This window comes from Blastococcus sp. SYSU D00813, assembly GCF_054050735.1.
The window spans coordinates 55988-112263 of record NZ_JBJGZX010000010.1; the positions used below are offsets into that span (position 1 = coordinate 55988).

Here is a 56276-nt window from a genome sequence, read left to right on the forward strand (position 1 = left end):
CAGGATGCCCGAGACCGTCGAGGAGACCAGCAGCCCGGCGACCATCGGGATGGTCAGCAGGCCCGCCGCGGTCGGCGAGTAGCCGCGGGAGATCTGCAGGTACTGGCCGAGGAACACCGATGACCCGAACATCGCGACACCGATGGCCATGCTGGCCAGGATCGCCAGGGTGGTGGTGCGGTCGCGGAAGAGCCGCAGCGGGACGATCGGCTCGCGCGCCTTCAGCTCGGTGACCACGAAGGCCACCACCGCGAGCACGCCGCCGGTGAGGAACAGCGCCGTCTCGGTCGAGGCCCAGGCGAAGGTGTCGCCGGCCAGGGTGACCCAGATGAGCAGGGCCGAGACGCCGGCGGTGAGGAAGGCCGCGCCGAGGTAGTCGATGTGCACGTCCCGCTTGGTCACCGGCAGGTGCAGCGTCCGCTGCAGCAGGACCAGGGCGACCGCGGCGAAGGGCACGCCGACGTAGAAGCACCAGCGCCAGCCCAGCCAGCTGGTGTCCACCAGCAGGCCGCCCAGCAGCGGGCCGCCGACGGTGGCCACCGCCATGACGCTGCCCAGCAGGCCGGAGTACCGGCCGCGCTCCCGGGGGCTGATCATCGCCGCCATGGCGATCTGCACCAGCGCCTGCAGGCCGCCGAGGCCCAGGCCCTGGAGGACGCGCCAGGCGATGAGCGTCTCGACCGACTGGGCGAGCCCGGCGAGCATCGACCCGGCGATGAAGACGACGATCGACAGCTGGATCAGCAGCTTCTTGCTGAACAGGTCGGCGAGCTTGCCCCAGATCGGGGTCGAGGCGGTCGAGGCGAGCAGGGTCGCGGTGACCACCCAGGTGTACTGGCTCTGCGAGCCGCGCAGGTCGGTGATGATCGTGGGCAGGGCGTTGGAGACGACGGTCGAGGACAGGAACGCCACGAACATCGCGAGCAACATCCCCGAGAGGGCCTCGAGGATCTGGCGGTGACTCATCCGGCCCTGCTGCTGCACGGGGGCGGGTGCGTCGACGGTGCTGGTCACGGTTCTCCTGGTCGGTCCTGGGGAGGGCGCGCGGTCGGGCGCGGGAGTCACGAGGCGACCCGGTCGGTCGCGGGACGACCCGGGTGGCGGGCGGCCGCCTCCAGGTCGCCGAGGAGTCGCTCGACGAGCTCGGACAGGCGGACGGCGTCGTCCTCGTCCCAGCCGCCGAGCGCGGTGGCCGCCCAGTCGTTGCGCAGCGCGCGCGTGGTGGCCAGCGCGGCGGCGCCCGCGTCGCTCAGCCGCAGGAGGCTGGCGCGGCCGTCACGCGGGTCGGGACGGCGCTCGAGGTAGCCGGCCCGCTGCAGGGCGGCCACCTGCCGGCTGGCGACCGAGACGTCGATGCCGGCGGCGGCCGCCAGGCCGCTGCAGCGCTGCTCGCCGCCCTGCTCGAGGGGGACCAGCAGGGCCCAGCCGTAGGAGGGCAGGTCGCCGTACAGGGCGTCGGCGGCTCGGGAGCCGAGGTGGCGGCCGGTGCGGAACAGCTGCGAGAGGCCGGCGGCGAGCCGGTCGCGGGTCTCGCGGGTGGTGGGCATGGGGTCCTCACGCGTCAGGAACTTGCTGACACCAACCATATGTCCGGTTGGTTGCTGTCTGCAACAACAGACGCGCGGGATGTGCGCCACACCCCCGGACGGGCGAGGCCCGGTCCTCGCGGGTGCGGGGACCGGGCCTCGGCCGGAGCGGGCGGTGGCGCTAGAGCGTGGTCGCGGTGCGGGCCTGCGCCTCGCCGAGCCGGTTGAACCGGCCGAGCAGCTCCCCGAGCCGCGCGACGTCCTCCACCGGCCAGTGGGAGAGGTCCTCCTCCCAGCGGGCCCGCCGCGCCTCCCGGATGCGCGCCAGCTGGGCGGCTCCCTGCGGCGAGGGGGTCAGCACCTGGGCCCGGCCGTCGGTGGGGTCGGCCTCCCGGCTGACCAGCCCGAGGTCGACCAGGGAGGAGACCTGCCGGCTGACGGTGCTCTTGTCCAGGCCCAGCCGCACGACGAGGTCGGTGGCCCGCAGCGGGCCGGCGTCGGCGAGGAGGGCGAGCAGGCCGTAGGCGGCACCGTCGAGGTCGGGGTGGATCTCCCGCGCCAGCCGGGTGGACATCGCCCGCGACCGGCGCAGCAGCAGGCCGATCTCCCGCTCGACCACGACGTAGGCCTCGTGCGTGTCCACGGGCCGCTCCGCTTCCACCGGGTCCCCGGTGCTCATCGGGACTCCCGCGGGCGCCACACCACGAGCGCCGAGGTGGAGGGCCGCATCGGCACCAGCGCGCCGCCGTAGCCCCCGCTCCCGAAGGAGCCGGTGCGCGCGGCGCTCTCCGCGGCGATCCGGCGGCTCTCGGCCACCTCGAGCTCGTCGATCAGCTCGCGGACGCGCTGCTGCAGCGCCTCCACCTGCGACTCGAGCTCGATGATCCGCTTGATCCCGGCGAGGTTGACGCCGTCCTCCTGGGACAGGCGCTGCACCTCCCGCAGCAGCGCGACGTCGCGCGGGCTGTACCGGCGCCCACCGCCGGCCGTCCGCCCCGGCCGCACCAGGCCGAGCCGATCGTACTGCCGCAGGGTCTGGGCATGCATCCCCGCCAGCTCCGCGGCCACCGAGATGACGAAGACCGGGGCGTCCTCGGCGACGGCGCGGCCGGCCTCCGCCCGTTCGCGGCCGCCGTCGGTGGGGGCGGTCACCGGGCACCCCCACCGGAGACGGCGGCGGTGATCCGCGGCCGCGGGTCACCGAGCTCGGCCTCGAGCGCCTTGATCGCCTGCTCGGCGGCCGGCGACACCCGCTTGGGGACGGCGACCTCGACGGTCACCAGCAGGTCACCGGGCCGGCCCTTGCCCGGGACGCCGCGGCCGCGCACGCGCAGCGTCTGCCCGCTGGCGGTGCCGGCCGGCACCCGCAGCGAGACGTTGCCGTCGAGCGTGGGCACGGTGAGCGTGGTGCCGAGGGTCGCCTCGCCGAAGGTGATCGGCACGGTCAGCGTCAGGTCGCTGCCCGAGCGCCCGAACAGCTCGTGCTCCGACACGTGCACGACGACGAACAGGTCGCCGGCCGGACCGCCCCGCCGTCCCGGCGCCCCCTTGCCGGCCAGCCGGATGCGCTGGCCGTCCTTGACGCCGGCCGGGATGCGGACGGTGATGGTGCGCGTCTGCGTCGTCACCCCGCTGCCGGTGCAGGTCGGGCACGGGTCGTCGACCACCGAGCCGCTGCCGCGGCAGTTGCGGCACGGCTCGGAGAACGCGAACGCGCCCTGGCTGCGGCTGGTCACCCCGGCGCCCTGGCACACCGGGCAGGTGTGCGGGGAGGTGCCGGGCTTGGCGCCGCTGCCGGCGCAGGTCGGGCAGGTGCCCGGGCTCTGCATCCGCAGCGGCACGGTCACGCCGAGGACGGCCTCCTCGAACGACAGGGTCGCCTCGGTCTCGACGTCCTGGCCGCGGGCCGGCCCGGACGCCGCCTGGCTGCGCGCCCGGGCACTGCCCGGCGCGGCACCGCCGCCGAACAGGCCGCCCAGCAGGTCACCCAGACCGCCGGCCCCACCCGTCCGGCCGCCCGCACCGCCGGCCGCGCCGAACAGGTCGCCGAGGTCGAACGGCTGGCCGGTGCCGGCGCTGTTGGGGAAGCCGCCGGGGAAACCGGCCCGCGCCCCCGCCCCGCCGGCACCGAACAGCCGCCGCGCCTCGTCGTACTCGGCCCGACGCTTGGGGTCCGACAGCACGTCGTAGGCCTCGGAGACCTCCTTGAACCGGGCCTCCGCGTCCGCGTTGCCCGGGTTCTTGTCCGGGTGCAGGTCGCGGGCGAGCTGGCGGTAGGCCTTCTTGATCGCCGCCGCGTCGGCGTCCTGGGCGACGCCCAGCGCGGCGTAGTAGTCCTTCTCGATGAAGTCCCGGGTGCTCATCGGACGCCCCCTCTCGCGCTCAGTCGGACGCCGGTGAGCCTGCCGCCGGCTCGTCGGCCGGCTCGGCGGCGGGCGCCGGGTGCTCGGGCTCGGTGACCGCCACCATCGCGGTGCGCAGCACGCGGTCGCCGCGGCGGAAGCCCTGCCGCAGCACCGTGGTCGCGGTCGGCACGCTCACCTCGGCGGAGGTGTCGTGCATGACCGCCTCGTGCAGCGCCGGGTCGAACGGGTCGCCGCTCTTCCCGAACGCCTCGACCCCGAGGCCGTCGAGCACCCCGAGGACCCGGTCGGCGACCACCTTGAAGGCGCCGGTCAGGTCCCCGTGGTCACGCGCCCGCTCGATGTCGTCGACGATCGGGAACAGCCCGGTGGCGAAGCGCTCGGCCGCCTGGTCGACGACCAGCGCGCGGTCGCGGTCGACCCGTCGCCGGTAGTTCGCGTACTCGGCGGTGACCCGCTGCAGGTCCTCCGTCCGCTCGGCGAGCTGACGGGCGAGGTCGCCGTCCGCGCTCCCGCTCGCCTGCTCCTCGACCGGCGGGGCGGCCGCCGTCTCGTTCTCGCTCATCTGCTCCCCTGCTGCACGACTGGTGGCTGCGGATGCGGTGGGCCCGCCCGGCGGGGAGCCGGCCGGCTGTGCGCCGGCCGGCTCCCGCACCGTGCCGCTGGTGGGGTCGATCCGCCGCTTGTCACGGATCACGACCCGCGGCTGCTCGTCCCCCGTTGTCATCGGCGGGTGTCGTCCTCGTCGACGATCTCGGCGTCCACGACGTCGTCGTCGGTCGACGACGCGCCCGGCGCACCGGCGTCCGGGCCGTCCGCGCCGGCGCCGGCGCCGGCCGCACCCGCCTCGGCCTGCTGGGCGTAGAGCGCCCCGCCGACCTCCTGCGAGATGCGGGCGACCTTCTCCTGCGCGGCCTTGATGGCCGCGATGTCCGAGCCGCCGAGGGCGGAGCGCAGCTCGGTCAGCGCCTCGCCGAGCTCCTCCTTCTTGTCGGCCGGGATCTTCTCGCCGTTCTCGGCCAGGAACTTCTCGGTCTGGTACTGCAGGGACTCGGCCAGGTTGCGGGTCTCGGCCTCCTCGCGGCGGCGCTTGTCCTCCTCGGCGTGGGCCTCGGCGTCGCGCATCATCCGCTCGATGTCCTCCTTGGGGAGGGCCGAGCCGCCGGTGATGGTCATCGACTGCTCCTTGCCCGTGCCCAGGTCCTTCGCGGACACGTGCACGATGCCGTTGGCGTCGATGTCGAAGGCCACCTCGATCTGCGGGACGCCGCGGGGCGCCGGGGGCAGACCGGTCAGCTCGAACATGCCGAGCTTCTTGTTGTACATGGCCATCTCGCGCTCGCCCTGGAACACCTGGATCTGCACGGACGGCTGGTTGTCGTCGGCCGTCGTGAAGATCTCCGAGCGCTTGGTCGGGATCGTGGTGTTGCGCTCGATGAGCTTGGTCATGATCCCGCCCTTGGTCTCGATGCCCAGGGACAGCGGGGTGACGTCGAGCAGCAGGACGTCCTTGACCTCGCCCTTGAGGACGCCGGCCTGCAGGGCGGCGCCGATGGCGACGACCTCGTCGGGGTTGACGCCCTTGTTGGGCTCCTTGCCGCCGGTCAGCTCCTTGACCAGGTCGGTGACGGCGGGCATGCGGGTCGAGCCACCCACGAGGACGACGTGGTCGATCTGGCCGACCGAGATGCCGGCGTCGCGGATCGCCTGGTTGAACGGCGCGCGGGCACGGTCCAGGAGGTCCTGCGTCAGCCGCTGGAACTCGGCGCGGGTGATCGTGACGTCCAGGTGCAGCGGGCCGTCGGCGCCGGCGGTGATGTAGGGCAGGTTGACGTTGCTCGACTGGGCGCCCGACAGCTCGATCTTGGCCTTCTCGGCGGCCTCGCGGAGCCGCTGCATGGCCAGCTTGTCCTTGGACAGGTCGATGCCGTTCTGGGCGTTGAACGTCTGCACCAGGTGCTTGACGACGCGCTCGTCCCAGTCGTCGCCACCGAGGTGGTTGTCACCGGCGGTGGCCTTCACCTCGATGACGCCCTCGCCGATCTCCAGGAGCGAGACGTCGAAGGTGCCGCCGCCGAGGTCGAAGACGAGGATCGTCTGCTCGGTCTCGCCCTTGTCCAGGCCGTAGGCCAGCGCGGCCGCGGTGGGCTCGTTGACGATGCGGAGCACGTTGAGGCCCGCGATCTCGCCGGCCTCCTTGGTGGCCTGGCGCTGGGCGTCCTCGAAGTAGGCCGGGACGGTGATGACGGCGTCGGTCACCGGCTCGCCGAGGTAGGTCTCGGCGTCCCGCTTGAGCTTCTGCAGGATGCGGGCGCTGATCTCCTGCGGCGTGTACTTCTTGCCGTCGATCTCGTCGGTGCGCCAGTCGGTGCCCATGTGCCGCTTGACGCTGCGGATGGTGCGGTCGACGTTGGTGACCGCCTGGTTCTTGGCCGACTGGCCGACGAGGACCTCGCCGTTCTTGGCGAAGGCGACGACCGAGGGCGTGGTGCGCGAGCCCTCGGAGTTCGCGATGACCGTCGGCTCACCGCCCTCCAGGACGGTGACGACGGAGTTGGTGGTGCCGAGGTCGATACCGACCGCTCGAGCCATGGAGCTGGCCTCTCTTCCGTGATGATGCTGGGTGTTCCGTGGTCTGCGTGGGGCCGTCGAGGGACCGCCGTCCATCATCTTGCGTCGGGTCCGCTCAACTTTCCTGCCCAGCCTAACGGCACGTCGCCGGGGAGTGTTCCCGGCCGCCCCCACACCGGCAGCCGAGAAGCCACCCACCCCCCGGCGCCACGGACGGGGTGCGGCTCGCGCCAGGCAACGGACGGGACCGTCCGCCGGCCGTCGACCCGGCGACGGACGAGGCGCCCGGCGGGGACGACGGCGCAGGCGCACACTGCGGGCGTGAGAGGGGTCACGCCCGGACTGCTGCTCCGCGCGGCGGCCGGGGTTACTGGCGAGTAACGTGAGCGCGCGCCGTTATCGTGCGCAGGCGTGCGGGCAGCGGTGCCCGTGGCGGTCCGCCGCCGGCCGGAACCGGCCGGTGCGCGGCGGCGAGGCGCTCCTCGGCGTCGCCGGGCGGACCGGAGATCGTCCGACGCCGCCGGGCGTCCGGGAGGGAAGCACTCTATGACAGGCCCGCTGCAGATCGTCATGGGGACGATCAGCGTCCTGTTCCTGATCGTCGCGTCCGTGCTCGCCTATCGGGCGGTGCGCGCGATGATCCGGATCATCAGGACCGGCCAGCCGGACAACAGCCGGTCCGGCCCGGTCGGCCCGCGGCTGAAGACCCTCGTGGTCGAGTCGCTCGGCCACACCCGCATGCTCAAGTGGTCGGCCATCGGCGTCGCCCACTGGTTCGTCTTCCTCGGGTTCTACGGCCTGTTCCTCACCCTGGTGGAGGCGTTCGGCGAGGTCTGGAACCCCGAGTTCCACCTGCCGCTCATCGGCGAGTGGAGCCTGTGGAACCTGTTCGCCGACATCATCGGCACGGGGACGATCCTGGGGATCCTCTACCTGATCTACCGGCGCCAGCGGGACCACCCGCGCCGCCAGGGCCGCAAGAGCCGCTTCGCCGGGTCGAACGAGGGCCGGGGCTACTTCGTCGAGGCCGTCGTCCTCACCGTCGGCGTCTGCATCCTGCTGATCCGCGCACTCAAGGTCTCCTCCGACCTGACCGACGCCCCCGGCTGGTCGCACCCGGTCTCCGGCGCGCTGGCGACCGTGCTGCCCGACAGCCCGACGCTGCTGTCGGTCGTCGCGTTCATCAAGATCGTCGTGTCGCTGACCTGGCTCGTGGTCATCAGCCGGATCCTCAACATGGGTGTCGCCTGGCACCGGTTCAGCGCGTTCTTCAACATCTACTTCAAGCGCGAGGGCACCAGCGGTGCCCCGGCCCTGGGCCCGCTGCAGCCGATGACCTCGAACGGCAAGCCGATCGACTTCGAGGACCCCGGCGAGGACGACGTCTTCGGTCGCGGCAAGATCGAGGACTTCACCTGGAAGGGCATGCTCGACTTCACCACCTGCACGGAGTGCGGTCGGTGCCAGAGCCAGTGCCCGGCGTGGAACACCGGCAAGCCCCTGTCGCCGAAGATGGTGATCATGGACCTGCGGGACCACCTCTACGCGAAGGCCCCGTACCTGCTGGGCGAGAAGACGGCGAGCGAGACCGCGCCGGACTACGACATCCTGAAGCCCAGCGACGAGCAGGTCTGGGCCTCGGGCTACGCCCGCATCGAGGGCACCAACGACGCCCAGGCGCACCGCCCGCTGGTCGGCACCCTCGAGGAGGGCGGGGTCATCGACCCCGACGTCCTGTGGAGCTGCACCAACTGCGGCGCCTGCGTCGAGCAGTGCCCGGTCGACATCGAGCACATCGACCACATCGACGACATGCGCCGCTACCAGGTGCTCATCGAGTCGAGCTTCCCCTCGGAGGCCGGCGTGATGATGCGCAACCTGGAGAACCGCGGGAACCCCTGGGGCGTCAGCCCGAGCACCCGCAACGAGTGGATCAAGGAGGTCGACTTCGAGGTCGAGGTCGCCGACGGTCCGCTCGACTACGACGTCGAGTACCTGTTCTGGGTCGGCTGCGCCGGCGCCATCGACGACCGCGCCAAGAAGGTCACCAAGGCCGTCGCCGAGCTGCTGCACACCGCCGGCGTCCGCTTCGCGGTGATGGGCGAGGGCGAGACCTGCTCGGGCGACCCGGCCCGCCGCATGGGCAACGAGTTCCTGTTCCAGATGCTGGCCCAGGAGAACGTGGAGTCGCTCAACGGCGTGTTCGAGGGCCGCGTGCCGGGGATGCGCAAGATCGTCACGACCTGCCCGCACTGCTTCAACTCGCTCGGTCGCGAGTACCCGCAGGTGGGCGGCGAGTACGAGGTCGTGCACCACACGCAGCTGCTCAGCCAGCTGATCGAGGAGGGCCGGCTCACCCCGGTCACCCCGGTGGACCGCAAGATCACCTACCACGACCCGTGCTTCCTGGGCCGGCACAACAAGGTCTACACGCCGCCCCGCGAGATCCTCGACTCCGTCCAGGGCCTGTCCACGCAGGAGATGCACCGTTGCAAGGACCGCGGCTTCTGCTGCGGCGCCGGCGGCGCGCGCATGTGGATGGAGGAGAAGATCGGCAAGCGGATCAACGTGGAGCGCACCGAGGAGGCCCTGGGCCTCGACCCGGACGTCATCTCCACCGCCTGCCCGTTCTGCATCACGATGCTGTCGGACGCCCTCACGTCCAAGAAGCAGAACGGCGAGGCCGGCGAGCACGTCGAGGTCCTCGACGTCAGCCAGATCCTGCTCCGCTCGATGGCGCCGGTCGGCGCCCCCGGGACGGAGTCCGGGGCCGACGTCGGCACCAAGGCCGACGACGTCGCCGGCACCGGCTCGGCGGCCACGGAGCACGGCCCGCAGGCCTAGCCGCACCCCCGCACGCCGCACCCCGCACCACGACGACGGCGCGTGTCCCCCGCCGGGGCACGCGCCGTCGCGCGTCTCCGGCCGACGACTGCTTAGCGGGGCAAAGGACCCGGTCGCGGTCGCCGTCGGGCGGCGGAGGACCATCGACCGGTGACCCGCACCGCCGCCCGCACTGCCCCGCAGACCCCCGACACCGCTCGCCGGGGACTGGTGCTGGTCGGCGTCGCGATCGTGCTGACCGGGCTCAACCTGCGGACGGCGGTGGGCAGCGTCGGCCCGGTGCTCGAGGAGGTCGAGGCGGCGCTGGGGCTGACCAGCGCGGCGGCCGGGCTGCTCACCACCATGCCGGTGCTCTGCTTCGCCCTCATCGGCTTCGCCGGCCCGCCGCTGTCGGCCCGGTTCCGCGACTCGCACGTGCTGGCCGGGGGGCTGCTGGTGATGGCCGCCGGCCTGGTCCTGCGGTCGTCGGTGAGCTCGCCGGCGCCCTTCTTCGCCGGCACGGTGCTGGCGATGACCGGCGGGGCGCTGGGCAACGTGCTGCTGCCCAGCCTCGTGAAGCGCTACTTCCCCACCCGCGCCGGGCTCATGGTCGGCGCCTACGGCGTCACCCTGGGGCTCGGCGGCGCCGTCGCGGCCGTCGTCCCGCAGCAGGTGGTCGCCGCCGTCGGCGACGACGGGTGGCGCTGGGGCCTGGGGCTGTGGGCGGTCCTGGCCGTGGTGTCGGCCCTGCCGTGGCTCGCCGTCCCCGCGCGGCCGGGCGCCTCGCGCGGCGCGCACGCCGCGGTGCCGATGCGCGCCCTGCTGCGCAGCCGGCTGGCGTGGGCGCTGGCGGTGTTCTTCGGGGTGCAGGCGATGCAGGCCTACGTCGTCATCGGCTGGTCCGCGCAGTACCTGCGCGACTCCGGGGTGTCGGCCGCCACGGCCGGGTGGCTGCTCGGCTTCAACACCGTCCTGACGATCCCCCTCAACGGCATCGTGCCCGTGCTCGCCTCGCGGCAGCGGCTCCAGCGGCCGGTGCTGGGCGCCTCGCTGCTCGCCTACGTGATCGCCTGGACCGGTCTGTGGGCGGCGCCGGCCGCGGCGCCCGTGCTCTGGATGAGCGTGCTCGCCGTCGGACTGGGCAGCTTCCCCCTGGCCCTGGCCCTCTTCGGCCTGCGCGCCGGCTCGCCGGAGTCGACGGCGGCGCTGTCGACCTTCGCCCAGGGCGTCGGCTACCTGCTCTCCGGCCTCGGCCCCCTGCTGGTCGGGCTGCTGCGCGGCGTGACCGGGGACTACACCGGCATGTTCGTCGTCGTGCTCACGGGCGTGGTCGTCCTCGGCGCCACCGGGTGGGTCTCGACCCGGCCCCGGCTGGTCGAGGACGAGATCGGGACGGCGCTGTCGTCGCCGTCCCCCGCCCCGGACGTCGTGGAGGCGGCCGGGGAGGCGCCCGTGGTGGTCAGGGAGCCGGGCGACGGGTCTCGGCGCGCGTGAAGTTCCGGAACGAGCGGGACGGCGTCGGGCCGCGCTGGTCCTGGTAGCGCGAGCCGTAGACCGCCGACCCGTAGGGGTGCTCGGCCGCGCTGGTCAGCCGGAACAGGCACAGCTGCCCGATCTTCATGCCCGGCCAGAGCGTGATCGGCAGGTTGGCCACGTTCGACAGCTCCAGCGTGATGTGCCCGGAGAAGCCCGGGTCCACGAAGCCGGCCGTCGAGTGGGTGAGCAGGCCCAGCCGGCCCAGCGAGCTCTTGCCCTCGAGCCGGGCGGCCAGGTCGTCGGGGATCGAGACGACCTCCAGGGTGGAGCCGAGCACGAACTCCCCCGGGTGCAGCACGAAGGGCTCGTCGCCCTCCGGCTCCACCAGGGTGGTCAGGTCGTCCTGCTGCGAGGCGGGGTCGATGTGCGTGTACCGGGCGTTGTTGAAGACCCGGAAGAACCGGTCCAGCCGGACGTCGATGCTCGACGGCTGGATCAGCCCCGGGTCGTGGGGCTCGATGCCCAGGCGCCCGTCGGCGATCGCCGCGGTGATGTCGCGGTCGGACAGCAGCATGGCCGGAGTCTAGGGAGCGCCCGCGAGCAGGGACCTGGGTCCTCGGCCGCGCCTCTCCGGGCGCGGACCGGCGCGCCGAGACGGCGATGGCGACGGCAAGGCCGATGGCGGGGGCCGAGCAGCTGCGCCCGGTGGGAGCTCCTTCCCGGCCCACTCCCGGGCGAGGAGCGCCGCTGACCCCCGGCGTCCCCCCGTCGGGTGGACCGCGCGCTCCACCCGACGGCTCCCAGGCACCGCCTGTACGGTCGGGGCATCACGGGGCGGCCCACCCCTGGGCCCACCACCCGGCGACGGGCGCCTTCCGGTGCGGCCGTCGCCGGTGGTCTGTCCGGAGGCGTGCGGAGGTGTGCGTGGGCGCGGAGGACGCGGCCGTCCCCACGGGGACCGACCTCTTCTCCGGTGGTGGCGAGAACGGCCGGCTCATGGCCGCCCTCGACTGGTCCCGCACGCCCATCGGCCCGGTGTCCGCGTGGCCGGCCAGCCTGCGCTTCGCCGTCCGCACCGTGCTCGCCTCGCGCTTCCCGATGATCCTGACCTGGGGCCCGCAGTACACCCAGATCTACAACGACGCCTACGCGCAGCTGATCGGCGCCAAGCACCCCGGCGCCATCGGCGAGGACCTCCGCGTGACGCTCGCCGAGGGCTGGTCGGCCCTGCAGGGCCCGGTCGAGCACGCCATCACGACCCGGGAGCCCAGCTGGATCCCCCAGCTGCTGCTGCCGCTGGAGCGCGCCGGGTACCGCGAGGAGGCCTACTTCACCGTCTCCCACGCCCCGGCGTTCGGCGACGACGGCGAGGTCGCCGGCATGCACGCGGTGTGCACCGAGGTCACCCGGCAGGTGCTCGCCGAGCGCCGGCAGGAGCTGCTCCGCCGGGTCGCCGCCTCCGGCGGCCGGCTGGACGACGACGCCGCCGTCGTGCGCGGCATGTGCGCGGCGATCGCCGAGGCCCCCGGGGACGTGCCGTTCGCCGCCGTGTGGCTGGCGCCGCCGGGCGGGGGGCCCCTCGAGCGGGTGGCCGCCTGCGGGTGCGACGACGAGCGGCTGCCCGCCTCGGTCGGGGACCCCGCGGAGCTGCAGGACCTCCCCGTCGCGGCCCTCGGCGCCCAGCCGGGCCCGCTGGGCGACCCGGTGACCGACACCGTCGTGCTGCCGCTGACGGGGGGCGGTCAGAGCGGCTCGGTCGGCGCGCTGGTCGTCGGCGTCAACCCGAACCGGGCCCTGGACGCCGAGTACCGGTCGTTCCACGAGCTGCTCGCCGGGCAGGTCGCCGGCGCCGTCGTCAACGCCCGGGCGTACGCCGCCGAGCGGTCCCGCGCCGAGGAGCTGGCCGAGCTGGACCGGGCCAAGACGGCGTTCTTCTCCGACGTCAGCCACGAGCTGCGCACCCCGGTCACGCTGCTGCTCGGGCCCCTCTCCGACGTCCTGGCCGACAGCGGGGACCGGCTGCCCGAGGACGTCCGCGAGCGCCTGTCGATGTCCCTGCGCAACGGCCGGCGGCTGCGCCGGCTGGTCGACGACCTGCTGGAGTTCGCCAGCATCGAGGCCGGGCGGAGCAGCGCCGTCCGCGTCCCCACCGACCTCCCCGCCCTCACCGCCGAGCTCGCGGGGGTGCTCCGGGCCGCCGCCGAGCGGGCCGGTCTCCGGCTGACCGTCGACTGCCCCCCGCTGGGGCGCACCGCCGCGGTCGACCCGCGGATGTGGGAGAAGATCGTCCTCAACCTGGTGAGCAACGCGGTCAAGTACACCTTCGTCGGCGGCATCGACGTCTCCCTGCGGGACGAGGACGGCCGGCTGGTGCTGCGGGTCGCCGACACCGGCGTCGGCATCCCCGCCGGGGAGCTCCCGCACGTCTTCGAGCGCTTCCACCGCGGCACCGACAGCCGGGCCCGCACCCGCGAGGGCACGGGCCTGGGGCTGGCGCTGGTGGCCGAGCTGGTCGGGCTGCACGGCGGCGAGGTGGCCGTGAGCAGCGAGCCCGGGGTGGGCAGCACGTTCACCGTCACGCTGCCCTACGGCGAGCCCGACGCGGCGGCGTCCGAGCCCCCGGCGCCCTCCGAGGCCGCCGCGACCCTCACGCCCTGGGACGACGACGCCGCCGCACCTCCGGTGACGGGCGCGCCCGGCGAGGACCGGACGACGGTGCTCGTGGTCGACGACAACGCCGACATGCGCGCCTACCTCACGCGGCTGCTCTCGCCGCACCACGCCGTCCGGACGGCGGTCGACGGCCGCGACGCCCTGGAGCAGATCCGCCGGGAGCGGCCCGACCTCGTGCTGACCGACGTGATGATGCCGGTGGTCGACGGCTTCGAGCTGCTCCGGGTGCTGCGGGGCGAGCCGGCCACCCAGACCCTGCCCGTCGTGATGCTCACCGCCCGGGCCGGCCAGGAGGCCGCGGTCGAGGGGCTCGAGGCCGGGGCCGACGACTACCTGCCCAAGCCCTTCGAGTCCGCGGAGCTGGTCGCGCGCGTCCGGGCGGTCCTGGACCGCGCCTCCGGCACGCCGCACGCGGAGCCGGCCGGCGAGCACCGCCCCGGCCCGCCGGTCGACACCGATCCCGCGCCGGCCTCCCCGCCGCGCCCGCGCGACCCCCTCGCCCGCCAGGTGGCCGCGCCGCCGGCCCCCGCGGCGCCGCCGGAGGCAGGCGTGCGCTCCGAGCGCTGGCGGTTCCCCTCCAGCACGGCGTCGATCCCCGCGCTGCGCCGCCGGCTGCGGCTGCTGTTCGCCGAGTGCGGCCTCGACGAGGACCTCGCCTACGACCTGCTGCTGGCCACCTGCGAGGCGGCGACCAACGCCGTCGAGCACGCGCAGGAGCCCACCGAGCCGGTCGTCGAGGTGACGGTCGAGGTCGGGCGGGCGGAGGTCGTCGTCCGCGTGCGCGACCACGGGCAGTGGCGCGAGCGGGTGCCGAGCATGGACCGGGGGCGCGGCTCGATGCTGATGAGCGCGTTCGCCGAGGTGACGGCGACCCCGAGCGCCGAGGGCACCACCGTGCTCATCCGCGCCCGCCGGGGCTGACCGCCGGGTGGATCGGCCGTGACAGCAGCGGGTCGCCGCCGTCGGTGAACAGCCGCGCGGTGGGGACGGTCGCCGCGGCCAGCCGCGCCATCGCCCGTCGCCCGGCCTCCGGGTGCCGGCCGTCGAGCGCCCCCACCCGGATCGCCACCACGAGGTCGAAGGGCTCCTCGCCGGGCAGGAGCTCGAACTCCTCGACCGCCGCCTGCCGCGCGCTGAGCCGCCCCGAGCGCAGCTCGGCCGCCGAGCCGGCGACGAGCTGGCGGATGGCCGTCGCCGACCGGTCGACGGCGAGGACGTGCCCGCCCGGGACCCGCGCGGCGATGGCACGGGCCGCGGCACCGGGGCCGCAGCCGACCTCCAGCACCCGCATCCCCGGCCGCAGGGGCAGCGCGGCGACCACCTCGGCGAGCCGCGCGGAGAGCACCCACCGATGATCTCGGCCCCCGGGGCCGGTCTCCACTCCTGACGGGTCCACACCGTCCGGACCGCCCGGACGCGACGGCCCGGGACGGGAGGTCCGGCGTGCGCCCCCTCACCCCGGACGTGACCGCCGACGGGCGGGCGGCGGCATGACCGGCCCCCTCGCGCCGCTGGCGCCGGTCCTCGGCCGGTGGCGCTCCTCCGGGATCGTGCTGGACGACGGTGGCGGCGTCACGCAGCGGATCTCGGGCACCGACGTCTACGGGGTGCTGCCCGGCGGCCGGTGGATCGCCCACGACGTCGACGTCGACATGGGCGGGCAGCGGGTGCTCGCGCACGAGCTCATCGGCGGGGCACACCCCGCCGGCGGCTGGTGGATGTACGCCTTCGACGAGGCCGCCGCCCCCGGGGTCATGCGACTGACCCGCGAGGAGCCGGGACTGCTCCTGCTGCACGGCGACGGGGTGCGCAGCTGGTTCCGCACGGGGGACGGCGGCGACGTCATGACCACGCGCTGGGAGCGGGAGGCCGACGGCGGCTGGCGGCCCTGGATGGACATGCGGTTCGAGCGTCTGGCCCCGGGGACCTGACCCCATCGGGTGCGACCCGGCTCCGCTCGCGACGGGCGGCTTGCTACTCTGGTCGCCGCGGCCCGAGGCCGCTCGCGGGTGTAGTTCAATGGTAGAACATCAGCTTCCCAAGCTGACAGTGCGAGTTCGATTCTCGTCACCCGCTCCGCACCGCACGCCGGGCCCGGTCGACCGACCAGGTCCGGCGTTCGTCGTCTCCGGCGCCGTCACGCGCGGACGGCGGTCACCGCCCACAGCGGGTCACCGAAGCCGGGCGGCGTCCGCAGGGCGACGACCGGCTCCTCGAAGCCGCCCGTCCGGCGCACCAGCTCGGCCACCAGCGCGCCGCGCTCGCCCTCCGGGGTGAGCAGCCACCCGCGCACCGCCTTGGTCGGGAAGCACCGGTTGGAGAAGGTCACCGCCAGCACGCCGCCGGGGCGCAGCACCCGCGCGACGTCGGCGAGCACCTCGACCGGGCGGGTGAGGTAGTCGATCGACACGCAGCAGACGACGGCGTCCATGTCGGCGTCGGGCAGGGGCACCCGCGGGTCGGCGTTCAGGTCGTGCACCACCCGCTGGGTGGCGGCCGGGTTGGCGGCCAGCTCCGCGGCGTTCATCCCGAGGACGACGAGCTCGGCCGGCGGGGTGCGGAAGTGCGAGACCCACGACGACATGAGGTCCAGCACCCGCAGCGGCCGGCCGGCGCCGCCGTCGATGCCGAGTTCGGCGTACAGGTCCCCGACCGCCGCGATCGCCCGGTCGTCGATGTGCGTGACCAGCCGCTGGGGCCGGTAGAAGAGGTCGTCGGAGCTCTCGTCCGCCCGGTCCCAGAAGCCGGCCGGGAAGTCGGGGCGGAGGTCCGGGTGGGGTTCGGGGCGCACGGCCCGAGTCTCCCGGCCGCGCGACCCCCGCGTCGGCCAGACTGCGCGGGTGACCTCCGGCCCCGACCGCGACGCGCTGGTCGCGACGCTGCGGGCGGCCGGGTGCGTCTTCGCCGAGGAGGAGGCCGCCGTCCTGCTCGAGACCACCGCGGACCCCGCCGCGCTGCCCGCCCTGGTGGCCCGTCGGGTGGCGGGCGAGCCGCTGGAGCAGGTGGTCGGCTGGGTGCGGTTCGACGGCCTGCGCGTCCCGGTGGAGCCGGGGGTCTTCGTGCCGCGGCAGCGCAGCGTGCTGCTCGTCGACCTGGCGCTGGCCGCGGTGCCCGACCCGCGCACCGTCGTCGACCTGTGCTGCGGCACCGGCGCCCTCGCGGCCGCCGTGGCCGCGCGGGCGCCCGGTCCGGTCGAGGTGCACGCCGCAGACCTCGAGCCGGCCGCCGTCCGGTGCGCCGCCCGGACCCTCGCTCCGTGGCACGGCCGGGCGCACCGCGGCGACCTCTTCGCCGCCCTCCCCGGCCGCCTCCGGGGCCGGGTGGACGTGCTCGTGGTCAACGCGCCCTACGTGCCGACCGGCTCGATCGGGCTCATGCCGCCGGAGGCGCGGCTGCACGAGCCCCGTAGCGCGCTCGACGGCGGTCCGGACGGCCTCGACCTGCACCGCCGCGTGGCCGCGGGAGCACCCGGCTGGCTCGCGCCCGGCGGGGTCCTCGTGCTCGAGACCAGCGCCCCGCAGGCCGAGCGGACGGCGGCAGCGGTGCGTGCGGCGGGCCTGCGGGCCGCGGTGCACGCCGACGCGGACCGGGACGCCACCGCGGTCGTGGGACTCATGACGCCGAGTGACCGATCGGCTCGTCCGCGTTCCGGAACACCGACGGCTTGAGGAACCCGCAGGTCAGCCAGGCCCTTGGTCCCTGTACCCAGGGTCGCGGTCCGGTCACGATGACGCCATGACGGATGTGGAGCCGCTGCGGCTCGGGGAGCTGCGGCCGCGGCGCCGTCCGCCGGCCCTGCTCGTGGACGTCGACGGCTCCCCCGCTGCCTACCGCTCCCTCGTCTGGGCCCTGCACGAGGCCGCCCGGCGGGAGGCGACCGTCGTCGCCGCCTGCGTGCTCGACGAGGGCCCGGAGGCGGCGGTCCTCGCCGCGGCCCGCGCCCGCGTGGAGGCCCAGGTGCTGCGGGCCATCGCCGAGACCGGCGTGCACGGCCGCGCCCGCACGGCCGTGCTGGAGCGCCCGGTGTTCGAGGCGCTGGCCGGCGCGGCCCGCGGCGGCGACCTCGTCCTGGTGACCGGCACCGGCAAGACGCTGCTGCGCCCCGCCGTCCCCCGGCCCCCCGTCCGCCGCCTGGCCCGCGGCGCCTGAGCGGCCCCTGCACGGTGTGTCGTCCTCCCCTCCCGGTCGGGCCGTGACCCCGCCCGACGGCGAGGTCCCGGCCGACACCACCCGCCTCGCCTCGGCCGTGCGCGCGGCCGCCGCCGTCCGCGGCGCGACCGCCGACGACCGGCTCGAGTCGACGCTGAACGACGTCGTCCAGGCCGCCGTCGAGCACGCGGGCGCCACCTACGGCGCCCTCGGCGTCCTGACACCCGACGGCACCCGCCTCGACCGCTTCGTCGTCGTCGGCATGAGCGACGAGGACGCCGCCCGCATCGGCCGGCTGCCCGAGGGCAGGGGCATCCTCGGGCTGCTGGTCGACCACCCGGTGCCGTTGCGGCTGGACGACCTCGGCGCACACCCCGCCTCGATCGGCCTGCCGCCCGGGCACCCGCCGATGCGCTCCTTCCTGGGCGTCCCGGTGTCGGCCGGCGCGTCGGTGTTCGGCCACCTCTACCTCACCGAGAAGCGGGACGGCGGCGGCTTCACCGCCGCGGACGAGGAGGTCGTGCAGGCCCTCGCCGAGGCGGCGGGGCTCGCGGTGGAGAACGCCCGCCTCGCCGAGGCCGCGGAACGGCGGCGGGCCTGGGCGCAGGCCGGCGCCGCCGTGGCCACCTCGCTGCTGTCGGGCACCGATCCCGAGCAGGTGCTGCACGACGTGGCCGAGCGCGTCGCCGAGCTGTCCTCCGCCGAGCTGTGCGGGGTGCTGGCCCCCCTGGACGAGGCCGACGACGAGTTCACGGTGATCGCCGGCGCGGGCGAGATCGGCGCCGACGCCGAGGGTGTCCGGCTGCCGCTGGCCGGCACCCGGCTGTACGCCGCCCACCGCGCCGGCGTGCCCGTGCTCATCGACGAGATCACCAGCACCGCCGAGACCCGCCCCTACGCCCCGGTGGTGCGCGAGCTCGTGGCCGAGGGCTACGGCCCGGGGCTCGTCGTCCCGCTGCCCGGCCGGCCGGCGCCCGCCACGTTGGTGGCGCTGCGCCGCGAGGGCGCCACGCCGTTCACCTCCGCCGACCTGGAGCTCGCGTCGTCCTTCGCCTCCCAGGTCGGCCTGGCGCTGGAGCTGGCGCGCAGCCGCGCCCGCGAGCGGGCCCTGGAGGTGGCCGCCGACCGCGACCGGATCGCCCGCGACCTGCACGACCACGTGGTGCAGCGGATCTACGCCACCGGGCTGGCGCTGGACCGCATCAGCCGGTCCCTGGAGGCCGACGCCCCCGAGGCGGCGGCGCGCATCGCCGAGCGGGTGGACGAGCTCGACGAGACGATCGCCCGCATCCGCGCCGCGATCTTCGAGCTGCACGAGGAGGGCGGTGGGTCGCCGGCCGCCGTCCGCACCCGGCTGGGCGAGGTGGTGCGGTCGGTCACCGAGGGGTCGGGCCTGCGGGTGGCCCTGCGGGTCCGCGACGGGTCCGAGGACCTGCCGGGCGAGCTGGTGCACGACGTCGTGGCGGTCGTGCGCGAGCTGGTGACCAACGTCGTGCGGCACGCCGGCGCCCGCCGGGTGACCGTCGAGGTGCTGGCCGACGGCGAGGTCACCGTCGTGGTGACCGACGACGGCCGCGGCCTGCCACCGGTCCAGGCACGCAGCGGACTGGCCAACCTCGCCGACCGGGCGGAGCGCCGCGGCGGCCGGATGGTGGTCACCGGAGGCCCCCCGGGGACGGCGGTGCGCTGGTCGGTCCCCCTCCCCTGAGCGACGGCCGCGACACCTCCGTCAGCGGTCCCGGAGCTCCGTGGCGAGGATCGCCGCCTGCGTCCGCCGCTCCAGGTTGAGCTTGGCGAGCAGGTGGCTGGTGTAGTTCTTCACGGTCTTCTCCGCCAGCCCCATCCGCTCGCCGATCTGGCGGTTGGTCAGGCCCTCGCCGATCAGCCGCAGCACGGTGCGCTCCTGCTCGGTGAGGCTGGCCAGCCGCCGGGCCCGCTCAGGGTCGCGCTGGCGCGGCACGGGCCGCTCGGGCGGGGCGACGCCGTAGTGCGTGCCGCCCGCGGCGACGGTGCGGACGGCGGAGACGAGCGCCGCCCCGCGGACCTGCTTGAGCACGTAGCCCGCCGCCCCGGCCGCGACCGCGGCGGCCACGGCGTCCTCGTCGGCGTAGCTGGTCAGGACCAGGCAGCGCAGGCCGGGCACCCGGTCGCGCAGCCGGCGGCAGACCTCCGCGCCGTCGCCGTCGGGCAGCCGCATGTCCACGACCGTCACGTCGGGCCGGACCGCCGGGACCCGCGCCAGCGCCTCGGTCGCGGACCCGGCCTCGCCGACGACGACGATGCCGGGGTCGTCCTCGAGCACCTCGGCCACGCCACGGCGGACCACCTCGTGGTCGTCGACGAGGAACACCCGCACGGGAGGCACACTGCCAGGCACCGCCACCGCCTCTCGCTGTGAGGGGCGTCACACCGACGCTTGTCACGGAGAGTAGTGCCTGCAGGTCGGGCGCACACCCCGATCACCCGTGGTGACTACACGGGCATGAGGAGTGCTGCGTAGAGGGTCAGGCCGGGACCGAAGGCCATCGCGACGACCGGGCCGTCGGCGTCGGCGAGCTCGTCGAGGACCAGGAGCACGGTGGCCGACGAGCAGTTCCCGTGCTCGGCCAGCACCCTGCGTGACGCCGCCATCTGCTCCTCGGCCAGCCCGAGCTCGTCGCGGACGACGTCGAGGATGCGCGGGCCACCGGGGTGCACGGCCCACCCGGCGACGTCGCCGACGCGCAGGCCCGCGCCGGCGAGCAGCTCGTCGACCACGGCGCCGACGTGCCGGGAGAGGACGTCGGGCACGCGGGGCGAGAGCCCCATGCGGAAGCCCAGGTCCGTGACGTCCCAGGTCATGTGGTCGGCCGTGGAGCTGTCGGTGCGGGCGACCACGCCGGCCAGCCGCCGCCCCCGCCGGGCGCCGGGCTGCACGACCACGGCGGCCGCCGCGTCGGAGAACAGGGCGTGCGCGACCACCTGCTGCAGGTCCCGCTGCGCGGGCTGCACGTGCAGGCTGGTGAGCTCGCAGCAGAGCAGGACGGCGGGCCTCTCCCGGGCGGTCACGTAGTCGCCGACGGCGGCCAGGCCCGGCAGCGCCGCGTAGCACCCCATGTGGCCGACCAGCAGGCGCTGCAGCCCCGGCGGCATGCCCAGGTCGCTGGCCAGCCGGATGTCCAAGCCGGGGGTGGCGTAGCCGGTGCAGGTGACGACGGCGAACATCCCGACGTCCCCGGGGGCCAGCCCCGCGCTGTCGAGCGCCCCGGCCACCGCCTGCTTGCCCAGCGGCAGCGCCTCCTGGACGTAGCGCGCCATCCGCGCGCCGGTGCTCCAGCCGCTGATGTCCTCGTCGACCGGGTTGGCCACCGCGTGCCGCGTGCGCACGCCCGCGCCGGCGAAGATGCGCCTGGCCGACCGCACGCCCTCGTAGTGCCGGGCGAAGAAGCCGTCCCAGGCGGCGTCCTGGTCGAGGGACGCCGGCAGCGCCGACCCCGACCCGGTGACGACCGCGCTCACCGCGGGCACGGCCCGGTGTCGGTGCTGCTCAGCGAGGCGCTCATCACTCGACGGTAAGGGGGGACGGCGATCCGTGCCGCTCCACGGGCCCGTCCGGGGCCGCGCCCCCGCCCGGTGCTGTGGCGCGCTTCACCGCCACGCCGCCGAACAGGACCGACGTGAGCGGGATCCGGCGCATCCGCACCCCTGGCCGCCGCCGCAGCCGCCAGGCCACCAGGTCGCGCACCGAGGGCCGCAGGCCCCACAGCCGCAGGTCCAGCCCCAGCCGGTCCGCGGCGGCGAGCAGCCGGCGCCGGTCGACGAACAGCGCGGGGTCGTGGATGCCGGGCGGCGGCCCGCCGGGGATGCGCTCGAAGAGGTCGACGGCGATCCAGCCGGCCAGCCGGGTGGCCGCGATCGCGTCGACCACCAGGGTGCCGCCGGGCCGCAGCAGCCGGGCGCACTCGGCCAGGACGGCGACGTCGTCCTCGACGTGCTCGAGGACCTCGCCGGCGACGACCACGTCGGTGCACGCGTCGGCCAGCGGCACCTCGAGGACCGACCCCCGCACCGCGTGGACCCCGTGCCCGCGCGCCGTGCGCAGCGCCGCCAGGTTGAGGTCGACGCCGACGTGCCGGTACCCCAGCCGCGCCGCGTGCGGGGCCATGAGGCCGCCGCCGCACGCCAGGTCGACGAGGACGGCGCCCGGCTCGGTCGCCGGCGGGACGTGCTCGGCGCGGGCGGCGGCGAGCCAGTGCAGCATCGCGAAGCCGCCGGCCGGCTCCCACCACTGGTCGGCGAGGTCGTCGTACTGCGCGTTGTCGTTGCGCCGGGGGTCTTCTCGCCGCATGCGGCTCCTAGCTCTTCAGCGGGTCGTGGCCCCAGTTCATCAGCGAGTAGCGCCACTTGGAGGACTCGACGTCCTCCTTCTTCGGCTCCTGGGCCAGGTGCCGCTGCACGTAGCCGTGCACCTTGCGCATGTGCGCGTAGTCGTCGTCGGTCAGGTCGTCCTTCTTCGTCCTGAGCAGTTCGACGATCCGGCGGCCCGACTCGTGCCCGGTCGACTCGCCCGACCCGCCGCTTCTCTGCCCGACCGACTTCGACTCGTCGGTGTCCAGCCACTGCTCCAGCTCGCCGGGGGTCATGTTGACCGCCTCGCCGAACTCGCGGCGGATGGTGTCGGTGTCGTCGTCGGCCATGGGGGTCCTCCCTCGTCGTGGCGGTCGCTCGCGCCCTACCCGGTCGTGGGCTCCCGGCAACCGCCCCCGTCGGGCAGGGTGGACGGCGTGGAGGACCTGCCGCGCGGCCGCTTCGACTCCGCGTCGGCGCGCCGCAGCGCCGAGGCCCGGGGCGAGAGCCTCGACCAGCTGCTCGACCGCAACCTGGCCGAGCTGCTCCAGGAGCTGCGGGTGGCGATCACCGGCGTCCAGGTGCTCTTCGCGTTCCTCCTGGGGCTGGCGTTCACCCAGCGCTTCGCCGACCTCGACGGGTTCGGCGTCGCCGTCTACACGGTGACGCTGATGACGACGGCGCTGGCCACGGTGCTGCTCATCGCGCCGGTCTCCTTCCACCGGCTGGTCTTCCGGCGCCGGCAGAAGGGCGCCCTGATCCGGGTCGGCGACCTCATGCTGCGCGCGGGCCTGGCGATGCTGGTCGTCGCCATCAGCTGCGGCACCCTGCTGGTCCTCGACGTGGCGCTGGGACGCGGCGCGGCGGTGACCGGCGGGGCGCTCGTGCTGCTCACCGGGGCGGTCACCTGGTACGCGCTGCCGCTGTGGGCCCGGCGGCCCGGTTTCCCGGCCCGGCCTGCGGATACAGCCCCGGGCACCGACGCCGACGTCCACGCCGACGCCGTCCCGAGGGAGGAGCCACGATGAGCGAGTCCGACAGCGGCCGCACGCCGCACCCCGACCAGCCCGCGGAGAGCGGCGCGCAGGAGCCCGCCGCGGAGGGCAGCGGCCGGACGCCGCACCCCGAGCAGCCGGCCGAGGGCGCGGAGGAGGCGGGCGGCGAGGGCGCCGACACGCCGTCCTGACACCTCCGCCGCACGACCCGACGGCGTCCCGCTTCGATCTCGCGATGCGGGACGCCGTCTCTCTTGACGCTCCACAGGCCGGTGGCCTAGCGTTCGCGGCACCGCTCGCGCAGGCACACACACCGGGGAGGCCGACCGTGACCGCAGCCGGCACGCCCGCCCCGACCCTGCGTCCGAGCATCCGCCCCGGCACCGCCGCCGGGGCCGTCCAGGTCCCCTTCTGAGCCGCCGCTCGCGAGCCCGCCGACGTCCGACGTCCGCGGGCTCGCGGCGCATCCCCTGTGCTCCGCCGACCGCCCGCACGTCCCGTCCCGTGGAGGAACACCCCATGACCAGCACCGTCTCGCTCTCCCCCGTGGAGGGGCCCGCCGCCTGGCGGGGCGACGTCCTGTCGCAGTCGACCGAGTGGATCTACCAGCTCTCCGACGCCGAGCGCACCGAGCTCGAGGAGGTCGGCCGCCGGTTCGTCGCCGACGACCCCGACCTGCGCACCGTCACCGCCGAGCGCTACCCGCTGCCGGCCAACGCCGCGCACCTGGCCGAGGTCTCGCAGCAGCTGGACGCCGGCCGCGGCTTCGTCCTGGTCCGCGGGCTGCGCACCGAGGAGTACGGCGACGTCCTGGCCTCGGCCATCTTCTTCGTCATCGGCCTGCACCTGGGCGTGCCGATGAAGCAGAACGAGGTCGGCGACCTGCTCGACCACGTCATCGCCACGTCGAACCTCACGATGGCCGACGGCGCCCTGCCCTCCCGGGTGCGCGACCGGCTGCCGTTCCACTCCGACAGCTCCGACGTCGTGGCGCTGATGTGCCTGCGCGGCGCGAAGGCCGGCGGCTCGAGCAGCCTGGTCAGCGGCGCGACGATCTACAACGAGATCCTGCGGCGCCGTCCCGACCTCGCGCCGCTGCTGTTCGAGACCTGGTACTGGGACTGGAAGGCGCAGGACAAGGACGCGCCCGCCGACTACTACACCTCCCCGATCTGCAGCTGGGTCGACGGCGTCTTCTCCAGCTACGCCGGCAGCTCGATGATCGAGTCCGCGCAGCGCTTCCCCGACGTCCCGCGGCTGACCGACGCCCAGCGGGAGCTCCTGGCCCTCTACGACGAGGTGTCGCAGGAGGAGGGCCTGCCGATCGACATGGACTTCCAGCCCGGCGACGTGCAGTGGCTGCTGAACTACGCCGCCCTGCACTCGCGGACCTCCTACGAGGACTTCCCCGAGGTCGAGCGCCGGCGCCACCTGCTGCGGCTGTGGCTCAAGCGCGACGTCGGCCGCCCGCTGGTCGAGGGCTTCGGCAAGAACTCCGTCGTCCAGGGCCGCGACAGCGACCGCAGCGAGAAGGAGGACGTCGAGCGCATCTCGCACATCGCGAGTGCCGCCGTCCCCGACATGACCTGGGGCCTGTGATCCCCTGACCCCCTGAGACGTGGCGGCGGCGGGCGCCCTCGGGGCCCCGCCGCCGTCCGCTGTCCGCTGCCCGTCGCCCCCCGAGACCAGGAGGTCCGTTGTCCGTCACCGTCGTCGGCAGCCTCAACGAGGACGTGCTCATCCCCGTCGAGCGGCTCCCCGGCCGCGGGGAGACCGTCATCGGCGGCTCACCCGCCACCGCCGCGGGCGGCAAGGGCGCCAACCAGGCCGCCGCCGCCGGCCGGCTCGGGCCCGGCGTCCACATGGTCGGGCGGGTCGGCGACGACCCCGCCGGGGCCCGCATGCAGGCCGCGCTGGCCGAGTGCCGGGTGAACGTCAGCCGCGTGCACCGCACGCCCGGGGTGCCGACCGGCACGGCCACGATCCCGGTGGAGAGCGGCAGCGGCGAGAACCTCATCGTCGTGGTGCCCGGCGCCAACGCGGCGCTGGCCCCCGAGGACGTCGACGTCTCCTCCGTGCACCGGGCCGACGTGCTGCTCCTGCAGTTCGAGGTGCCGATGGAGACCGTCACCGCCGCCGCGCGCGCCGCCGGCGGCACCGTGGTGCTCAACCCCGCGCCGCCCGCGCCGCTGCCGGCGGAGCTGCTGGAGCGGGTCGACGTCCTGGTGCCCAACGAGCACGAGCTGGCCGCGCTGGCCGGCGTCCCCGACGACGAGCGTTCGCCGGCTCAGGTGGCCGAGCTGGCCCGCGGCCTGGTCGGCCCGCGGACGTCGGTCGTGGTCACGCTCGGCGCGCGCGGGGCCGTCGTCGTCCCCGCCGGTGGGGGCCCGGCGCAGCTGCAGGCCCCGCCGCCGGTGACCCCGGTCGACACCACGGGCGCCGGCGACTGCTTCTGCGGGGCGCTGTGCCAGGCGCTCGCGCGGGGGCAGGAGCTGCCCGAGGCGGTGCGCTACGCGGCGACCGCGGCGGCGCTGTCGACCACCGGCCCCGGCGCGCGCGGCGCGCTGCCCGCCAACCGCGACGTGCAGAAGGCCCTGGAGAAGACCCCCGCCGCCCAGCTCCTCTGACCCGGTCCCTCGGTCAGGGAGCCGCGAGGCCGACGGCGACGTCGGCGTAGAGGCCGGCGAAGGAGCGCAGCTCGGCGAGGGACAGCCGGTCCCGGCGCGGGTCGGCCGGGTCCGGGGACGACGCGGGGCCCGTTCGGGCGGTGTCGATGCCGGCGGCCCGGAAGACGACGCCGTCGGTCGACCCCGTCCAGTCCCGCACCTCGACGGGCGGCTGCGGCCGGTGCCGCGCCCAGGCGGCCTCCGTGGCCCGCACGACCGGCGCGTCGGCCGCCGTCACGCCCGCCGGGTGCAGCGGCTCGGCCTCGACGGCCACGGTGCACCCGGCCAGCGGCGTCCGCGCCAGCCCGGCGCGCACCGCCGCGGCCAGGTCCTCCCCCAGGGCGGGCAGGTCGTCGCCGGGCACGGTGACCACGTAGAGCCGCAGGTCCAGCGCGGCGGGCAGGAGGTCGGGCTTGTCGGGCCGGCCGCCGGTCAGCGCGCCCAGGCCGAGCTCACCGCCGAGCGAGTCGGCGCGGCCGCGGCGGGCGTCCCGGAAGGCCACCCGCCACCGCCCGACCGCCTCGAGCACGGTGCCCGCGTGCACGAGCACCCCGCCGACCGGGTCGGCCGAGGCCGGCGCCAGCGCGGCGCCCATCCGGCCGGTGACCGTCAGCCGCAAGTAGCCGGCGCCGGGCTCGGCGCGCAGCACCGCCGGGGGGCCGCCCTTGGCCACCAGGACGGCGTCCGGGCGCGGGGAGGCGGCCAGGTACGCCGCGGCGCCCGCGCTGGAGGAGGGCCGCACGGAGCCCGGCGGGACGGCGGCCGGCAGCGCGCTGCGGTGGGTGCCGGAACCGGCCAGCAGCAGCTGGAGCGTGCGGTGCGGACGCCCCGCCAGCCGGCCGGCGGCCAGCGCCAAACCGGTCAGCGCCGCGGCGGCGGGCCCCCGGGCGACGCCCAGGCCGGGCCCGCTCACCTCGTCGCCGTCCACCCGCAGCGGGCCGGGGTCGTCGGCGCGGCCGCTCACCGGGGCGTCCTCGGCGGGCAGCCCGGACAGCGAGGTGTCGAGGTGGGAGGCGAGCAGCAGGGCCGGCGGCCCGTCGCCGGGCAGCGTGACGACGACGTTCGCCCCGGCCGCGCCGACCGGCGTGACGGACCAGTCCACCCCCGGCAGCGCGACGCGTCCCCAGGCGGCCAGCGCCTCGGCGGCCGGCCGCTCGGCCCCGTGCGGCGCCGGGGTGGCCGACAGCACGCCGAGGGCCGCGGGGAGGAGCTCCCCGCGGCCCTCGTCAGCGGGGAGGCTCAGAAACGGCCCCAGTCGTCGCTGGCCGGCCGCCAGACGTCGATGTTGCGCGGGTCGGCCGGCATCTTCCGGGCGCGGTGCGTCTCGTGCTCCTCGGGCGTGAACACGCGGTGGGAGTCGCACAGCTCGTAGCGCGGCCCGAAGCGCGGGTCGTGCATGTAGAAGGCGATCGAGGTCGACGCCGAGTGGTTGACCATGTCGGAGACGATCGGCCGGCCCTTGTACAGCGCCCGGGCCCGCATCCGCATGACGTGGTCGAGGCTCTTCATCGCGAAGCACAGGTGGCCGACGAACGACCCCTCCCCGCGGCTGCGGGAGATCGCCAGGCTGTGGTGGTAGCGGTCCTCGCAGCGGAAGAACGTCGTCGAGCCGACGACGTGGTCGCTGGGGATGAACCCGAGCACGCCCTGGTAGAAGCCGACCATCTCGTCGAATCTCTCGGTGATCAGGAAGGGGTGCACCAGGTCGACCGGCCGCAGCTCCACGTGCGGGGCCTCGGCGTACTCCTGGTACTCGGTGAACAGCTCCACGACCATGCCGTCGGGGTCGCGGACGGCGAACCCCTCGTCGCACAGGGCCTGCTGGCGCTCCTCGAGCTCGAACACCTCGAGACCGGCGTCGAGCACCCGCTTCTGGATCTGCTCGAGCACCTCGGAGGACTCGACGCTGTAGCCGACCGCCACGGTGTGCCCGATCTCCCGGTGCGGGGCGGCGATGAGCTCGATGCAGTGGTGCTCGATGTCGGTGCGCAGGTAGGCGCGCTCCGCCGTCCGCTCCTCGACCTGGAGGCCGACGTGGTACTCGAGGAAGTCGATCGTCTCGTCGAGGTCGGGCACCTCGATGCGGGCGTACTCCATCCCGAACGGGCCGTGCGGACGAGCGGGGTGCGGCATCGGGTCTCCTGCGCTGGGCGTGTACTCGTAGCTGACGATGGCCCGCTCGGCGACCACCGGGCGGAAGACCTCGGTGACGAAGCGCTCGTGCCGCTCGCTGGACAGGTAGGCGGCGAGCTCGGCCTCGGTGTCGAACTCCACGGAGAACGCGTGGGTGAAGCGGTCGTCGCGGGTGCTGCGATTCGTGCCCGACGACCAGCGCTGCATCGCCGGGTAGTGCGCCGGGAAGGTCTCCAGCTCGGCCAGGAGGGCGTCGATCGTCGCCTGGTCGACGCCGTCGGAGAACCGGAAGGCCACGGTGTGCCGGATCATCGCCGTCCTCCCTAGAGGATGAAGGAGAGCCGGGCGCCGGCCTCGAGCCGCTCCAGGGCCAGCACCGAGCGGCGGAGCCGGAAGCGCAGCCCGTCCTCGGTCACCTGCAGCCGGTGGGCGTAGCGGCCGTGGAAGACGTTCGTGTGGCCGTCGCGGGCGCGGTGCACGATGAAGTTGGCGGCCACCGCGAGCTCGTCGCCGGTGCGCTCGCCGAGCCGCACGTTGGCGATCACGCGGTGGGTGAGCGAGGCGGGGTTCTCCGCGTGCGCCTTGCGGCTCTTCAGCCGCTTCACGCGGGCGCGGAGCAGGTCCCAGTCGTCGCAGACGAAGTAGCCGCCCTGGCTGGCCGGGGTGTCGCCGGCGTCGGTGGTCGGGATCTCGAAGCGGCCGCCCTCGACGAACAGGGCCAGCCAGTCGTCGTAGCGCTGGCGGTCGAGCAGGTCGGCCTCGGCGAAGAGGAAGTCCTCGACCTCCGCCCGGGCCACGGTGCGGGTGGAGCCGGCCGGCGCGGTGTCCAGCGCGGTCATCGGGCCGCCACCTCCTCGGCGGCGGCCGGGGCACCGGTCTCCAGGCCGGCGAGGACCTCGTCCAGGCCGTGCGGGCGCTTGCTGGGCAGCGGGGTGGGCTCGGGGTGCGGCGGCGGGGGCGTGCCGATGTCGACCGGGCCACCCTCACCCACGGCGGCCACCCAGTGCCGCCAGAAGCCGCGCATGGCGCCCTCGTCGGTGGAGCGGCCGCGCTCGCCGGACACGTCGGCGGCCATGCCGCGGGACATGTCGCTGTAGTCGAGGTCGGCCCGCGGGTCGCCGGCCGTGGCCTCGATGCCGCGCTGCACGGCCTCGTAGGCCTCGATGTCGTCGGGCGTGGCCAGGCCGCCGGGGCCGACGAAGCTGACCATGGTCCGCATCCGCAGGTCGCGGACGGCCGGGTCCTCCCCGCGCGGGGCCAGCTGCCAGGCGCGGACGTCGGTGTGGCCCGGCGCGACCGGCTCCAGCTGGCGGATGGACAGGCCCTCGAGGTCGAACAGCAGCAGGTTCGGGAAGACGAACAGGATGTGGCTCTCGTCGGCCACCAGGTGCGCCCGCTCCGAGCCCAGGCGCAGCTCCATCTCGCGCCGGTGCTCGGCGGTGCGGACGCGCTCGTCCTCGCCGAAGCGGGGCTCCCACAGCATGCTGATCCGGCCGCCGTGCCCGGTGAGGATCAGCAGCGAGTGGCCGTTGCCGAGGTTGTAGGCGTACTGGTCGTCGTCGTCGACGGCGAAGCCGCTCTCCCGCAGGTAGCCCACGAACGTGTTGTGGGTCGGGGAGAAGTGGTAGCCGTCCATCGCGTTCTCGACGGCGAGCTTCCAGTTGCCGCGGACGCCGTAGAGCTGGGTGCCGGGCAGCACCTCCATGCCGGCGACGTGCTGCTCGCCGATCATCCGGATGTAGTCGGCGGCGGGGCCGAGGTGCTGCTCCAGCGGCGGGACGTCGTCGGTGAAGGAGACGAAGACGAAGCCCTCGAAGACCTCCAGCCTCGCGACCTCGCGCAGCCGCATGCTGGCCTTGTACTCCTCGTCGGCGTAGGCCGACGGGTCCGGGATGGCGGCCACCTCGCCCGTGTTGTGGAACGCCCACGCGTGGTAGAAGCAGTTGAAGTGCTTGCTGGAGCCCTGCGTCTCCCGGCACAGCACCGTCCCGCGGTGCGGGCAGCTGTTGAGGAAGGCGTGCAGCTCGCCCGTCGAGTCACGGGTGAAGATCAGCGGCCGGCCACCCAGCGTGCGCACCGTGAAGTCGTTCGGGTTCGGCAGCTCGGTCTCGTGACCGAGGTAGAGCCAGGTCCGCTCCCAGATGTTCGCGCGCTCGGCGGCGAACAGGGCGTCGTCGCGGTACGCGCGGCGGTGCACGCGGAAGGCGAGGCGGTCCCAGTCCTGCACGACCAGCGGCGCCGCGGCGTCGGACGCGGGGTGGGGACTCGGCGACGTCACAGGGGCTCCCGTCTGCCTCGCCGGAGCGGAGGCGGCACGACCGGTGGGTAACTCTGGTGAAACACATGCGAGATGCTGTCTCGCATCGCGGTACTGAGCATGTGCCGTGTGCTGGGGGATGTCAACAACTGGCCGGCCCCGGCCGGGCGGACCGGCGGCCGGTTCCGGGACCCTGCGCCTCGTTGACCGTTCGGCGTCTCGGCAGTCAGGATGCTGTCTCACGTCGGGAGACAGCAGATCGTCCCCGGCCGCCCCACACCCCGCGAGGAGCCCGCCCGTGTCCGAGCCTGCCAGCCGCCCGGCACGTGACGGCGACGGCGCCGCGCCGACCATCCAGACGGTGCAGCGGGCCGCGCTGATCCTCGACGCGTTCACGCCCGCCAAGCCCTACCTCAGCCTCAACGAGATCACCCAGCGCCTGGGCGCCAGCAAGGCGACGGCGCACCGCTACACCAAGGCGCTGCGGGCGGCCAAGCTGCTGCGCTACGACGAGCGGACGGCGCTGTTCTCGCTCGGGCCCCAGGTGCTCACGCTGGGCGCCGCGGCCCGGGCCGGCCTGCCGATCGTCAGCGCCGCCGAGCCGTTCATGGAGCGGCTGCTGCACCAGGTCGACGAGACCGTCGTCCTCTCCGTGTGGGACGGCGAGTCGCCGATCGTCGTCCGGTCCATCGACAACACCGACCGCGTCATCCGGATCAGCGTCCGCGTCGGCTCCCGGCTGGACCCGGTGCAGTCGGCCCAGGGCCGGGTGTTCTGCGCCTGGCTGCGGCCCGAGGAGGTCGCCGGCCTGCCGCGCGCGCTCAAGCGCGACCCGGAGCTCAGGGCCGAGATCGAGGCCGTGCGGGCGGCGGGCGTCTCGGTGAACGTGCCGGCGGTCAACGGGGTGCGGACCCTGGCCGCGCCGGTGTTCCAGGGCCCGGCGCTGGTCGGGGCGGTCGCCCTCGTCGGGACGACGGCGTCGATCGACCCCGACGTGCACAGCCCGATGGCCGCCGCGCTGGTGCAGACGGCCAAGGAGATCTCGGCCCACCTGGGGACCGAGGAGCCCGCGGCCCCCGTCGGCTGAGGGAGGACCCCACCGCCCCCACCGCTCGCGAGCCCGCGGCGGGCCCCTGCAGCGGGGCCGTCAGGCGCCGGCCGGGGCGGCGGTCAGCCAGGCCAGCGCGGAGGCGAAGTCGGCCCGCGGCGGCACGAAGTAGTCGATGTTGACGCAGGGCCCCTCGAGCGGCTCCACGAAGTGCTCCGCGCCGGCCGGGACGAGCAGGAACGAGCCGGCCCGCATGCGGTGCGGGGTGCCGGCCACGTGGTAGTCGCACACACCCTCGGCGATGAACACGAGCTGGTCGAAGTCGGCGTGCGAGTGGGGGTTCAGCGCCATGCCGACGTCCAGGCTGTGCCAGGCGATCATGATCTCGTCGGTGCTGTAGACCCGGCGCCGCACGCCCGGGCGCACGGTCTCCTCGGGGATGTCGTCCCAGTTCACCACCCGCCCGTAGAGGGCGGCGTTGCGCGACGGGGTCGGATCGGTGCTCATCGGGCCTCCGGAGGGGACTGCTCGGGGGACGGGGCGGCGGCGCGCAGCGCGGCGCCCAGGAACTGCAGGTCGGAGCCGACGACGAGGTAGCCGGCCGGGCCCAGGCCCAGGCCCTCGGCGGCGTCCGGGCGCGGGGCCCAGCCGCCGAAGGCCACCCCGGCGGCCAGCGCGGCGGCGGCCACGGCGTCGACCTCGGCGCGGATGCCGGCCGTGTCGGCGGGGTCGAGCCCCAGCGAGACGGTGAGGTCGGTGGTGCCGACGAAGGCCACGTCCAGGCCGGCGACGACCTGCTCGAGCGGGTCGGTGGTCCGGGACTCGATCTGCCCGACCACCAGCGGCGGGTCGGCCCATTCGGCGGCCAGGTAGTCGGCCAGGCCGACCGAGCCGTAGCCGGCGCCGGTGTGCGCCAGGCTGACCGAGCGCCGGCCGACGGGCCCGTAGGCCACCGCCGCCTGCAACTCCTCGCGCTGGGCCACCGACGTCAGCATCGACAGCTGCACGCCCACCGCACCGGCCTCGAGGACCCGGTTGACCAGCGGCGGGTCCACCCGGGGAAGCCGCACCAGGGCGGGCAGGCCCAGCGCGTCGGCGTAGCGCAGGAGGTCCAGCGCCTCCTTGTCACCCAGCGTGGAGTGCTCGAGGTCGACGACGACGAGGTCGAAGCCGGCCGAGGCGGCCAGCTCCAGGACGTCGGGGCAGGGCAGCTTGACGAAGACCCCGGTGAGCCGCTCGCCGGAGGCCAGGGCGGCGCGCAGCCCCGCTCTGGCGCGATGGACGTCGGTCACCGGAGGTCTCCCGTCGGTCGGTGCTACCTCAGGCGCCGAGCCCGCGCCACGGCACGAGCTCCACCGGGGCGCCGGCGTGCAGCACGGTCACGGGCTCGTAGCGGGGCGCCACGATCGAGTTGCCGGCGGCGTCGGGCAGCACCTGGTCGCTGACCTCCTCGACCACCGTGACGTGCGCCGGGTTGCCCACCGTCAGGGCACCGTAGCCCTCGTCGGCGATGCCCAGGAGCCGGGCGGGGTCGATGGTGGCCCGCTTGACGATCTCCGGCAGCGGCGCGCCCAGCGCGACCAGCTTCGACAGGCTGGTGAGCAGGTCGAAGACCGGGCCGCGCCAGTTGCGGCCGCTGGTGTCGGAGGAGGCGATGTCGGGGAGGAAGCCCTCGGCGATCGCCGGGCGGGCGACGTCGAAGCTGAGGTTGCTCTTGCCGTGCGCGGAGTCGAAGAGCACGCCCCGGGCCCGGGCCTCGGCCACGGCCGGCTGCACCTTGCCCCCCTCGAGGATGTTGTACTCCTTGCCCGTGTAGCAGTGGGCCACGATGTCGCCCGGCCGCAGGAAGGGCAGCACCTCGGCCAGCGGCTCCGGGGTCTCACCGATGTGCACCATCAGCGGCAGGCCGGCCTGCTCGCCGATGGCGAGCGACTTCTCCAGCAGCGGCCGCCACTGCTCGGCCGGGACGACGTCGGTCGACAGCCGGATCTTGAACCCGCGGACGATCTCCGGGTTCTCGGCCGCGACCCGCAGCGCGTCCTCGGGCACGAGGGTGTCGGGGTTGAGCAGCTCGCCGAAGCGGAAGTCGATGAGGCCGAGCACCGAGACGTTGAGGAAGCTCAGGATGCGCATGCCGCTGGGCTCGACGACCAGCTTCTTGAAGGCGTCGAACGTGGAGGCGCCCGCGGTGCCCGCGTCGGCTGCGGCGACCACGCCGCGGCGCAGGTGCGCCTCGACGGGGTTGGCGCCCACCTTCGACACGTGCTCGAAGATGTGGGTGTGGCCCTCCACCAGGCCGGGCAGCACGAGCCGGCCGGTGCAGTCGACGCGCTCGGTCGCCGGGCCGTCGATCGACGGGGCGACCGCGCTGATCCGGCCGTCGGTGACCGCGACGTCGTAGCGGCCGTCGAGGCCGTTGGCCGGGTCGAGGACCCGCCCGCCGGTCAGGACCAGGTCGTGGACGGCGCTCGCAGCGTCCGTGCGGGTGTCGGCGGGTGCGGACATGCGATGGGCTCCGTGGGATCGGGGACGGCAGGGGTCAGTTGGGCGCGTACTGCTCGCGTCGGCCCCGCTGCAGGGGCCCGCCGCGAGCGGGCGGGTGGCGGGGGGCAGCGGGGTCCTTCGACGGCGCGGCGGCGGGCGAGACGGTGGTGGTCAGCGGCGCGACGCCGTCGACCTCGACGGTGACGACGTCACCGGGGACCAGGAAGCAGCCGCGGTCCTGTCCGGTGCCCGCGGGCGTGCCGCTGAGGAACACGTCGCCGGGCTCGAGCGCGGCGTACCAGGAGATCCGGGCGAGCAGCTCGGGGATCGACCAGATCATGTCGGCGCTGGTGTCGTCCTGGTGCACCACGCCGTTGACCGACCCGCGCACGCGCAGGGCCGCGCCGTCGGCGAGCGTCCGGGCGTCGAGCACCGAGGCGCCCAGCGGCGTGCAGCCGGGGAAGCTCTTGGCCAGCGCGGGGGTGCCGGTGGCCTTCATGACGTCGCGCGCCGTGAGGTCGTTGCCCGCCGTCACCCCGGCCACCGCGGCCCAGGCCTCGCGCTCGGACGCGCGGTGCAGCCGGCGGCCGACGACGACGGCGATCTCGGCCTCGGCGTCGAGCTGCTCGGTGAGCCCCGTCGGGTGGGGCAGCAGGCCGTTGGGCCCGGCCACCGAGGAGGCGGCCGACACGTAGAGGATCGGCTCGGCGGGGACCTCCCGGCCGGTGACCCGGGCCTTGGACCGGTAGTTCAGCCCCACGCCCCAGACGGTGCCGGGCGCCGGCAGCGGCGGCAGCGCGGCGGTCAGCGCCGCCGCGGCGGGGACCCGGCGGACGACGCCCGCCGTGGCCGCCGCGGCCAGCGATCCGGTGTCCGCGACCAGTGCCCCGACGTCGCGGTGGGGCAGGTCCAGGACGGCGACCTCGTCGCCCTCCCGGCGCGCCAGGCCCCACGGCGTCGCGAGCAGGTCCATGTCGGCGATCCTTCGATGCGAGACGTCGTCTTGTCAAGCAATACGAGACGACGTTTCGTCTCGCGAGACGGTCAGGGCGCCCTCCAGGGTCCCGCGCCGAGCCTGCGAGGCGAGGGGTGGGGCGGAGGGTGGTCCTTCCTCAGTGGGCGAACGTGGTGGGGCGCGACGGGTCCGCCGGCGCGTCGTCGATCCGCGCCACCTGCTCCGGGGAGAGGTCCAGGTCGGCGGCCGCCGCGCTGTCGCGGATGGACTCCGGCCGGGTCGAACCGGGGATGGCGACGACCGCCGGCGAGTGCGCGAGCAGCCAGGCCAGCGCCACCCGCTGCGACGAGACCCCGAGCTCGGCGGCCACCGCCCGGGTGGCCCGCGCGCGGGCGCCGTCGCCGGTCACGCCGGCCAGCGGCGTGTACGGCAGGAACGCCAGCCCCAGCTCCTCGGTGCGCCGCAGCATCGGCTCCCCCCAGCGGTCCTCGACCGAGTAGGGGTTCTGCACGCTCACCAGCCGCTCGCCGAGCACCGCGGCGGCCGTGTCGAGCTTCGCGACGTCGACGTTGCTCACGCCGACGGTGCGCACGACGCCCTGGTCGACCAGCTCGGCCAGCGCCCCGACCGACTCCTCGTACGGCACCGAGGGGTCGGGCCAGTGCAGCTGGTACAGCCCGATCGCCTCGACGCCGAGGGCCTCCGCGCTGGCCCGGGCCGCGGCGTGCAGGTGCTCGGGGGTGGCGCGGAAGTCCCAGGGGCGGACCAGCCCGCCCTTGGTGGCCACGAGGACGTCGTCGGCGTCCCCGGACCAGGTCCGCAGCGCATCGGCGACGAGGCGCTCGTTGTGGCCGATCTCGGTCTCGTCGACGCAGTACACGTCGGCGGTGTCGACCACGGTGACGCCGGCGTCGAGCGCGGCGTGCACGGTGGCGGCGGCCCGGTCGGGCGCCGGCCGCTGCGGTGAGCTGGACAGGTGCATGGCGCCCAGGCCGACCGCGCCGACCTGCCGGGGACCGAGGGTGCGGGTGCGCACGCCGGCCACCTCCTCGCTGCTCGTGGGATGCCTCACGCTACGAGACGCCGTCCCGTCCTGTGAACCGCCGGGGCGGGTCCGGGACGGCCCACCGGCGCGTTCCGGACGGCACGCCGGCGACCCCGCCGGCCCGGGAGGGGCGGGCGGGGTCGGCGGATCGGCGGCTCAGCCCCAGAGCTCCTGGATGGTCGCGAAGACCTTCTGGTTGTGGGAGAACTCGAGGACGTTGCCGTCGGGGTCCAGGACGGCGCAGATGTAGCCGATGTGCTCGGCCATCTGCGTCGGCTCCCACTGCAGCCGCCCCAGCTCGCGGGCCTTGGCGGCGACCTCGTCGACGTCCTCGCGGCGGGGCAGCTCGATGCCGATGTGCGCCCACGGCGAGAAGGTGGGGTCCGGCTTGCCGTCGACGATGCCGAAGCGGGCGCCGATCTCCGGGACGAACTCGCCGAGCACGAGCACGAACGGCGTCTCGACCTGGCCCGGGTTGGACAGCCAGGCGCTGCGGCCGCTCTCGTCGGCGTTCTGCTGCACGAGCACCAGCGGGGTCACCGACGTGTAGAACTCGATCGACCGGTCGATGTCGCGCACCGGGATGGCGACGTGCGTCCAGCGGGCCTCGGTCAGGGTGGGCATGGCTCTCTCTCCTCTTCGGTGGGTGGGGGTGGGATCAGGACGAGGGCCACTTGGCCCGGTCGGGGAGGCCGGACCGGGCGACGACGCCCTCGCCCGCGGCCTGGGCGCGCTGCAGCAGCGCGTCCTCGTCGACGGTGGTGCAGCGGTAGTCCTCGACCACGCGCCGGCCGCCGACCATGACGGTGTGCACCCCGCGGCCGTCGGCCGACCAGACCAGCTGGTTGGCGACGTTGTGCAACGGGCGCCACTCGGGCCGGTTGGTGTCGTGCAGGACCAGGTCGGCCTGCTTGCCGGCCTCGAGCGAGCCGAGCTCGTCCTCGGCCTGCAGTGCGCGGGCGCCGTTGCGGGTCGCCATGGCGAAGGCGTCCTCGGCCGGGAACACCGTCGCGTCGCGGCGGGCGTCCTTGAACAGCCCCGCCACGAGGTAGGTGGCCCGCATGAGGTCGTGGTAGTTGGAGGCGTTGTTGCCGTCGGTGCCGATCGCCACGTTCACGCCGGCGGCGACCATCTCGGGGAACTTCCCGATCTGGGTGACGCCGTAGGAGACCTTGAGCGCCGTCGTGGGGCAGTGGGCGATGCTCGTCCCGGTCCGCGCCAGCGCGGCGATCTCTGTGTCGTCGACGTGGACGGCGTGGGTCAGCAGCACGTTGCGGTCCAGGACGCCGATCTCGTCGAGGTGGACCATCGGCCGCTGCCCGAAGGTGGCGAGGAACCCTTCGGGGTCCATCGCGGCCGGGGACATGTGCGCGCTCATCCCGGTGCCGCGCTCGTCGGACATCCGCTTGGCGGTCTGCCAGAGCTCGTCGCTGCACGTGGTGTGCCCGATGACGATCGGCCAGGCCTGCACCCGGCCGTCGGCGGCCGAGCCGTAGGTGTCCATCGCGTAGGTCATCGCGCCGACCGCCTCGGCGGTGGTCATCCGCAGCGCCTCGTAGTCGCCGACCAGGTCCCACGCCCACGGGCCGACCCGCGCCCGGATGCCGATCTCGGCCAGCCCGTCGACGACGGGGTCGATGAACCGGACGGTGCCGGCCTCGAGGAACGCCGTCGTCCCGGACTTCAGCATCTCCAGCGCGGCCAGCTGCGCCGAGACCCGCTCGTCGTCCTCGGTGTAGTGGGTGTGGATCGGGGTGAGCCACTCGAAGACGTTCTCGAGGAACGGGGTGTCGTCGGGGACGAAGCCGCGGGTCAGCGGCTCCCCGGTGATGTGCACGTGGGTGTTGACCAGCCCCGGCGTGACGACGAAGCGCTCGCCGCCGACGACCTCGGCGGGGCTGTAGCGGGCCTGCAGCTCGGCCGCCGCGCCGACGGCCACGATCCGGCCGTCGCGGACCGCCACGGCGCCGTCGCGGTACACCCGGCGCTCGTCGTCCATGGTGACGACGTGGGAGCCCAGCACGAGCGTGTCGCAGGGCTCGCCCGTGGGGCGGGTCGGGGCCCTGTCCGGGGATTCGGTCATGGTCACCTCTCGGTCTCGGGGGCGGTCCCGGGGGCGGTCCCGGGGACGGTCTCGGTCTCGGGACGGCGGACCAGGAAGACGGTCTGCCGGGGCACCGGCTGCAGGACGTCGGTGAGCGCGGCGCCGCAGTCCGCCGCCCACGCGCGCAGGTCGGCCACGGAGACGCCGCGGCCGGCGGTGGAGGCGGCCATGGTCAGCGAGAGCACCAGCTCGTGGCGGGCGGCGGCGAGGACGGCGTCGCGGCCGGGGTCCGGCTCCGTGGCGGGGTCCGGCCGCGGGTAGTCGGCGACGACGACCACCCCGCCGGGCGCGGTGAGCTCCACCGCCCGGGCCAGCAGCCGCCGGGCCCGCGCGCGCGGCTCGGCGCGCAGCACGTGGGCCAGGACGACGACGTCGGCCCCGCCGGCGGGCAGGTCCGCCGCCAGGTAGTCCCCGGCGTGGAGGGACACCCGGCCGGCGAGCCCGGCCGCCGCCACCGTCTCGCGGGCGACCTCCAGCACCCCCGGCAGGTCGACCCCGACCGCCGTGGCGCCGGGCCGGTCGCCGGCCAGGACGGCCAGCCAGGCGGCCGAGCCGCAGCCGAGGTCGACCACGCGCGGGGCCTCGGGCCACAGGCCGCGGGCGGCCAGCTCGCCGACCACACCGGCGGCCACGGCGCGCTGCGTCGGGGCGGTCGCGCGGACCAGGTCCGGGTACATCGCGCCCAGCTCCTCCGCCGTCGCCTCCGGCACCCGGCCGGTGCGGAGGGTCGCGGCCAGGTGCTGCCAGCCCGACCACGGGCCCGGCGACAGCGGCGCGAGCGCGGCCATGGACGCCGGGGAGTCGCGGACCAGGAAGCGGGCGGCCACCGGGGTCAGCGCGAACGCCCGGCCGTCGGTGGTCAGCAGGCCCAGGGAGACCAGCAGCTCGGCGAGCAGCGCCACACCCTCGGCGTCCGCGGCGCCCACCGCGGCGGCCAGCGCGTCCGCCGTCAGCCCGTCGTCGCCGGCCGTCGCCAGGGCGTCGACGGCCCCGAGATCGAGGGCGGCGGCCAGCGCGCCGAAGCCGGCCAGGCCGTTGACGACGTCCCAGACCGGGCCGGGCCCGACCACCGGCGGGGCACTCACGGCCGCAGCACGATCTTGCCGGTGGCGCGGCGCGACTCCATGTGCCGCTGCGCGGCGGCCGCCTCGACCAGCGGGAACTCGCTGTCGACCGGGGTGCGGAAACCCGACGACCAGTAGCGCTCCAGCATCGGGGCGAACTCGCGCCGGTCGTAGGGGTCGGAGCCCAGCAGCCGCAGGCCGAAGTGGTAGGCGTAGACGAGGTCGAACGACGTCCGGTCGCCGGTGGTGTTGCCGAGGAAGACCAGCCGGCCGCGGTGCCCGAGGCTGTAGACCGAGGCGTCCCAGACGGCGGGGCCGACGTGGTCGACGACGACGTCGACGCCGCGGCCGTCGGTGAACCCGCGGGCGGCGCCGACCAGGTCGGTGGTCGAGGTGTCCACGACCAGGTCCGCCCCGAGGTCGGCGGCGTACGGGGCCTTGGCCGCGCTGCTCACCGTGGTGACCACCCGCGCCCCGGCGGCCTTGGCCAGCTGGATGGCCGCCGTGCTGACCCCGCTGGCGCCGGCGTGCACGAGCACGGTCTCCCCGGCCGCCACCTGGCCGACCTCGACCAGCGCGTGCCAGGCGGTCATCCAGACCGTGGGCACGACCGCCGCCTCGACGAGGTCCACCCCGTCGGGGACGGCGTGCACGTTCGCCGCGGGGACGACGACGTACTCGGCGTAGCCCCCGGCCACGTTGCCGCCGACCACCTTCGTGGCCGGGCACATGCCGTCGGCGCCGCCGGCGCACACCGGGCAGTCGTCGCAGGGGACGGCGGGGTTGACCACCACGCGGGCGCCGGCGCGGGCGGCCGGGTGCGCGGCCGGGTCGACGTCGGGTCCGACGGCGGCGACCGTGCCGGCGACGTCCATGCCGGCCACGTGCGGCAGCTCGAAGCCGGGGATCAGGGCGGGACCGCGGCGCTGCAGGACGTCGAGGTGGTTGAGCCCGCAGGCGGCGACCTCGACCAGCACCTCGCCCGGTCCGGGCTCGGGGACGTCGGACTCGGTGACCTCGAGGACGCCGGCGTCGCCGTGGACGCCGTAGGAGATGCTCTTCACCGGGGCTCCCTGGGGTGGACCGACATGTGGTCCGACCGGGCGTCCCGCCCATGTCCGCGGCACGCCCGATCGGCATGCAACGGTGGGATCCAGCGGGCTGCGTCGCCGCGCTCCCCCGCTCCGGTCTGTTGCCTACCGGGGCGGGTCGAGGAGAAGGAACCAGGTCGTGGGCGGGGGCGTCAACCCCCGGCCGCGTCGGCCGGGACGCCGTCCACGGCGGCGGTCTGGGCGGCCACGACCTCGCCGTCCCAGTAGTCCGCGCGGGCGGCGACCAGGCCGTCGCGCACGCGGAACCGGAACACCCCGCGGACGTCGACCGGCACCTCCGCGGCGCCGTCGCGCTGCATCCGGGCCGTCATCCGGTAGGCCACCGCGGCCCGGTCGCCGTCGACCAGGACGTCCTCGGCCTCGTACCGCAGGCCGACGAAGGCCGCCAGGAAACCGGGCAGCCGCTCGCGGTAGGCCGCCCGGCCGGTGAGGCTGCGCCCCCGGGCACTGGTGTGCTCGTTGACGAAGTCCTCGGTGACGCGCGCCGCGATCACGTCCGGGTCCCCGGTGTTCAGGGCGTCGAGGTAGGCCGTGACCGCGGCGCGGGTGTCGCTCAAGCCGGGGTGCCCCACTTGTTGCGGACGAGCTCGAACACCTTCTGGTTGTGCGAGATCTCGATGACGTTGCCGTCGGGGTCGTTGAGCGCGCAGATGTAGCCGACGGGGCCGGGCATGTCGCGGGGCTCCCACTGCAGCACGCCCAGCTCCCTCGCCTTGGCGGCGATGGCGTCGACGTCCTCGCGGTGCGGGACCTCGATGCCCAGGTGTGCGAACGGCTTGAGCAGGCCCAGCTGCCCGCCCTTGTCCTTGTCGAACGACACGAGCACGAGCACGAACGGCGTCTCGGCCTGCTTGTCGTTCGACAGCCAGGCGCTCTCGCCGGCGTCGTCGGAGAACCGCTCCACGACGACCAGCGGGGTGAGCGACGTGTAGAACTCGATCGCGGCGTCCAGGTCCCCGGTCGGCAGGGCGACGTGGGTCCAGCGGGCCTCGGTCAGCACGGGTCCGGTCATCGGGTGGTGTTCCTCTCTCCTCTGGGCCGGCCGGTGGTCGCGGGGACCACTCAGACCAGTCCTCTCTCGAACGGTTTCGACAGCGCCCGGGGCTCGCGCTGCGACTTGACCATCAGCACCATGACCGCGAGCGCCAGCAGGTAGGGCGCGGCCACCAGCAGCTGGGCGTTGAGCTCGACGCCCAGCGACGGCAGGGCCAGGCGCAGCGCGTCGGCGGCGCCGAACAGGAAGCAGCCGAGCAGGGTGCCCTTGAGCCGCCAGGCGCCGAAGATCACCGCGGCGATCACGATGAACCCGCGACCGGCGGTCATGTTGTTGTTGAACGAGCCGACGAGGCCGACCGACAGGTAGGCGCCGCCGAGCCCGGACATCACGCCGCACCACATGAGCGCCTGCCGGCGGCGGACGTTCACCCTGATCCCGCTGACGTCGGCGGCCTGCGGGTTCTCCCCCACCGCGCGCAGCTCCAGGCCCCACCGGGTGCGGTTGACCAGGAACCAGGTCAGCGGGACGACCAGGACGAGCAGGTAGAACGGCCACCGCTGCTCGAAGACCACGCCGATCAGCGGGATCTCCGACAACCCCGGGACCTCGAGGACGCCGACCTGGGTGCGGCTGAACTCCATGGTCTGCAGCAGGAAGCTCGTCACGCCCAGCACCAGGGTGTTGATCACCAGGCCGACGACGAACGTGTTGATCTGGATCCGGTGCGACAGGTTGGCGTGCACCAGGGCCACGAGCAGGCCGACCAGCGCGCCGGCGAACAGGCCGACGGTCGGGCTGCCGGTGGCGCTGCCGACGGCGATCGCGCCGAAGGCGCCGGAGAGCATCATCCCCTCGACGGAGATGTTGAGCGTCCCCGCGCGCTCGGCGAGGTACTCCCCGCAGGCGGCGAACGCCAGCGGGGCGGTGAGGCGCAGGGCGCTGGAGAGCACCGTGCCGCCGTCGTCGAGCCACATCAGACCGGCACCTCTTCCTTGGCGGGCGCGGCGGCCGACGGCCGGGCGGGGGACTCGGGGACGGCGGAGCGGTTGCGGATGCGGCGGCCCCACATCGCCGACAGCACCGGCGGCACGACGAAGGCGAGCACGAGCAGCGCCTGGATGACGTCGACCAGGTAGTCCGGCACGCCGGTGGCGGCCAGGTAGCTGGAGCCGGCGCGCAGGCCGCCGAAGAGCACGGCCACCGGCAGGGCGAGACCCGGGCGGCTGCGGGCGACGAGGGCGACCAGCAGGCCGTCCCAGCCGAAGTTGTTGGAGATGGCCGGCTGGAGCCGGAAGACGGTGCCCATCAGGATCACGCCGCCGGCGAGGCCGGCGAAGGCCCCGGAGAGCACCAGCGCCGAGCCGCCGAGGCGGGAGGCGCGGATGCCCGCGTGCCGGGCGGCCATGGGGTTGAGGCCCAGCATGTTCAGCCGGAAGCCCCAGCGGCTGCGGCCCAGCAGCACGGCCAGGACGACGGTGGCCAGCACGGCCAGGATGGCCCCGACGCCGACGGTCAGGTCCGGGTACTCGCCGAAGCTGGCCAGCCGCAGGTACTCCGGCACCGCGTCGGACTGCGGGCGGGCCGGCCCGTTGCCGATACCGGTCTCCTGCAGCAGCGAGGGGCTCAGGACGGCGAACTGCACGACCTGGGCGGCGATGAAGGTGAGCAGCAGCGTGGTGACGACGACGTTGACGCCGCGGGTGTAGTACATCGCCGCGCTGATGCCCGACCAGGCGCCGCCGCCGGCCGCGGCCGCGACCAGAGCGACCGTGATGACCAGCCAGCCGGGCCCCTGCAGCCGCAGGGCGACGAAGCAGCCGACCATCGCGCCGATGAGCAGCTGCCCCTCCTGGCCGATGTTGAACACCCCGGCCCGGTTGGCGATGCAGGCGCCGAGCGCGACCAGCAGCAGCGGCGCGGCGTTGACGAACGTCTGCGACCAGCCGGCGGCGTCGGCGATGCTCCCGGTGTAGAGCGCGTCGACGACCTCCGACGGCGAGCCGTCGGAGAGGGTGACGAGCAGCGCGGCCAGCGCCATCACCAGCGCGACGCAGCCGACGGTGATGCCCGCCGTGCGCCACGCGTCGGTGGAGGGCCGGCGCAGCCCGGTCGGGCCGACGACGTAGGAGACGAGGGGACGGCGGGGGCTGCCGGTGGGGCCGGCGACGGTCGTCATGCCGCGTCACCGCTCACGAGGCCCCCGACGAGCATGCCCAGGCGCTGCGGGGAGGCGTCCGCGACGTCGAGGACCCCGATGATCCGGCCCGACGAGATGACCGCGATGCGGCTGGCCAGCGCCATGACCTCCTCCAGTTCGGTCGAGATGAGCAGGACGGCGACGCCGGAGGCGGCCGCCTCCCGCAGGCGGGCGTACATGTCCTCGATGGCGCCGACGTCCAGCCCGTGCGTGGGCTGGGCGGCGACCAGGACGGTGGGCCCCGCGGACAGCTCGCGGGCCAGGACGACGCGCTGCTGGTTGCCGCCGGACAGGGTGCGCAGCGGGGCGTCGATCGACGGCGTCCGGATGGCGAACCGCTCGACGAGGTCCTGCGCCTGCGCGCGGATCTGGTTGCGGCGCATCAGCCACCGGCCGCTGAACCGGCGGAGGTCGGTCATGACCAGGTTGTCGGCCACGCTCATGTCCAGGACGACGCCGGAGCGGTGCCGGTCCTCGGGGATGACGCCGATCCCCGCGTCGTGCAGGGCGCCGGGCCGGTCGAGCGCCACCGGGCGGCCGTCGACGCGCACCTCGCCGGTGTCGGGCTCGAGCAGGCCGGAGAGCAGGTCGCCGAGCGTCGCCTGCCCGTTCCCCTCGACGCCGTAGAGGGCGACGATCTCGCCGGTCGCGACCTCCAGGTCGAGGGAGTCCAGCAGCACGCGACCGTCCGGTCCGGTGACGCACAGGTCGTGCAGGGCCAGCGCCGCCGTCCCCTGGACGTCCGCGGAGACCTGCGGGGCCGGTGGCTCGGCGGGCACGGCGTCCAGGCCGCCGGCGAGCACCGGGCTGAGGTGCTTGGCGGGGTCGTCGGTGACGACGAGGCCGAGGGCCGCGCCCTCGGACTGCAGCGACACGTCGCGGCCGACCATCTGGCGGGCCAGCTCCGGCGCGGAGGTGTCGGCGGTGCGGCAGTGAAACGCCAGCCTGCCCCGGCGCAGCACCGACACGACGTCGGTGGCGGCGGTGATCTCGGCCAGCTTGTGGCTGATGAGGATGACCCCGCGGCCCTCCGCGACCACCGAGGTGCGCAGCACCTCGAACAGCGCCGCGGACTCGGCGATGGTGAGCACCGAGGTGGGCTCGTCGAGGATGAGCACCTTCGGGTCGCGGCGCAGCGCCTTGATCAGCTCGACCCGCTGGCGCTCGCCGGCCGACAGCCGCTCGACCGTGGCCGCCGGGTCGACGACCAGCCCGTACCGGGCACCGACGGCCTCGACGTCGGCGCAGATCGCGTCGCGGTCGATCCGGCCGGGCTCGCCGAGGGCGACGTTCTCCCAGACGGTGAGCGGCTCGATGAGGCTGAAGTGCTGGTGCACCATGCCCAGGCCGTGCTCGGCCGCCTGCAGCGGCGTGTGCACGTCGACCCGGACGCCGTCCCGGTGGACCTCGCCGGCGTCGGCCTGCACGAGGCCCATGAGGACCTTCATGAGGGTGGACTTGCCGGCGCCGTTCTCCCCGAGCAGGCCGTGCACCTCACCGCGCTGGACGGAGAGGTCCACGGCGTCGCAGGCCACGACCGGCCCGTACCGCTTGCTGATGCCCCGCAGTTCCAGTGCGGGGACGGGCCCGTCGGTACGGGCACGGTCGTGGCTCACGTTCAGCTCCCCAGGCGCTCGACCTCGGCGTCGGGGTCGATCGTGCCGTCCCCGACCGAGGCGATGAAGTCGGCCAGCTGCTGCTGCTGCTCGGCCGTCGCGCCGCTGGCGTCGCAGAACTCGACGGTGGGCAGCGGGTCGACGCCCATCTTCCAGACGCGGGTCGAGCCGCCCTCGAGGGCGCCGTCGGCGAAGTCCTGCAGCGCGGCCGCGAAGTACTCGCCCGGGTCGAAGATCACCGAGATGGCGTAGGTGTCCTCACCGCAGCGGTCGGTGCCCGGCGTCAGGACCGGGATGCCGGCGTCGAAGCCGAGCTGGGCCGAGGCGTCGGTGGCGCCACCCAGGTACGGGTACAGCCCGCCGATGCCCTGGCCGATCTGCGCCTGGGTGGCCTCCACGGCCAAGCCCGAGTCGTCGAAGTCGCCGGTGTAGGTGGTGACCACCTCGGCGTCCGGGACGATCTGCCGGATGCCGGCCTGGAAGGCCTGCGCGGCGATGATGCTGAAGTCCAGCTCCGGGCCGGTGACGAACCCGGCCGAGGTGGCGCCGCTGTCCTGCATGAGCAGGCCCAGCGCGTAGCCGGCGGCCAGCAGCGACTCGGACGCCGAGTCCTGCGAGAGGACGACGTTGTCGGCGAGCTCGTAGCCCTCGGTCTGCGACGGGAGGTACCAGATGGTGTCCGCGCAGACGTCCTCCTCGGCCGCCGGCAGTGCGTCGGCGAGCTCGGAGGCGGCCAGCGCGACCATGTCGACGCCCTGGCGGCACATGTTGCGGGCCTGCTCGAGCGCGTCGGCGGGGTTGATCGAGCCGACCTTGATCAGCTCCCAGCCGTCCTGGCCGTCGACGAACTCCTGCGCCTTGACGACGAACGACTCGTAGTAGCCGTTGTCATTGAGGTCGCCGGGGCTGAGGACGCCGATCTTGACGTCGCCGTCGCCGTTGACGTCCGGCTGCTCGCCCGAGGCGCTGCTGCCGCCGCCGCCCGACGAGCCGCCGTCGGAGCCGCTGTCGGAGTCCTCCGCGTTGTTGCCGCAGGCGCTGAGCGCGACGACCGCGACGGCCGCCAGCGCGGCGGTGCGCCGCAGGGGTCTCTTGGTGGACATTGCTGCCTCCCGGATCTGAGGTGGGTTGTCGGGTCTGTGGAGCCGGTGGTGCGGTGCTGCGCGACCGGCTCAGCCGGCGCTGTCGACCAGGTCCGCATACGCGATGCGCTCCTGCTCGAAGACGGCGTCACCGGTGGCGGCGACGAACATGGGGAAGCCCATGCGGCCGATGGCGGCCACGCGGGTCGGGTCGATGCGGGTCTCGCTGTCGTCGGCCAGCAGGTCCTCGGACACGCGGATGGCGACGACCTCGGCCAGCACGATGTGGACGCCCGAGAAGCAGGAGGTCGGGTCCCCGCGGTCGATGGTCTCCAGCACCCGGCACTCGAGGTGGGCCGGGCTCTCCGCCAGCGACGGCGCGGCCACGACCTCGGAGGGACGGGTGGTCCAGCCGACCAACTGCGCCTCGTCGACGTCCGGCGGGTACTCGCGGGCCACGGTCTCGATGTGGTCGACCAGCGCCGTGGTAGTCAGGTTCACCACGAACTCGCCGGTGGCCTCGAGGTTCACCCAGGTGTCCTTGGGCTCGGGGCTGGCCTCGCGGACGGTCCCGATCGTCACCGCGATCGTGGGCGGCTGGCCGCAGACCGGCATGAAGTAGCTGAACGGCGCGACGTTGACACCGGCCGGCCCGGTGGTGGAGATCATCGCGATGGGCCGCGGCACGACCAGCTGGGACAGCAGGCCCTGCAGCTGGGCCGGGGACCGGCCGCCGAGGTCGATGGTCCTCACGCGCGGGCACCTCCCGGGACGAGGGCCGGCCGGACCGGCCAGCTGGGGACGGGGTCGATGCCGGCCCGGCGCAGCAGCGCGGCCCGGCGGCCGGCGGCCTCCTCGCGCAGGGCGGCGAGGTCGACGGTGGTGACGCGGCCGTCGCGGACGACGGGGCGGCCGTCGACCAGGACGTCGCGGACGGTGCCGCTCGGCGCGCCCCAGACCAGGTGCAGCGCCAGGTCGCCGCGGGGGGTCCAGGCCGGCGCCGTCCCGTCGAAGACGACCAGGTCCGCGCGCTTGCCGACCTCGACCGACCCGACCAGGTCGCCGAGGCCGAGCGCCTCCGCGCCGCCGCAGGTGGCCACGGCGAAGGCGTCGGCCGCGGTCAGCGGCGGGTCCCCGGCGCCGGTGTCCCGGGAGACCCCGGCCAGCAGCCACGCCGCCCGCAGCACGTCGGGGGTGTCGCCGGCGTTGTGCGCGTCGCAGCCCAGCGCGAGCCGGCCGCCGGCCCGGAGGAACTCCGCGTGCCGGGAGGCGCCGGTGTAGCCCTGGCCGAGCCGCAGGTAGGCGCCCGGGCAGACGGCGACGGCGGTCCGCGTCTCCAGGAGGGCGGCGAGCTCGGCGTCGTCCAGGTGGACGGCGTGCCCGAGCACCAGCCGCGGGCCCAGGACGCCGAGGTCGGCCAGGTGGGTGACCGGGCGCTTGCCGCTGCGGGCGGCGTAGGCCACGCCGTCCGCTGCGCTGGGCGACAGGTGCCAGGTGACCTGCGTGCCGGCGCGCTCGGCCAGGGCGGCCGCGCCGGCGAACAGCTCGTCGCTGGCCAGGTCGTGACCGACGAGGGTCACCCAGGCGCCCACCACGCCGTCGGCGGGCAGGTCGGCGAGCAGCTGCTCCTGGCGGGTCAGCACCTCGGCGGCCGGGCCCGACCAGGGCAGGCCGGGGGCGTCCCAGCCCCAGGTGCCCACGCGGCCGCGGATGCCGACCGCCGACAGGCCGCGCGCGACCGACAGCGGATGGGCGACCGTGCCGGGCTCGGCGATGGTGGTCACGCCGTTGACCAGCGCCTCGACGGCGGTGAGGGCCGCCGACACCTCGTCGTCCCCGGGCTCGTGGCCGGAGTGCACCGGCACCGCCCAGTCGAAGATCGCCTGCTGGGCGTCGATGTCGTCGGGGATGGTGCTGCGGACCAGCGGGTCACCGGTCGTGTGCTGGTGGGCGTCGACCAGGCCGGGGGTGACCACGCAGCCGGCGGCGTCGATCTCCGCGGCGCCGGGGTGCGCGGCGCGCAGCTCGGCGGCGGGGCCCAGGGCCACGATCGCGCCGTCGCGAACCGCGACCGTGGTGCGCTCGAGCACCGCCCGGTCCGGGCCCATGGTGACGACGTCGCCGTCGACGACGAGCAGGGTGGTCATGGCACCACCAGCACGCGGCCGACCGTGCTGCGCTCGCACAGCAGCTCCTGCGCGGCGCCGGCCTCCTCCAGCGGGAAGGTGCCGGCGACCAGCGCCGTCCCCCCGTCGGCGAACAGCTGCAGGGCCGCGGCCGTGTCGCTGGGCAGGTAGCCGCCGGCGCCCAGCAGCTCGAGCCCGCGGTGGAAGGCGTCGGAGAGGGAGAAGGAGACCTGGTCGCCGGTGGTGTTGCCGAGGAGGACCAGCCGGCCGCCGATGCGCAGCGCCGCCATGGAGGCCGCCCAGGTGGCCGGGCCGAGGTACTCGAGGACGACGTCGACCCCGCGGCCGTCGGTGACCTCGGCGACCACGCCGGCCAGCGCGCCGGGGTCGCCGACGACGTGCTCGACGCCGACCTTGGACAGCGCCGCGGCCTTCTCCGGGCTGCCGACGGTGGCGACGACGCGGGCGCCGACCCGCTGGGCGATCTGCACCGCGGCCAGGCCCACCGACCCGGCGGCGGCGTGCACGAGCAGCGTCTCGCCGGCGCGCAGGCGGCCCACGCGCACCACGGCGGAGTGGGCGGTCGCCCACGGGGTGGGCAGGCAGGCGGCGTCGGTCAGGTCGACGCCGTCGGGGACCGGGTGCGCGGCCGAGGCGGGCGCGACGACGTACTCGGCGAACCCGCCGTCGACCGTGGCGCCGAGGATGCGCAGGTTCGGACAGTGGCCGCCGCGGCCCTCGTGGCACAGCGGGCAGGCGCCGCAGGGGACACTGGGGTCGAGGAGCACGCGCGTGCCCACCGGCACCGGGGACTCCTCACCGGCGGCCTCGACGACGCCGGCGACGTCCATCCCGGCGACGTGCGGCAGCTCGAGGCCGGGCAGGCGCACGTGGCCGCGGCGCTGCAGGACGTCGAGCTGGTTGACCCCGCAGGCGGCGACGCGGACCAGCACCTCGGCCGGTCCGGGGACGGGGACGGGACGGTCGACGAGGGAGAGGACCTCGGGGCCACCGAAGGCGGTCTGGACCACGGCTCGCACGCTCCCGTCACCTCCTCCCGGCTTCCTCGACCGTCTCGCATCGTGAATCGGTAGTTCACGATGTGGACCGGTGCGGGTCACTGTTGTCGGGGCCGCAGGCCGTGTCAACGGTCAAGTCCAGGCCGTTACGGAATCAACGCGCTTGTAACAAGCGGCTGGAGACGAGTGACGCCGGTCACCGGCTGGCGGTGACCGGCGTCACGGACGCCCGTGCGGGCTCAGAACGTGAGGACGGCCTTGCCCACCCGACCTGCCCGGACGTCGTCCAGGGCGCGGTTGATCTCGGCGAACGGGTAGTGGGTCAGCAACCCGTCGACCGGGAAGCGGCCGGCCCGGTGCAGCTCGACCAGCCGCGGCAGGAACTCCTCGGGGACGCTGGCGCCGGCGGTGATGCCGACGACCGACCGGCCGGTGCCGAGGATCGAGCGCCACTCGAACGACATCTCCGCGCTCGCGCCCACCCCGATGACCCCGCAGACGCCCAGCGGGGCCAGCGACTCGACGGCGGCGCGCAGGACGTCGGCCCGCCCGGTGGTGTCGACGCTGTACTGCAGCCCGCCGGGCACCTCGGCCCGGACCCGCTCGGCGAGGTCCTCCCCGGCGACGACCGTGTGCGTGGCGCCCAGCCCCCGCGCCTGCTCGAGCTTCGCCGGGTTCACGTCCACCGCGACGATCGTGGTGCAGCCGGCCTCGACGGCACCGAGGATCGCCGCCGCACCCACCGCGCCGGCGCCGAAGACGCCGATCGAGCTCCCCGGCGCGGGGCGCAGCACGTTGAGCACGCCGCCGGCGCCGGTCTGGAAGCCGCAGCCGAAGGGCCCGACGACGGTGAGGTCGGTGCCCGCGGGGACCTTCACGACGCTGCCGCGCCGGGCGACCACGTGCGTGGCGAAGGAGGACTGGCCCAGGAAGTGGCCGTGCACCGGCTGCCCGTCCTGCGACAGCGCGGTGCTGCCGTCGGGGCGCGTGCCGATGAAGTTGTACGCCCAGAACTCCTCGCAGTAGGCCATCGCGTCCTGCGAGCAGGGGCCGCACTGCCCGCAGAAGGCGAAGGTCATGGCGACCGGGTCGCCGACGGCCAGGTCCGTGACCCCCTCGCCGACCTGCTCGACCACGCCCGCGCCCTCGTGCCCGAGCACGACCGGCGGCGTCATCATGGAGCGGAACTCCAGGTCGGTGCCGCAGATGCCGGTGCTCACCAGCCGCACCACCACCTCGTCGGCCCGGGGTGGCGCCAGCTCCAGTTCGACGAGCTCCAGGGGCCCGGCGGGATCCCGCAGGACGGCGGCGGTCACGGCAGTCGGTCGACCGGTCATGGCGTGTCACGTTACGAGAGACCGTCTTGACTGGCGAGATGCTGCCGCCCACGATCTCAGCATGACGACGTCCGTGCACGAGGGCCTCCAGTTCATCGGCGGCGAGTGGTCGCCCGCGGCCGGCGGCGGCCGCCTGGAGCTGGTCGACCCCGCCACCGGGCAGCCGTTCGCCACGGTCGCCGAGGGCAGCGCGGCCGACGTCGACGCCGCCGTGGCCGCGGCCCGCCGTGCCGCCCCCGGCTGGGCGGCGACCAACCCCACCGACCGCGGCGCGCTCCTCTCCCGCTGGTCGCAGCTGGTGTTCGAGAACGCCGAGCGGCTGGCCGCGCTGGAGGCGCAGGACGTCGGCAAGCCGCTGTCCGGCGGACGGATGAACGCCTTCATCGCCGGCGGGATCATCGGCTACTTCGGCGGCGCGGCCGACAAGCTGACCGGCGTCACGCTGCCCACCCGCACCCCGGACTTCCACGGCTACACGCTGATGGAGCCGCTGGGCGTGTGCGCCGTCATCACGCCGTGGAACGTCCCCGCCGTCCTGACCGCGGCCAACGCCGCGCCCGCGCTGGCCGCCGGCAACACCGTCGTCCTGAAGCCGTCGGAGGTCGCGCCGCTGGTCGTGCTGGCCCTGGCCGAGCTGGCCGCCGAGGCCGGGCTGCCGGCCGGCGTCCTCAACGTCGTCACCGGCGGCCCGCAGGCCGGCGCCGCGCTCTCCGGGCACGCCGGCATCGACCACCTCAGCTTCGTCGGCTCGACGGCGACCGGCCGGGCGATCATGCGCTCGGCCGCCGAGAACCTCGTGCCGGTCAAGCTGGAGCTGGGCGGCAAGTCGCCGAACCTCGTCTTCGCCGACGCCGACCTCGACACCGCGATCCCGGCGATCGTCGGCTCCATCACCGAGAACGCCGGGCAGAACTGCTACGCCGGCTCCCGCCTCGTCGTGCAGGAGTCGGTCGCCGACGAGGTGCGCGAGCGGGTCGTCGAGGCCATGCGCGCGGTGCGGATCGGCGCCTGGGACGAGGACCTGGACATGGGCCCGCTGGTCAACGCCACCCAGCGCGACCGGGTGCTGGGCTTCCTCACCGAGCTGCCCTCCACCGGCGCCCGGGTGCTCACCGGCGGCGGCGTCCCCGCCGACCGCGGCGCCGGCTGGTACGTCGAGCCGACCGTCGTCGACGGCGTGACGCCCGACTCGCGCATCGTCCGCGAGGAGGTCTTCGGCCCCGTGCTCGCGCTGCAGACGTTCACGGACGACGCCGAGGCCCTGGAGCTGGCCAACCGCACCGACTTCGGGCTGCTGTCCTGCATCTGGACCTCGGACGTCTCCCGGGCCATCCGGATGGCCGCCGGCGTGCGCAGCGGCCAGGTCGCGGTCAACCAGTTCCACGACGTCGGCGTGATCGGCTTCCCCTTCAACATGCAGAAGGACAGCGGCTTCTCCCGCGGCGGCGGCTACGCCGCGATGCGGGAGTACACGCAGGAGAAGGCCGTGGCCATCCGCCTGCTGCCGCCCCGCGCCGTCTAGTCTCGCTGGTCCCGGTGGCGCGGCCGGGCAACACCGCGCGTCCCGCCTCGAGCCCCTCCGGAGCGCGAGTTGACCCTCACCGACCCCCGTACCGAGTCCGCCGCCGCCCCCGCCGGCGAGCAGTTCGACCACCACTCCCCCGAGGCGAACGCCGACCCGGTGGCCTACTACCGCCGCTTCCGCGAGACGCAGCCGGTGGGGTGGACCGAGGCCCACGAGGGCTTCTTCTTCACCACCCGGCACGCCGACGTCGTCCGCATCGCGCGGGACGACGCCACCTTCTCCTCCGAGCGGGCGCCGGCGGGCGACCGCGGCATCTCCTTCGTCATCCCGTTCGGCCCGGGGCTCGAGCAGTACCCGATCGAGCTCGACCCGCCGCGGGCGACGCCCTACCGCGAGCTGATCAACCCGCTGCTGACGTTCGACGCGGTCGAGCGGCTGAAGCCGATGATCGCCCGGCACACCACCGCGGCGATCGACGCCTTCGTCGAGTCCGGGTCGGTGGACTTCGTCCGCGACCTGACCAACCCGGTGCCGGCGGCGGTCACGCTGGACTGGCTGGGCTTCCCGACCGACGACTGGAAGAAGCTCGCCGGACCGGTGCACGACATCTTCGCCAGCGTCCCGGGCACCGAGCGGGCGATGCGCGGGGTCGAGGGCCTCATGTACCTGGAGAGCCGCATCCGCGAGCTGATCGCGGCGCGGCGGGCGGACCCCCGCGACGACGCCGTCTCCGTGCTCGTGCACGCCGAGCACCCCGAGGGCCGGCCGTTCACCGAGCAGGAGCTCGTCTCGGTCATGTACCTGCTGGTCGCCGGCGGCGTGGACACCACGACGTCGCTGACCGGGTCGACGCTGGTGTGGCTGTCGGAGCACCCCGAGGAGCGGCAGCGGCTGATCGACGACCCCGACCTGCTCGACGTCGCGGTCGAGGAGTTCCTGCGGGTGTTCGCGCCGTCGCAGTCGATGGCCCGCACGCTGCTGGCCGACGCGGAGGTCGGCGGGGTGCAGATGCACGCCGGCCAGCGGGTGCTCATCCCGTGGGTGGCGGCCAACCACGACCCGGAGGTCTTCCCCGACCCCGAGACCGTGGTGCTCGACCGCAACCCGCAGCGGCACCTGGCCTTCGGCATCGGCACCCACCGCTGCGCCGGCGCCCACCTCGCCCGGGCGATGTTCGGCGAGATGATGCGCCAGGTCCTCACCCGGCTGCCCGACTACCGGGTGCTGCCCGAGGGCCTGGTCCCCTACCCCACGCGCGGCAACCAGACCGGCTGGGACGCGATCCCGGCGCTGTTCACCCCGGGGCCGCGGCTGGGCTCGGCCCCGGCTCCCGCGGCGATCGTCACCCGCGAGCTGGAGGTGACCGGGGTGCGCGCGGTGGCCACCGACGTCGTCGCGGTGACCTTCGCCGACCCGACCGGCGCGGCGCTGCCCCCGTGGACCCCCGGCGCGCACCTGGAGGTCCGGCTGCCCTCGGGCCGGCTGCGGCAGTACTCCCTGTGCGGCGACCCGGCCGAGCCGACCTGGACCGTCGCCGTGCTCCGCGAGGCGGCCGGCCGCGGCGGCTCGGTCGAGCTGCACGAGCTCGCCCGCAGCGGCGCCCGGCTGACCGTGCGCGGCCCGCGCAACCACTTCCCGCTGGTCGAGGCGCCGGACTACCTGCTGGTCGCCGGCGGCATCGGCGTCACGCCGATCCTGGCGATGGCGCGCGAGCTGGTCGCCCGCGGCGCCTCCGTGCGGCTGCTCTACGGCGGCCGGACGGCGGCCTCGATGGCCTTCGCCGACGACCTCGTCGCGCTGGCCGGCGACCGGGTGCAGCTGCTCCCGCAGGACGTCCACGGCGTCCCGGACCTGGCCGCCGCCGTGGCCGCCGCCGGCCCGGGGACCGCCGTCTACTGCTGCGGCCCGGCGCCGATGATCGCCGCGATGGAGGCCGCCTGCGCCGCGGCCGGGATCGGCGACCGGCTGCACGTCGAGCGGTTCACCGCGCCGGAGGAGGAGGTCGCGATCGACACGTCGCACGACGTGGCCTTCGACGTCCACCTCGCCCGCACCGGGACGACGGTGACCGTGCCCGCCGACCAGCGGATCGTCGAGGCGCTGCGCGACGTCGTCCCCACGCTGTCCTCGGACTGCGAGAAGGGCTACTGCGGCGCCTGCGAGACCCGGGTGCTGGCCGGCGTCCCCGAGCACCGCGACTCGGTGCTCACCGAGGAGGAGCGCGCCGCGGGGCGCTCGATGATGGTCTGCGTGGGCCGGGCGAGGACGCCGTCGCTCACCCTCGACCTCTAGCCCCGGAGACGCCGGCAGCGTGCGCCGAGGTGCAGTCCCCGCGAGGAGTCCTGCACCTCGGCGCACGCTGTGGCGTGCCGGCCCGCCGGGCGGTCAGCCGAAGATGTCGCGGCGGATGCCGCAGTGCGCGCCGAGCGTGCCGTCGACGACCTGGGTGACGCCCATGTCCATCGCCACGGAGCACAGGGAGTAGGCGTCGTCGGCCGACAGGCCCACCCGCCACTGCAGCAGGGTGATCATCTCCTCGACGGCCATCCGCGCGGCCGCGTCGAGGTCGGCGCCGAAGCCGTGCGTGTACCAGTGGGTGCCGGTCTCCAGCATGGGCGCGCGCAGCTGCAGGTCGTCGACGGCGGCCAGCCGCACGGTCGCGTTCGCCGAGGCCTCGATCGCGGTGCCGCACACCTCGCCGTCCCCCTGCGCGAAGTGCGGGTCGCCCCAGTAGACGCCGGCGCCCTCGCGGAACACCGGGTAGAAGACGGTGGCGCCGGGGCCGAACCGCCAGTTGTCCACGTTCCCGCCGAAGACGCCCGGCGGGATGCTCGACAGGACGTCGTCGCCGCCGGGCAGCACGCCCATCAGCCCGAAGTGCGGCCGCACGGGCACCCGCACCGGACGGGTGAACGGCTCCTCCACGCGCGCCGACGCCGGCGTCCGCCAGCCCGGGACGTCGTAGAGGGCGCGCGAGGTGAAGTCGTACCCGAACAGCGGCTGGGCGACGGTCGGGAAGTCGGTGGCCGGCGTCCCGTCGGAGTGGTCGAGCTCGTAGACGGTGATCCGCTCCTTGCCGTACGTGTCGTACAGCAGCCCCCAGTTGGCGGCGCAGTTGGAGCCGTAGGGCACCCGCGGGGCCATGGCGTCGATGCGGACGGCGACCGCCCCGCCCGGGCGCGCGCCGGCGACCGCCACCGGCCCGGTGAGCACGTGCACGCCGGGGCCGCGCTCCCCCTCGGGGATCGCGGCCCAGATCTCGTCGAGGCCGGCGTCCATCATCAGCTCCGGCGCGTCCCCGGCGTGGTGGCTGACCGCCTCCAGCGCCACCGCGGCACCGGAGGCGACCTCCAGCACCGGCGCGGCGGCCGGGTCGACGGCCCCCCACCGCACCGTCGCCGGCGTCGCCGGGAGCGCGTGCGGCGGAGGGGCCGGGGCGGCGAAGGTGCGCTCGGCCTGCGGCGAGAGCGCCAGGAGCGAGGTGGCGGTCGTCATGCGTCGATCGCACCGCGCGCGCGTTACCCGGCGGTTTCCACTGCGTGACATGTCGTATCGCATGGCGGGACGGCGTATGCATCCCGCGGGACGCGGACGGCGCCGGACCGCGCGGACCGGCATGCGCCATACTGGTCCTGAGAACGATTACCATGTCGAGGAGATCCGTGCGCCGCACCACGGCCGCCGTGCTGGCGGCCCTCACCGGCCTGACCCTGGCCGGCTGCTCGGGCGGGGACGCCGGACCGGTCACCGACGAGGGGGACCCGGCGAACTGCCCCGGGGAGGTCCTCGACGTCGTCGTCTCGGTCGCCCAGTGGGGCTCGATCGTCGGCCAGCTCGGCGGCGACTGCACGACGGTCACGACCGTGCTGGGCTCCGGCGCGGGCGACCCGCACGACCACGAGGCGAGCACGAGCGACATCGCGGCCTTCGAGGACGCCGACGTGGTCGTCTACAACGGCCTCGGCTACGACGGCTGGGCGGCCGACGCCGCGGCCGGCGTCTCGCCGCGACCGGTCGTGGTCGACGTCGCCGAGGTGGCCGGCGCACGGACCGGCGACGACCCGCACCTGTGGTACGAGCCCGAGCTCGTCCCGCGCTTCGCCGACGCGGTGACCGCGGCGCTCACCGAGCTCTCCGCCGACGCCGCCCCCTACCTGCAGCAGCAGCGCCAGCTGTTCACCACCGAGCTGCAGCCCTACGTCGAGGCGCTGGCCCGGCTGCGCGACGTCTCCGCCGGGCGCACCTACGGCGCGACCGAGCCGGTCCTCGACCGCACCGCGCGGGCGGTCGGCCTGACCGACGCCACCCCCGCCGGCTACCGGTCCGCAGTGGGCAACGAGGGGGAGCCGTCGCCCGGCGACCTGGCCGAGTTCGAGGCCGCGCTGGCCGACGGCCGCATCGACGTCCTCGTCTACAACACCCAGACCGAGGGCAGCCTCCCCGAGCAGCTGCGCACCGCGGCCGAGGAGGCCGGCGTCCCCGTCGTGGAGGTCACGGAATCGTCGCCGGACGACGACGGTTCCTTCGTCGAGTGGCAGGTGGACCAGCTGGAGCGACTCTCCGACGCCCTCGAGGACGCCGCGTGAGCGGGCCGCAGGGGCTGACGG

The 56276-nt window shown here is 75.0% G+C and carries 53 protein-coding genes, 1 tRNA gene and 3 pseudogenes (2 of these 57 running past the window's edge); 19 read left to right on the forward strand and 38 right to left on the reverse strand.

Annotation, left to right across the window (positions count from 1 at the left end; all coding sequences use genetic code 11):
* From ACI8AX_RS09265 to dnaK, 7 genes are all read right to left on the reverse strand, one after another.
* Positions 1-1014, reverse strand: the 5' portion of a protein-coding gene (locus ACI8AX_RS09265) for an MFS transporter (RefSeq protein WP_456549514.1). 582 nt of this gene lie to the left of the window's left edge; only the first 1014 of its 1596 coding nucleotides appear in the window; it begins with the start codon at positions 1012-1014; its stop codon lies off the left edge, out of view.
* Positions 1015-1061: 47 nt separating this feature from the next.
* On the reverse strand, positions 1062-1547 hold the full coding sequence (locus ACI8AX_RS09270) for a MarR family winged helix-turn-helix transcriptional regulator (protein WP_456549515.1): 486 nt from the start codon (positions 1545-1547) through the stop codon (positions 1062-1064).
* A 160-nt stretch (positions 1548-1707) separates the two neighbouring features.
* On the reverse strand, positions 1708-2205 hold the full coding sequence (locus ACI8AX_RS09275; protein WP_456549516.1) for a MarR family winged helix-turn-helix transcriptional regulator: 498 nt from the start codon (positions 2203-2205) through the stop codon (positions 1708-1710).
* Positions 2202-2678: a heat shock protein transcriptional repressor HspR gene (locus ACI8AX_RS09280; protein WP_456549517.1), complete on the reverse strand. Its 477-nt coding sequence runs from the start codon at positions 2676-2678 to the stop codon at positions 2202-2204. Before ACI8AX_RS09280 ends, ACI8AX_RS09275 begins: the two co-directional genes overlap by 4 nt.
* Positions 2675-3889 (reverse strand): molecular chaperone DnaJ, encoded by a 1215-nt coding sequence (dnaJ, locus tag ACI8AX_RS09285; RefSeq protein ID WP_456549518.1) that lies wholly within the window; start codon positions 3887-3889, stop codon positions 2675-2677. Before dnaJ ends, ACI8AX_RS09280 begins: the two co-directional genes overlap by 4 nt.
* 19 nt (positions 3890-3908) lie before the next feature.
* Positions 3909-4616: a nucleotide exchange factor GrpE gene (gene grpE, locus ACI8AX_RS09290; protein ID WP_456549519.1), complete on the reverse strand. Its 708-nt coding sequence runs from the start codon at positions 4614-4616 to the stop codon at positions 3909-3911.
* Positions 4613-6481 (reverse strand): molecular chaperone DnaK, encoded by a 1869-nt coding sequence (gene dnaK, locus ACI8AX_RS09295; RefSeq protein WP_456549520.1) that lies wholly within the window; start codon positions 6479-6481, stop codon positions 4613-4615. The genes grpE and dnaK overlap by 4 nt, the downstream gene beginning before the upstream one ends.
* Positions 6482-7006: 525 nt before the next feature.
* Here dnaK and ACI8AX_RS09300 point away from each other — a divergent pair.
* Together ACI8AX_RS09300 and ACI8AX_RS09305 are read left to right on the forward strand one after the other, a co-directional pair.
* Positions 7007-9304 carry a (Fe-S)-binding protein gene (locus ACI8AX_RS09300; protein WP_456549521.1) on the forward strand — a complete coding sequence of 766 codons (2298 nt, stop codon included), beginning with the start codon at positions 7007-7009 and terminating at the stop codon, positions 9302-9304.
* Positions 9305-9454: 150 nt separating this feature from the next.
* Entirely contained in the window at positions 9455-10777 is a 1323-nt protein-coding gene (locus ACI8AX_RS09305; RefSeq protein WP_456549522.1) for an MFS transporter, read from the forward strand.
* Here the strand turns inward: ACI8AX_RS09305 and dcd are convergent.
* Positions 10743-11333 (reverse strand): dCTP deaminase, encoded by a 591-nt coding sequence (gene dcd / locus ACI8AX_RS09310; RefSeq protein ID WP_456549523.1) that lies wholly within the window; start codon positions 11331-11333, stop codon positions 10743-10745. The two genes, ACI8AX_RS09305 and dcd, sit on opposite strands and share 35 nt — an antisense overlap.
* A gap of 926 nt (positions 11334-12259) precedes the next feature.
* On the opposite strand from dcd, the pseudogene ACI8AX_RS09315 reads away from it, so the two are divergent.
* The 3 pseudogenes from ACI8AX_RS09315 to ACI8AX_RS09325 all read left to right on the forward strand — a co-directional run.
* Positions 12260-13336 (forward strand): annotated as a pseudogene (locus ACI8AX_RS09315) (sensor histidine kinase); the annotation flags it as partial.
* 150 nt (positions 13337-13486) lie between these two features.
* Positions 13487-13825: pseudogene (locus tag ACI8AX_RS09320) on the forward strand (response regulator transcription factor); the annotation flags it as partial.
* A gap of 237 nt (positions 13826-14062) precedes the next feature.
* A pseudogene (locus tag ACI8AX_RS09325) lies at positions 14063-14353 on the forward strand (ATP-binding protein); the annotation flags it as partial.
* Here ACI8AX_RS09325 and ACI8AX_RS09330 read toward each other — a convergent pair.
* Positions 14331-14777: an SAM-dependent methyltransferase gene (locus ACI8AX_RS09330; RefSeq protein WP_456549524.1), complete on the reverse strand. Its 447-nt coding sequence runs from the start codon at positions 14775-14777 to the stop codon at positions 14331-14333. The pseudogene ACI8AX_RS09325 and the gene ACI8AX_RS09330 overlap by 23 nt on opposite strands.
* A gap of 145 nt (positions 14778-14922) precedes the next feature.
* Here ACI8AX_RS09330 and ACI8AX_RS09335 point away from each other — a divergent pair, with 145 nt between their 5' ends.
* On the forward strand, positions 14923-15363 hold the full coding sequence (locus tag ACI8AX_RS09335) for a hypothetical protein (RefSeq protein WP_456549525.1): 441 nt from the start codon (positions 14923-14925) through the stop codon (positions 15361-15363).
* Between the two features lie 74 nt (positions 15364-15437).
* Positions 15438-15508, forward strand: a tRNA-Gly gene (locus ACI8AX_RS09340).
* Between the two features lie 61 nt (positions 15509-15569).
* Here the strand turns inward: ACI8AX_RS09340 and ACI8AX_RS09345 are convergent.
* A complete protein-coding gene (locus tag ACI8AX_RS09345; protein ID WP_456549526.1) occupies positions 15570-16223 on the reverse strand; it encodes a class I SAM-dependent methyltransferase in 654 nt (217 codons plus the stop codon).
* A gap of 49 nt (positions 16224-16272) precedes the next feature.
* Here ACI8AX_RS09345 and ACI8AX_RS09350 point away from each other — a divergent pair, with 49 nt between their 5' ends.
* The 3 genes from ACI8AX_RS09350 to ACI8AX_RS09360 all read left to right on the forward strand — a co-directional run bounded on the left by ACI8AX_RS09350 (position 16273) and on the right by ACI8AX_RS09360 (position 19289).
* Complete coding sequence (locus tag ACI8AX_RS09350; protein ID WP_456549527.1) at positions 16273-17100, forward strand: putative protein N(5)-glutamine methyltransferase; 828 nt, start codon at positions 16273-16275, stop codon at positions 17098-17100.
* A gap of 67 nt (positions 17101-17167) precedes the next feature.
* The gene (locus tag ACI8AX_RS09355) at positions 17168-17581 is read left to right on the forward strand and encodes a universal stress protein (protein WP_456549528.1); all 414 of its coding nucleotides are present in this window, start codon (positions 17168-17170) and stop codon (positions 17579-17581) included.
* A 43-nt stretch (positions 17582-17624) separates the two neighbouring features.
* Positions 17625-19289 (forward strand): GAF domain-containing sensor histidine kinase, encoded by a 1665-nt coding sequence (locus tag ACI8AX_RS09360; RefSeq protein WP_456549529.1) that lies wholly within the window; start codon positions 17625-17627, stop codon positions 19287-19289.
* Positions 19290-19310: 21 nt separating this feature from the next.
* Here ACI8AX_RS09360 and ACI8AX_RS09365 read toward each other — a convergent pair whose 3' ends face one another.
* From ACI8AX_RS09365 to ACI8AX_RS09380, 4 genes are all read right to left on the reverse strand, one after another.
* The gene (locus ACI8AX_RS09365) at positions 19311-19937 is read right to left on the reverse strand and encodes a response regulator (RefSeq protein ID WP_456549530.1); all 627 of its coding nucleotides are present in this window, start codon (positions 19935-19937) and stop codon (positions 19311-19313) included.
* Between the two features lie 116 nt (positions 19938-20053).
* Positions 20054-21079, reverse strand: coding sequence for a type III polyketide synthase (locus ACI8AX_RS09370; RefSeq protein WP_456549531.1), 1026 nt, complete (start codon positions 21077-21079; stop codon positions 20054-20056).
* Positions 21080-21122: 43 nt separating this feature from the next.
* Positions 21123-21908, reverse strand: coding sequence for a methyltransferase domain-containing protein (locus ACI8AX_RS09375; protein ID WP_456549532.1), 786 nt, complete (start codon positions 21906-21908; stop codon positions 21123-21125).
* Positions 21909-21915: 7 nt separating this feature from the next.
* The gene (locus ACI8AX_RS09380; protein WP_456549533.1) at positions 21916-22257 is read right to left on the reverse strand and encodes a DUF3140 domain-containing protein; all 342 of its coding nucleotides are present in this window, start codon (positions 22255-22257) and stop codon (positions 21916-21918) included.
* A gap of 87 nt (positions 22258-22344) precedes the next feature.
* On the opposite strand from ACI8AX_RS09380, the gene ACI8AX_RS09385 reads away from it, so the two are divergent.
* The 4 genes from ACI8AX_RS09385 (at position 22345) to ACI8AX_RS09400 (ending at position 25529) form a co-directional block, all read left to right on the forward strand.
* Entirely contained in the window at positions 22345-22935 is a 591-nt protein-coding gene (locus ACI8AX_RS09385; protein ID WP_456549534.1) for a DUF6328 family protein, read from the forward strand.
* The gene (locus ACI8AX_RS09390) at positions 22932-23093 is read left to right on the forward strand and encodes a hypothetical protein (RefSeq protein ID WP_456549535.1); all 162 of its coding nucleotides are present in this window, start codon (positions 22932-22934) and stop codon (positions 23091-23093) included. Before ACI8AX_RS09385 ends, ACI8AX_RS09390 begins: the two co-directional genes overlap by 4 nt.
* A 328-nt stretch (positions 23094-23421) precedes the next feature.
* Positions 23422-24501 carry a TauD/TfdA family dioxygenase gene (locus ACI8AX_RS09395; protein ID WP_456549536.1) on the forward strand — a complete coding sequence of 360 codons (1080 nt, stop codon included), beginning with the start codon at positions 23422-23424 and terminating at the stop codon, positions 24499-24501.
* 98 nt (positions 24502-24599) lie between these two features.
* Positions 24600-25529 carry a ribokinase gene (locus tag ACI8AX_RS09400; RefSeq protein ID WP_456549537.1) on the forward strand — a complete coding sequence of 310 codons (930 nt, stop codon included), beginning with the start codon at positions 24600-24602 and terminating at the stop codon, positions 25527-25529.
* A gap of 13 nt (positions 25530-25542) precedes the next feature.
* Here the strand turns inward: ACI8AX_RS09400 and ACI8AX_RS09405 are convergent, their stop codons facing one another.
* Genes ACI8AX_RS09405 through ACI8AX_RS09420 form a run of 4 tightly spaced genes read right to left on the reverse strand, consistent with a single transcriptional unit; the run spans position 25543 to position 29979 of the window.
* Positions 25543-26757 carry a hypothetical protein gene (locus tag ACI8AX_RS09405; RefSeq protein WP_456549538.1) on the reverse strand — a complete coding sequence of 405 codons (1215 nt, stop codon included), beginning with the start codon at positions 26755-26757 and terminating at the stop codon, positions 25543-25545.
* A gap of 50 nt (positions 26758-26807) precedes the next feature.
* A complete protein-coding gene (locus ACI8AX_RS09410) occupies positions 26808-28013 on the reverse strand; it encodes a Dabb family protein (RefSeq protein ID WP_456549539.1) in 1206 nt (401 codons plus the stop codon).
* Between the two features lie 11 nt (positions 28014-28024).
* Positions 28025-28540 (reverse strand): aromatic-ring-hydroxylating dioxygenase subunit beta, encoded by a 516-nt coding sequence (locus ACI8AX_RS09415; protein ID WP_456549540.1) that lies wholly within the window; start codon positions 28538-28540, stop codon positions 28025-28027.
* Positions 28537-29979: an aromatic ring-hydroxylating oxygenase subunit alpha gene (locus tag ACI8AX_RS09420; RefSeq protein ID WP_456549541.1), complete on the reverse strand. Its 1443-nt coding sequence runs from the start codon at positions 29977-29979 to the stop codon at positions 28537-28539. The genes ACI8AX_RS09415 and ACI8AX_RS09420 overlap by 4 nt, the downstream gene beginning before the upstream one ends.
* 277 nt (positions 29980-30256) lie before the next feature.
* Between ACI8AX_RS09420 and ACI8AX_RS09425 the strand changes: the two genes are divergently transcribed.
* Positions 30257-31045: an IclR family transcriptional regulator gene (locus ACI8AX_RS09425; RefSeq protein ID WP_456549542.1), complete on the forward strand. Its 789-nt coding sequence runs from the start codon at positions 30257-30259 to the stop codon at positions 31043-31045.
* Positions 31046-31105: 60 nt separating this feature from the next.
* Here ACI8AX_RS09425 and ACI8AX_RS09430 read toward each other — a convergent pair whose 3' ends face one another.
* The 19 genes from ACI8AX_RS09430 to ACI8AX_RS09520 all read right to left on the reverse strand — a co-directional run bounded on the left by ACI8AX_RS09430 (position 31106) and on the right by ACI8AX_RS09520 (position 50144).
* Complete coding sequence (locus ACI8AX_RS09430; protein ID WP_456549543.1) at positions 31106-31513, reverse strand: AraC family ligand binding domain-containing protein; 408 nt, start codon at positions 31511-31513, stop codon at positions 31106-31108.
* Complete coding sequence (locus tag ACI8AX_RS09435; protein ID WP_456549544.1) at positions 31510-32298, reverse strand: aldolase/citrate lyase family protein; 789 nt, start codon at positions 32296-32298, stop codon at positions 31510-31512. Before ACI8AX_RS09435 ends, ACI8AX_RS09430 begins: the two co-directional genes overlap by 4 nt.
* A gap of 28 nt (positions 32299-32326) precedes the next feature.
* Positions 32327-33511, reverse strand: a complete 1185-nt coding sequence (locus ACI8AX_RS09440; RefSeq protein ID WP_456549545.1) for a hypothetical protein — start codon at positions 33509-33511, stop codon at positions 32327-32329.
* A gap of 34 nt (positions 33512-33545) precedes the next feature.
* Positions 33546-34463, reverse strand: a complete 918-nt coding sequence (locus tag ACI8AX_RS09445) for a fumarylacetoacetate hydrolase family protein (protein WP_456549546.1) — start codon at positions 34461-34463, stop codon at positions 33546-33548.
* A gap of 139 nt (positions 34464-34602) precedes the next feature.
* Complete coding sequence (locus ACI8AX_RS09450) at positions 34603-35481, reverse strand: aldo/keto reductase (protein WP_456549547.1); 879 nt, start codon at positions 35479-35481, stop codon at positions 34603-34605.
* Between the two features lie 165 nt (positions 35482-35646).
* Complete coding sequence (locus ACI8AX_RS09455; protein ID WP_456549548.1) at positions 35647-36114, reverse strand: VOC family protein; 468 nt, start codon at positions 36112-36114, stop codon at positions 35647-35649.
* Between the two features lie 34 nt (positions 36115-36148).
* Positions 36149-37573, reverse strand: coding sequence for an amidohydrolase family protein (locus ACI8AX_RS09460; RefSeq protein WP_456549549.1), 1425 nt, complete (start codon positions 37571-37573; stop codon positions 36149-36151).
* 2 nt (positions 37574-37575) lie between these two features.
* Positions 37576-38679: a methyltransferase gene (locus ACI8AX_RS09465; protein WP_456549550.1), complete on the reverse strand. Its 1104-nt coding sequence runs from the start codon at positions 38677-38679 to the stop codon at positions 37576-37578.
* Entirely contained in the window at positions 38676-39722 is a 1047-nt protein-coding gene (locus tag ACI8AX_RS09470) for a zinc-binding dehydrogenase (protein WP_456549551.1), read from the reverse strand. The genes ACI8AX_RS09465 and ACI8AX_RS09470 overlap by 4 nt, the downstream gene beginning before the upstream one ends.
* 179 nt (positions 39723-39901) lie before the next feature.
* Positions 39902-40327: a nuclear transport factor 2 family protein gene (locus tag ACI8AX_RS09475; protein WP_456549552.1), complete on the reverse strand. Its 426-nt coding sequence runs from the start codon at positions 40325-40327 to the stop codon at positions 39902-39904.
* Positions 40324-40782, reverse strand: coding sequence for a VOC family protein (locus ACI8AX_RS09480; protein ID WP_456549553.1), 459 nt, complete (start codon positions 40780-40782; stop codon positions 40324-40326). The genes ACI8AX_RS09475 and ACI8AX_RS09480 overlap by 4 nt, the downstream gene beginning before the upstream one ends.
* 50 nt (positions 40783-40832) lie before the next feature.
* On the reverse strand, positions 40833-41741 hold the full coding sequence (locus ACI8AX_RS09485) for an ABC transporter permease (RefSeq protein ID WP_456549554.1): 909 nt from the start codon (positions 41739-41741) through the stop codon (positions 40833-40835).
* Complete coding sequence (locus ACI8AX_RS09490; RefSeq protein WP_456549555.1) at positions 41741-42943, reverse strand: ABC transporter permease; 1203 nt, start codon at positions 42941-42943, stop codon at positions 41741-41743. The genes ACI8AX_RS09485 and ACI8AX_RS09490 overlap by 1 nt, the downstream gene beginning before the upstream one ends.
* The gene (locus tag ACI8AX_RS09495) at positions 42940-44580 is read right to left on the reverse strand and encodes an ABC transporter ATP-binding protein (protein ID WP_456549556.1); all 1641 of its coding nucleotides are present in this window, start codon (positions 44578-44580) and stop codon (positions 42940-42942) included. The genes ACI8AX_RS09490 and ACI8AX_RS09495 overlap by 4 nt, the downstream gene beginning before the upstream one ends.
* Positions 44581-44582: 2 nt before the next feature.
* Positions 44583-45683, reverse strand: a complete 1101-nt coding sequence (locus ACI8AX_RS09500) for a BMP family ABC transporter substrate-binding protein (protein WP_456549557.1) — start codon at positions 45681-45683, stop codon at positions 44583-44585.
* Between the two features lie 69 nt (positions 45684-45752).
* Positions 45753-46415 carry a flavin reductase family protein gene (locus ACI8AX_RS09505; protein ID WP_456549558.1) on the reverse strand — a complete coding sequence of 221 codons (663 nt, stop codon included), beginning with the start codon at positions 46413-46415 and terminating at the stop codon, positions 45753-45755.
* Entirely contained in the window at positions 46412-47809 is a 1398-nt protein-coding gene (locus ACI8AX_RS09510) for an amidohydrolase family protein (protein ID WP_456549559.1), read from the reverse strand. Before ACI8AX_RS09510 ends, ACI8AX_RS09505 begins: the two co-directional genes overlap by 4 nt.
* Complete coding sequence (locus tag ACI8AX_RS09515) at positions 47806-48828, reverse strand: zinc-binding dehydrogenase (RefSeq protein WP_456549560.1); 1023 nt, start codon at positions 48826-48828, stop codon at positions 47806-47808. The genes ACI8AX_RS09510 and ACI8AX_RS09515 overlap by 4 nt, the downstream gene beginning before the upstream one ends.
* Positions 48829-49046: 218 nt before the next feature.
* Positions 49047-50144 carry an NAD(P)-dependent alcohol dehydrogenase gene (locus tag ACI8AX_RS09520; RefSeq protein ID WP_456549561.1) on the reverse strand — a complete coding sequence of 366 codons (1098 nt, stop codon included), beginning with the start codon at positions 50142-50144 and terminating at the stop codon, positions 49047-49049.
* A gap of 61 nt (positions 50145-50205) precedes the next feature.
* On the opposite strand from ACI8AX_RS09520, the gene ACI8AX_RS09525 reads away from it, so the two are divergent.
* On the forward strand, positions 50206-51666 hold the full coding sequence (locus tag ACI8AX_RS09525) for an aldehyde dehydrogenase family protein (protein ID WP_456549562.1): 1461 nt from the start codon (positions 50206-50208) through the stop codon (positions 51664-51666).
* A gap of 69 nt (positions 51667-51735) precedes the next feature.
* Positions 51736-53961: a cytochrome P450/oxidoreductase gene (locus tag ACI8AX_RS09530; RefSeq protein ID WP_456549563.1), complete on the forward strand. Its 2226-nt coding sequence runs from the start codon at positions 51736-51738 to the stop codon at positions 53959-53961.
* 93 nt (positions 53962-54054) lie between these two features.
* On the opposite strand, the gene ACI8AX_RS09535 is transcribed toward ACI8AX_RS09530, so the two are convergent.
* Positions 54055-55164 (reverse strand): acetamidase/formamidase family protein, encoded by a 1110-nt coding sequence (locus tag ACI8AX_RS09535; protein ID WP_456549564.1) that lies wholly within the window; start codon positions 55162-55164, stop codon positions 54055-54057.
* Positions 55165-55331: 167 nt separating this feature from the next.
* On the opposite strand from ACI8AX_RS09535, the gene ACI8AX_RS09540 reads away from it, so the two are divergent.
* Both ACI8AX_RS09540 and ACI8AX_RS09545 read left to right on the forward strand, forming a co-directional pair.
* Positions 55332-56255 carry a metal ABC transporter solute-binding protein, Zn/Mn family gene (locus ACI8AX_RS09540; protein ID WP_456549565.1) on the forward strand — a complete coding sequence of 308 codons (924 nt, stop codon included), beginning with the start codon at positions 55332-55334 and terminating at the stop codon, positions 56253-56255.
* On the forward strand, positions 56252-56276 hold the 5' end (the start) of the coding sequence (locus tag ACI8AX_RS09545; protein WP_456549566.1) for a metal ABC transporter ATP-binding protein. Its footprint extends 800 nt past the window's final position; the window shows 25 of its 825 coding nt (coding positions 1-25); its start codon is at positions 56252-56254; the stop codon falls past the right edge of the window. Before ACI8AX_RS09540 ends, ACI8AX_RS09545 begins: the two co-directional genes overlap by 4 nt.

Bases quoted from the DNA above. Each gene is read 5' to 3' on its own strand.
- ACI8AX_RS09335 (WP_456549525.1), top strand. From the start codon at position 14,923: ATGACCGGCCCCCTCGCGCCGCTGGCGCCGGTCCTCGGCCGGTGGCGC.
- ACI8AX_RS09390 (WP_456549535.1), top strand. From the start codon at position 22,932: ATGAGCGAGTCCGACAGCGGCCGCACGCCGCACCCCGACCAGCCCGCG.
- ACI8AX_RS09500 (WP_456549557.1), bottom strand. From the start codon at position 45,683: ATGTCCACCAAGAGACCCCTGCGGCGCACCGCCGCGCTGGCGGCCGTC.
- ACI8AX_RS09375 (WP_456549532.1), bottom strand. From the start codon at position 21,908: ATGCGGCGAGAAGACCCCCGGCGCAACGACAACGCGCAGTACGACGAC.
- ACI8AX_RS09480 (WP_456549553.1), bottom strand. From the start codon at position 40,782: ATGACCGGACCCGTGCTGACCGAGGCCCGCTGGACCCACGTCGCCCTG.
- grpE (WP_456549519.1), bottom strand. From the start codon at position 4,616: ATGACAACGGGGGACGAGCAGCCGCGGGTCGTGATCCGTGACAAGCGG.
- ACI8AX_RS09440 (WP_456549545.1), bottom strand. From the start codon at position 33,511: ATGTCCGCACCCGCCGACACCCGCACGGACGCTGCGAGCGCCGTCCAC.
- ACI8AX_RS09380 (WP_456549533.1), bottom strand. From the start codon at position 22,257: ATGGCCGACGACGACACCGACACCATCCGCCGCGAGTTCGGCGAGGCG.
- ACI8AX_RS09525 (WP_456549562.1), top strand. From the start codon at position 50,206: ATGACGACGTCCGTGCACGAGGGCCTCCAGTTCATCGGCGGCGAGTGG.
- ACI8AX_RS09275 (WP_456549516.1), bottom strand. From the start codon at position 2,205: ATGAGCACCGGGGACCCGGTGGAAGCGGAGCGGCCCGTGGACACGCAC.
- ACI8AX_RS09355 (WP_456549528.1), top strand. From the start codon at position 17,168: ATGACGGATGTGGAGCCGCTGCGGCTCGGGGAGCTGCGGCCGCGGCGC.
- ACI8AX_RS09430 (WP_456549543.1), bottom strand. From the start codon at position 31,513: ATGAGCACCGATCCGACCCCGTCGCGCAACGCCGCCCTCTACGGGCGG.
- ACI8AX_RS09455 (WP_456549548.1), bottom strand. From the start codon at position 36,114: ATGCCCACCCTGACCGAGGCCCGCTGGACGCACGTCGCCATCCCGGTG.
- dnaJ (WP_456549518.1), bottom strand. From the start codon at position 3,889: ATGAGCACCCGGGACTTCATCGAGAAGGACTACTACGCCGCGCTGGGC.
- ACI8AX_RS09460 (WP_456549549.1), bottom strand. From the start codon at position 37,573: ATGACCGAATCCCCGGACAGGGCCCCGACCCGCCCCACGGGCGAGCCC.
- dnaK (WP_456549520.1), bottom strand. From the start codon at position 6,481: ATGGCTCGAGCGGTCGGTATCGACCTCGGCACCACCAACTCCGTCGTC.
- dcd (WP_456549523.1), bottom strand. From the start codon at position 11,333: ATGCTGCTGTCCGACCGCGACATCACCGCGGCGATCGCCGACGGGCGC.
- ACI8AX_RS09520 (WP_456549561.1), bottom strand. From the start codon at position 50,144: ATGACCGGTCGACCGACTGCCGTGACCGCCGCCGTCCTGCGGGATCCC.
- ACI8AX_RS09270 (WP_456549515.1), bottom strand. From the start codon at position 1,547: ATGCCCACCACCCGCGAGACCCGCGACCGGCTCGCCGCCGGCCTCTCG.
- ACI8AX_RS09485 (WP_456549554.1), bottom strand. From the start codon at position 41,741: ATGTGGCTCGACGACGGCGGCACGGTGCTCTCCAGCGCCCTGCGCCTC.
- ACI8AX_RS09415 (WP_456549540.1), bottom strand. From the start codon at position 28,540: ATGACCGCGCTGGACACCGCGCCGGCCGGCTCCACCCGCACCGTGGCC.
- ACI8AX_RS09535 (WP_456549564.1), bottom strand. From the start codon at position 55,164: ATGACGACCGCCACCTCGCTCCTGGCGCTCTCGCCGCAGGCCGAGCGC.
- ACI8AX_RS09300 (WP_456549521.1), top strand. From the start codon at position 7,007: ATGACAGGCCCGCTGCAGATCGTCATGGGGACGATCAGCGTCCTGTTC.
- ACI8AX_RS09510 (WP_456549559.1), bottom strand. From the start codon at position 47,809: ATGACCACCCTGCTCGTCGTCGACGGCGACGTCGTCACCATGGGCCCG.
- ACI8AX_RS09410 (WP_456549539.1), bottom strand. From the start codon at position 28,013: ATGATCCGGCACACCGTGGCCTTCCGGTTCTCCGACGGCGTCGACCAG.
- ACI8AX_RS09395 (WP_456549536.1), top strand. From the start codon at position 23,422: ATGACCAGCACCGTCTCGCTCTCCCCCGTGGAGGGGCCCGCCGCCTGG.
- ACI8AX_RS09445 (WP_456549546.1), bottom strand. From the start codon at position 34,463: ATGGACCTGCTCGCGACGCCGTGGGGCCTGGCGCGCCGGGAGGGCGAC.
- ACI8AX_RS09490 (WP_456549555.1), bottom strand. From the start codon at position 42,943: ATGACGACCGTCGCCGGCCCCACCGGCAGCCCCCGCCGTCCCCTCGTC.